The 56,456-nt window shown below is 57.6% G+C and carries 61 protein-coding genes and 1 tRNA gene (1 of these 62 running past the window's edge); 2 read left to right on the forward strand and 60 right to left on the reverse strand.

The annotated features are described in order from the left end of the window. From G3578_RS04920 to G3578_RS04950, 7 genes are all read right to left on the reverse strand, one after another. On the reverse strand, nt 1-517 hold a 517-nt coding region (locus G3578_RS04920; protein WP_165209415.1), incomplete at its 3' end, for an IS110 family transposase. 413 nt (nt 518-930) lie between these two features. Then, on the reverse strand, nt 931-2,109 hold the full coding sequence (locus tag G3578_RS04925) for a pyridoxal phosphate-dependent aminotransferase (RefSeq protein ID WP_165209418.1): 1,179 nt from the start codon (nt 2,107-2,109) through the stop codon (nt 931-933). A gap of 160 nt (nt 2,110-2,269) precedes the next feature. Next, nucleotides 2,270-4,672: a WIAG-tail domain gene (locus tag G3578_RS04930; RefSeq protein WP_165209421.1), complete on the reverse strand. Its 2,403-nt coding sequence runs from the start codon at nt 4,670-4,672 to the stop codon at nt 2,270-2,272. A gap of 105 nt (nt 4,673-4,777) precedes the next feature. Then, the gene (locus G3578_RS04935) at nt 4,778-6,283 is read right to left on the reverse strand and encodes an AAA family ATPase (RefSeq protein ID WP_165209424.1); all 1,506 of its coding nucleotides are present in this window, start codon (nt 6,281-6,283) and stop codon (nt 4,778-4,780) included. Continuing rightward, nucleotides 6,276-6,812, reverse strand: coding sequence for a hypothetical protein (locus tag G3578_RS04940; RefSeq protein WP_165209427.1), 537 nt, complete (start codon nt 6,810-6,812; stop codon nt 6,276-6,278). The genes G3578_RS04935 and G3578_RS04940 overlap by 8 nt, the downstream gene beginning before the upstream one ends. 162 nt (nt 6,813-6,974) lie before the next feature. Beyond that, a complete protein-coding gene (locus G3578_RS04945; protein ID WP_165209430.1) occupies nt 6,975-7,454 on the reverse strand; it encodes a cell wall elongation regulator TseB-like domain-containing protein in 480 nt (159 codons plus the stop codon). A gap of 25 nt (nt 7,455-7,479) precedes the next feature. Then, nucleotides 7,480-8,178 carry a hypothetical protein gene (locus G3578_RS04950; protein WP_165209433.1) on the reverse strand — a complete coding sequence of 233 codons (699 nt, stop codon included), beginning with the start codon at nt 8,176-8,178 and terminating at the stop codon, nt 7,480-7,482. A gap of 135 nt (nt 8,179-8,313) precedes the next feature. Here G3578_RS04950 and G3578_RS04955 point away from each other — a divergent pair, with 135 nt between their 5' ends. Continuing rightward, nucleotides 8,314-8,490 (forward strand): hypothetical protein, encoded by a 177-nt coding sequence (locus G3578_RS04955; RefSeq protein ID WP_165209436.1) that lies wholly within the window; start codon nt 8,314-8,316, stop codon nt 8,488-8,490. Between the two features lie 65 nt (nt 8,491-8,555). Here the strand turns inward: G3578_RS04955 and G3578_RS04960 are convergent, their stop codons facing one another. The 15 genes from G3578_RS04960 to G3578_RS05030 form a co-directional block, all read right to left on the reverse strand. After that, complete coding sequence (locus tag G3578_RS04960; protein WP_165209439.1) at nt 8,556-9,851, reverse strand: amidohydrolase; 1,296 nt, start codon at nt 9,849-9,851, stop codon at nt 8,556-8,558. An 18-nt stretch (nt 9,852-9,869) separates the two neighbouring features. Continuing rightward, nucleotides 9,870-10,493 (reverse strand): redox-sensing transcriptional repressor Rex, encoded by a 624-nt coding sequence (locus tag G3578_RS04965; protein WP_165209442.1) that lies wholly within the window; start codon nt 10,491-10,493, stop codon nt 9,870-9,872. Between the two features lie 8 nt (nt 10,494-10,501). Next, nucleotides 10,502-11,404, reverse strand: a complete 903-nt coding sequence (locus G3578_RS04970; protein ID WP_165209445.1) for a ComEC/Rec2 family competence protein — start codon at nt 11,402-11,404, stop codon at nt 10,502-10,504. A gap of 41 nt (nt 11,405-11,445) precedes the next feature. Further along, nucleotides 11,446-14,331: an ATP-dependent DNA helicase DinG gene (gene dinG, locus G3578_RS04975; protein ID WP_165209448.1), complete on the reverse strand. Its 2,886-nt coding sequence runs from the start codon at nt 14,329-14,331 to the stop codon at nt 11,446-11,448. Between the two features lie 91 nt (nt 14,332-14,422). Further along, nucleotides 14,423-15,865, reverse strand: a complete 1,443-nt coding sequence (locus tag G3578_RS04980; RefSeq protein ID WP_241254487.1) for a tetratricopeptide repeat protein — start codon at nt 15,863-15,865, stop codon at nt 14,423-14,425. Nucleotides 15,866-15,983: 118 nt separating this feature from the next. Next, nucleotides 15,984-16,367, reverse strand: coding sequence for an aspartate 1-decarboxylase (gene panD, locus G3578_RS04985; RefSeq protein ID WP_165209454.1), 384 nt, complete (start codon nt 16,365-16,367; stop codon nt 15,984-15,986). Between the two features lie 33 nt (nt 16,368-16,400). After that, nucleotides 16,401-17,261, reverse strand: coding sequence for a pantoate--beta-alanine ligase (gene panC, locus G3578_RS04990; protein ID WP_165209457.1), 861 nt, complete (start codon nt 17,259-17,261; stop codon nt 16,401-16,403). Beyond that, nucleotides 17,258-18,115 carry a 3-methyl-2-oxobutanoate hydroxymethyltransferase gene (panB, locus tag G3578_RS04995; RefSeq protein WP_165209460.1) on the reverse strand — a complete coding sequence of 286 codons (858 nt, stop codon included), beginning with the start codon at nt 18,113-18,115 and terminating at the stop codon, nt 17,258-17,260. The genes panC and panB overlap by 4 nt, the downstream gene beginning before the upstream one ends. A gap of 252 nt (nt 18,116-18,367) precedes the next feature. Beyond that, nucleotides 18,368-19,354 carry a biotin--[acetyl-CoA-carboxylase] ligase gene (locus tag G3578_RS05000; RefSeq protein ID WP_165209463.1) on the reverse strand — a complete coding sequence of 329 codons (987 nt, stop codon included), beginning with the start codon at nt 19,352-19,354 and terminating at the stop codon, nt 18,368-18,370. Further along, nucleotides 19,335-20,567: a CCA tRNA nucleotidyltransferase gene (locus G3578_RS05005; RefSeq protein ID WP_165209466.1), complete on the reverse strand. Its 1,233-nt coding sequence runs from the start codon at nt 20,565-20,567 to the stop codon at nt 19,335-19,337. Before G3578_RS05005 ends, G3578_RS05000 begins: the two co-directional genes overlap by 20 nt. A gap of 136 nt (nt 20,568-20,703) precedes the next feature. Then, entirely contained in the window at nt 20,704-21,840 is a 1,137-nt protein-coding gene (gene bshA / locus G3578_RS05010; protein ID WP_165209469.1) for an N-acetyl-alpha-D-glucosaminyl L-malate synthase BshA, read from the reverse strand. Between the two features lie 68 nt (nt 21,841-21,908). Continuing rightward, nucleotides 21,909-22,604, reverse strand: coding sequence for a bacillithiol biosynthesis deacetylase BshB1 (bshB1, locus tag G3578_RS05015; RefSeq protein ID WP_165209472.1), 696 nt, complete (start codon nt 22,602-22,604; stop codon nt 21,909-21,911). After that, the gene (locus G3578_RS05020) at nt 22,604-23,014 is read right to left on the reverse strand and encodes a methylglyoxal synthase (protein WP_165209475.1); all 411 of its coding nucleotides are present in this window, start codon (nt 23,012-23,014) and stop codon (nt 22,604-22,606) included. The genes bshB1 and G3578_RS05020 overlap by 1 nt, the downstream gene beginning before the upstream one ends. Nucleotides 23,015-23,042: 28 nt before the next feature. Continuing rightward, nucleotides 23,043-23,792, reverse strand: a complete 750-nt coding sequence (gene dapB / locus G3578_RS05025; protein WP_165209478.1) for a 4-hydroxy-tetrahydrodipicolinate reductase — start codon at nt 23,790-23,792, stop codon at nt 23,043-23,045. 18 nt (nt 23,793-23,810) lie between these two features. Then, nucleotides 23,811-24,143 (reverse strand): nucleotide pyrophosphohydrolase, encoded by a 333-nt coding sequence (locus G3578_RS05030; RefSeq protein ID WP_165209481.1) that lies wholly within the window; start codon nt 24,141-24,143, stop codon nt 23,811-23,813. A 159-nt stretch (nt 24,144-24,302) separates the two neighbouring features. Here G3578_RS05030 and G3578_RS05035 point away from each other — a divergent pair, with 159 nt between their 5' ends. Continuing rightward, nucleotides 24,303-25,163, forward strand: coding sequence for a YitT family protein (locus tag G3578_RS05035; protein ID WP_165209484.1), 861 nt, complete (start codon nt 24,303-24,305; stop codon nt 25,161-25,163). A gap of 63 nt (nt 25,164-25,226) precedes the next feature. Here the strand turns inward: G3578_RS05035 and G3578_RS05040 are convergent, their stop codons facing one another. The 38 genes from G3578_RS05040 to folE all read right to left on the reverse strand — a co-directional run. Continuing rightward, nucleotides 25,227-26,042, reverse strand: coding sequence for a sporulation protein YpjB (locus G3578_RS05040; RefSeq protein ID WP_165209487.1), 816 nt, complete (start codon nt 26,040-26,042; stop codon nt 25,227-25,229). A gap of 49 nt (nt 26,043-26,091) precedes the next feature. Continuing rightward, complete coding sequence (locus G3578_RS05045) at nt 26,092-26,691, reverse strand: DUF1405 domain-containing protein (RefSeq protein ID WP_165209490.1); 600 nt, start codon at nt 26,689-26,691, stop codon at nt 26,092-26,094. A gap of 151 nt (nt 26,692-26,842) precedes the next feature. Continuing rightward, nucleotides 26,843-27,637 carry a menaquinol-cytochrome c reductase cytochrome b/c subunit gene (locus G3578_RS05050; protein ID WP_165209493.1) on the reverse strand — a complete coding sequence of 265 codons (795 nt, stop codon included), beginning with the start codon at nt 27,635-27,637 and terminating at the stop codon, nt 26,843-26,845. Nucleotides 27,638-27,666: 29 nt separating this feature from the next. Next, entirely contained in the window at nt 27,667-28,338 is a 672-nt protein-coding gene (qcrB, locus tag G3578_RS05055) for a menaquinol-cytochrome c reductase cytochrome b subunit (RefSeq protein WP_165209496.1), read from the reverse strand. 1 nt (nt 28,339) lies between these two features. After that, nucleotides 28,340-28,858 (reverse strand): QcrA and Rieske domain-containing protein, encoded by a 519-nt coding sequence (locus tag G3578_RS05060; RefSeq protein WP_165209499.1) that lies wholly within the window; start codon nt 28,856-28,858, stop codon nt 28,340-28,342. Nucleotides 28,859-29,071: 213 nt separating this feature from the next. Then, nucleotides 29,072-29,491: a DUF2487 family protein gene (locus G3578_RS05065; protein ID WP_165209502.1), complete on the reverse strand. Its 420-nt coding sequence runs from the start codon at nt 29,489-29,491 to the stop codon at nt 29,072-29,074. Between the two features lie 68 nt (nt 29,492-29,559). Beyond that, the gene (locus G3578_RS05070) at nt 29,560-29,766 is read right to left on the reverse strand and encodes an IDEAL domain-containing protein (RefSeq protein WP_165209505.1); all 207 of its coding nucleotides are present in this window, start codon (nt 29,764-29,766) and stop codon (nt 29,560-29,562) included. Between the two features lie 10 nt (nt 29,767-29,776). Continuing rightward, nucleotides 29,777-30,892: a hypothetical protein gene (locus G3578_RS05075; RefSeq protein WP_165210201.1), complete on the reverse strand. Its 1,116-nt coding sequence runs from the start codon at nt 30,890-30,892 to the stop codon at nt 29,777-29,779. Between the two features lie 108 nt (nt 30,893-31,000). Further along, nucleotides 31,001-31,936 carry a tetratricopeptide repeat protein gene (locus G3578_RS05080; RefSeq protein WP_165209508.1) on the reverse strand — a complete coding sequence of 312 codons (936 nt, stop codon included), beginning with the start codon at nt 31,934-31,936 and terminating at the stop codon, nt 31,001-31,003. Nucleotides 31,937-32,012: 76 nt separating this feature from the next. Continuing rightward, nucleotides 32,013-32,651: a zf-HC2 domain-containing protein gene (locus G3578_RS05085; protein WP_165209511.1), complete on the reverse strand. Its 639-nt coding sequence runs from the start codon at nt 32,649-32,651 to the stop codon at nt 32,013-32,015. Beyond that, the gene (locus G3578_RS05090) at nt 32,648-33,241 is read right to left on the reverse strand and encodes an RNA polymerase sigma factor (RefSeq protein WP_165209514.1); all 594 of its coding nucleotides are present in this window, start codon (nt 33,239-33,241) and stop codon (nt 32,648-32,650) included. Before G3578_RS05090 ends, G3578_RS05085 begins: the two co-directional genes overlap by 4 nt. Before the next feature lie 146 nt (nt 33,242-33,387). Beyond that, on the reverse strand, nt 33,388-34,512 hold the full coding sequence (locus G3578_RS21270; protein WP_206529497.1) for an amidohydrolase family protein: 1,125 nt from the start codon (nt 34,510-34,512) through the stop codon (nt 33,388-33,390). 304 nt (nt 34,513-34,816) lie between these two features. After that, a complete protein-coding gene (aroA, locus tag G3578_RS05100; RefSeq protein ID WP_165209520.1) occupies nt 34,817-36,097 on the reverse strand; it encodes a 3-phosphoshikimate 1-carboxyvinyltransferase in 1,281 nt (426 codons plus the stop codon). 90 nt (nt 36,098-36,187) lie between these two features. Further along, the gene (locus G3578_RS05105) at nt 36,188-37,288 is read right to left on the reverse strand and encodes a prephenate dehydrogenase (RefSeq protein ID WP_165209523.1); all 1,101 of its coding nucleotides are present in this window, start codon (nt 37,286-37,288) and stop codon (nt 36,188-36,190) included. 92 nt (nt 37,289-37,380) lie between these two features. Then, nucleotides 37,381-38,475 (reverse strand): histidinol-phosphate transaminase, encoded by a 1,095-nt coding sequence (gene hisC / locus G3578_RS05110; RefSeq protein ID WP_165209526.1) that lies wholly within the window; start codon nt 38,473-38,475, stop codon nt 37,381-37,383. A gap of 29 nt (nt 38,476-38,504) precedes the next feature. Beyond that, nucleotides 38,505-39,323 (reverse strand): tryptophan synthase subunit alpha, encoded by an 819-nt coding sequence (gene trpA, locus G3578_RS05115; RefSeq protein WP_165209529.1) that lies wholly within the window; start codon nt 39,321-39,323, stop codon nt 38,505-38,507. Further along, entirely contained in the window at nt 39,320-40,549 is a 1,230-nt protein-coding gene (gene trpB, locus G3578_RS05120) for a tryptophan synthase subunit beta (protein ID WP_165209532.1), read from the reverse strand. The genes trpA and trpB overlap by 4 nt, the downstream gene beginning before the upstream one ends. Continuing rightward, nucleotides 40,512-41,183 (reverse strand): phosphoribosylanthranilate isomerase, encoded by a 672-nt coding sequence (locus G3578_RS05125; protein WP_165209535.1) that lies wholly within the window; start codon nt 41,181-41,183, stop codon nt 40,512-40,514. The genes trpB and G3578_RS05125 overlap by 38 nt, the downstream gene beginning before the upstream one ends. Beyond that, nucleotides 41,180-41,974: an indole-3-glycerol phosphate synthase TrpC gene (gene trpC / locus G3578_RS05130; protein ID WP_165209538.1), complete on the reverse strand. Its 795-nt coding sequence runs from the start codon at nt 41,972-41,974 to the stop codon at nt 41,180-41,182. Before trpC ends, G3578_RS05125 begins: the two co-directional genes overlap by 4 nt. After that, on the reverse strand, nt 41,964-42,989 hold the full coding sequence (gene trpD / locus G3578_RS05135; RefSeq protein ID WP_165209541.1) for an anthranilate phosphoribosyltransferase: 1,026 nt from the start codon (nt 42,987-42,989) through the stop codon (nt 41,964-41,966). The genes trpC and trpD overlap by 11 nt, the downstream gene beginning before the upstream one ends. Continuing rightward, complete coding sequence (gene trpE / locus G3578_RS05140) at nt 42,971-44,506, reverse strand: anthranilate synthase component I (RefSeq protein ID WP_165209544.1); 1,536 nt, start codon at nt 44,504-44,506, stop codon at nt 42,971-42,973. The genes trpD and trpE overlap by 19 nt, the downstream gene beginning before the upstream one ends. 267 nt (nt 44,507-44,773) lie before the next feature. Continuing rightward, on the reverse strand, nt 44,774-45,142 hold the full coding sequence (gene aroH, locus G3578_RS05145; RefSeq protein WP_165209547.1) for a chorismate mutase: 369 nt from the start codon (nt 45,140-45,142) through the stop codon (nt 44,774-44,776). Continuing rightward, a complete protein-coding gene (gene aroB / locus G3578_RS05150; RefSeq protein WP_165209550.1) occupies nt 45,143-46,249 on the reverse strand; it encodes a 3-dehydroquinate synthase in 1,107 nt (368 codons plus the stop codon). Then, nucleotides 46,249-47,409 carry a chorismate synthase gene (gene aroC, locus G3578_RS05155; protein ID WP_165209553.1) on the reverse strand — a complete coding sequence of 387 codons (1,161 nt, stop codon included), beginning with the start codon at nt 47,407-47,409 and terminating at the stop codon, nt 46,249-46,251. The genes aroB and aroC overlap by 1 nt, the downstream gene beginning before the upstream one ends. Before the next feature lie 135 nt (nt 47,410-47,544). Continuing rightward, a complete protein-coding gene (locus G3578_RS05160) occupies nt 47,545-47,712 on the reverse strand; it encodes a hypothetical protein (protein WP_165209556.1) in 168 nt (55 codons plus the stop codon). Nucleotides 47,713-47,790: 78 nt separating this feature from the next. After that, nucleotides 47,791-48,570 (reverse strand): CheR family methyltransferase, encoded by a 780-nt coding sequence (locus G3578_RS05165; RefSeq protein ID WP_165209559.1) that lies wholly within the window; start codon nt 48,568-48,570, stop codon nt 47,791-47,793. Nucleotides 48,571-48,710: 140 nt separating this feature from the next. Then, nucleotides 48,711-49,154, reverse strand: coding sequence for a nucleoside-diphosphate kinase (gene ndk / locus G3578_RS05170; RefSeq protein ID WP_165209562.1), 444 nt, complete (start codon nt 49,152-49,154; stop codon nt 48,711-48,713). A 95-nt stretch (nt 49,155-49,249) separates the two neighbouring features. Then, the gene (gene hepT, locus G3578_RS05175; protein WP_165209565.1) at nt 49,250-50,215 is read right to left on the reverse strand and encodes a heptaprenyl diphosphate synthase component II; all 966 of its coding nucleotides are present in this window, start codon (nt 50,213-50,215) and stop codon (nt 49,250-49,252) included. Nucleotides 50,216-50,232: 17 nt separating this feature from the next. Next, nucleotides 50,233-51,090 (reverse strand): menaquinone biosynthetic enzyme MqnA/MqnD family protein, encoded by an 858-nt coding sequence (locus tag G3578_RS05180; protein ID WP_165209568.1) that lies wholly within the window; start codon nt 51,088-51,090, stop codon nt 50,233-50,235. Further along, a complete protein-coding gene (locus G3578_RS05185) occupies nt 51,087-51,689 on the reverse strand; it encodes a UbiX family flavin prenyltransferase (protein WP_165209571.1) in 603 nt (200 codons plus the stop codon). The genes G3578_RS05180 and G3578_RS05185 overlap by 4 nt, the downstream gene beginning before the upstream one ends. Next, nucleotides 51,686-52,552 (reverse strand): UbiA-like polyprenyltransferase, encoded by an 867-nt coding sequence (locus G3578_RS05190; RefSeq protein WP_165209574.1) that lies wholly within the window; start codon nt 52,550-52,552, stop codon nt 51,686-51,688. The genes G3578_RS05185 and G3578_RS05190 overlap by 4 nt, the downstream gene beginning before the upstream one ends. Next, on the reverse strand, nt 52,549-53,316 hold the full coding sequence (locus G3578_RS05195) for a demethylmenaquinone methyltransferase (RefSeq protein WP_165209577.1): 768 nt from the start codon (nt 53,314-53,316) through the stop codon (nt 52,549-52,551). Before G3578_RS05195 ends, G3578_RS05190 begins: the two co-directional genes overlap by 4 nt. Nucleotides 53,317-53,322: 6 nt before the next feature. Further along, nucleotides 53,323-54,156, reverse strand: a complete 834-nt coding sequence (locus G3578_RS05200) for a heptaprenyl diphosphate synthase component 1 (protein WP_165209580.1) — start codon at nt 54,154-54,156, stop codon at nt 53,323-53,325. A 141-nt stretch (nt 54,157-54,297) separates the two neighbouring features. Further along, nucleotides 54,298-54,810, reverse strand: a complete 513-nt coding sequence (locus G3578_RS05205; protein WP_165209583.1) for a hypothetical protein — start codon at nt 54,808-54,810, stop codon at nt 54,298-54,300. Between the two features lie 158 nt (nt 54,811-54,968). Then, complete coding sequence (gene mtrB, locus G3578_RS05210) at nt 54,969-55,205, reverse strand: trp RNA-binding attenuation protein MtrB (protein WP_241254476.1); 237 nt, start codon at nt 55,203-55,205, stop codon at nt 54,969-54,971. 16 nt (nt 55,206-55,221) lie between these two features. Continuing rightward, the gene (locus tag G3578_RS05215) at nt 55,222-55,917 is read right to left on the reverse strand and encodes a lytic transglycosylase domain-containing protein (RefSeq protein WP_277603124.1); all 696 of its coding nucleotides are present in this window, start codon (nt 55,915-55,917) and stop codon (nt 55,222-55,224) included. A 176-nt stretch (nt 55,918-56,093) separates the two neighbouring features. Then, nucleotides 56,094-56,170, reverse strand: a tRNA-Pro gene (locus G3578_RS05220). Between the two features lie 142 nt (nt 56,171-56,312). Further along, nucleotides 56,313-56,456, reverse strand: partial view of a GTP cyclohydrolase I FolE gene (folE, locus tag G3578_RS05225; protein WP_165209586.1) — the end only. 420 nt of this gene lie beyond the right edge of the window; 144 of the gene's 564 nt are visible here — the last part of the coding sequence; its start codon lies beyond the right edge, outside the window — the gene reads right to left on this strand; it ends in the stop codon at nt 56,313-56,315.

Here is a 56,456-nt window from a genome sequence, read left to right on the forward strand (position 1 = left end):
ACAGATCAGTAAATACCTGCTCATAACCAGGAAACACTTGATCAAGGATGGCTTGGAAGCGTAATTGCGTTTGAACGTACATCTTCGTGATGGCATCATGTTCACGCGCGAGAGCGCGAATGTTTAACAGCTGTACGTTGCGTTTTTTAAACGGTTCAAATTCCTCTTTGTAATACAACGCAGCAAGTTTGTAGGCATCAGATTGGTCTGTTTTCACTTTACGCAGGGTGACTTTCCGAGCTTGATACGAGATCAGTGGATTTAGGACAATAAAGGTAAGTTCGTGCTGTTCAAGAAAGTCTGTAACAGGCAGATGATAGTGCCCCGTAGCCTCTAAAATGATGACAGGGGTTCGACCGGATTCCCTTTCCACTTCCTGAATCTTATGCAGGAACGTCACAAACCCTTCCTGCGTATGGTCGAACTGAAACCCTTTTCCAAATGGCTGATTCTTGTCCAGAAAGGCTTGTCCATCACTTCTTCCCTTGGAAATATCCAATCCAATAACAGGGTTCATCTAGCTATCTCCTTCCTTCACGAAAATACCGGTACCCACCCCTGATTACAGTCCACAAATCCGCATGTGATACGGGATCCATCGTCCCAACCAGCTCAAACATGATTTCTGCAATAGGTGGGGAAACACTTCAGACAGCGAGATCAACGTCTCAAACCCAGATTCGTTTCCCCCGGCTACCGCCATTCTACACCTTTACTCATGAAAAAAGGTCAATCAGATGTTACTCTGATTGACCTCATAATACGAAACGCCCAGATGTTGAGCCCCCCTGCCCGCGTCGCGTTTCGGAGCGGACAAAAGCCAGCTTCTTCGCGGGTCGTCAAGAGAGCGAGCAGGAACCATTACCCATGATAAAAAGGACTTTGTATGCACACTGAGATCTGCCGTACATGCGGCAGATCTTGTGCTTATTATGCCCCTTCGACAAAGCGCTTGATCCGTTCGATGCCTTTTTCCAGCTGCTCCATGGAGGCGGCGTAAGAGATGCGGACGTTCTCTTTGGAGCCGAAACCGCTCCCGGGAACCAGGGCCACCTTTTCCTTCTCCAGCAGGGCTTCGCTCCATTTGTCCACATCGTCGTATCCCATTTTTGCCATGGCTTTCGAGACGTTCGGGAAAACATAGAAGGCTCCTTCCGGCTTCAGGCAGGTGATGCCGTCGATCTGGTTCAACAGCTCCACGACCCTGTCGCGCCGCTTGACGAACTCCCGTTTCATCATCTCAAGCGGCTCCTGCGGCCCGGTCAACGCCGCCAGCGCGCCATACTGGGCAAACGAAGTCGGGTTGGAGGTGCTGTGGCTGGAGAGATCCACCATCGCCTGGATCACGGCTTCGTTACCGGCCGCATAGCCCATGCGCCAGCCTGTCATGGAGTATGGTTTGGACATGCCGTTAATGATCACGGTGTTTTCATAGGCTTCCTTGCTGAAGGTGGCGACGCTGACGTGCTCATGGCCGTCGTAGATCAGCTTCTCGTAGATTTCGTCGGATACCATCAGCACCTTGTGCGTCAGGCAGACATCAACGATCTCCTCCAGCTCCTTGCGGGTATAGATGCTGCCCGTCGGATTGCTGGGCGAGTTGATGATCAGCGCCCGTGTACGCGGGGTAATCGCTTCCTTCACCTGCTGGGCAGTCACTTTAAACGCATTGGATTCGGCCCCTTCGATGAACACCGGCACCCCGTCGGCCACCTTCACCATCTCCGGATAGCTGACCCAGTACGGAATCGGGATAATCACTTCATCGCCCGGATCCAGTATGCTCATAAACAGGTTGTAGAGCGCATGCTTGCCGCCGTTGGTCACGATGATCTGCTTCGTGCTGTACGTCAGGCCGTTGTCCCGCTCGAATTTTTCGCTGATCGCCTTAAGAAGCTCGGGAATCCCGGCGGTGGCGGTATACTTCGTCTTGCCTTCGCGCATGGCTTTCTCGGCAGCCTCGATGATATGCGCAGGCGTATTGAAATCGGGTTCTCCCGCCCCCAAACCGACAACGTCAACGCCCTGACGCTTCAATTCATTCGCCTTCGCCGTGATCGCCAGCGTTGGAGAGGGAGCGAGGATGGAAACCCGTTTGGACAATTTCATGGAAAATAAACCTCCTCTGGTATGTTTACGTAACCTATATGTTGTGGGACGCATTCTCAATTATTGCTAAGGATAGCCTACCATACCCGCCTGGGCTTGTATAGGGGATGTCAGATGAAATACCCCTCTGTGGCAGCATAGAGGGGCCTCTTTGTTGGGACTACACCAATTGTTCCCTGTTTTCGACTTCCTGCATGATGGAAAACTCTTCCTCCTCTTGCAAAGACAAGTCTTCATCCGGTTGGTCGTCTTCCTCCGGGGGAATCGACGGCCGTTCATCCTCCCGCTCGGCATCGGCAGCCTCCTCTTCGCCTGCCGCCTCCTCCGGTTCCAGCGTGGTCTCCTTGTCCGCCCCGCGTTCTCCAATCGCGATCCAATGGATGATTCCTGCCGCTTTTTCGCCACCCTTGTGCCGGGAGACCGTAATCGTCGCCGTATCCGGCGCTGTCTCCTTCAGGACGGCGAAGCAGTCGGGGTGGTTGGTCATCGCGACAAACACGTAACCGGTATTCTCGTAGGAACTCTCCAGCGGGATCACCAGGGTGATGCTTTCCTCCCCCTGCCCCAGATGGAACGGCACGAGACCGAACTGCTGGCAGACATCGTTCCGGCTTCCCGCGGCCTGCACAGGAACGAAGGCCAGTTTCCCCGGGGTGATGGTGTGGTCCGCCAGGTGCTGCTCGTTGACGGCTTCCTCCGCCAATTTTGCCGCCGTTACCGCTCCCTGCTTCAGTTTCTCCGCGGTGATGGAGTTTTCCGCCACATGCTCCGTATGGACGGCGTTTTTTGCCAAATGATCGGCATGAATCGTTCCGGCGGCAATTTTTGCTTTCGTTACCGCGCCATCTTTCAAATGCTCGGTGGAGACGGCCGCCAGTTCCAATTTTTGTCCGTCCACGCTTCTGTCCGCCAGTTTCTCCCTGGTGACGGACTGTTTCTGCAGCTTCGGCGTGCTGACAGCCTGTTCGGCAAGATGTTCCGCCTGCACGGCATGGCTGCCGAGATGTTGGGACTGCACCGCTTTATCCGCGATTTTGTCCGATGTGACGACACCGCGCGCCAGGTGACGGTTTTTCACGGCTTCTTGCGCGATTTTGGCCGAGATGACGGCCGCATCCGCCAGTTTGCCGGTCGTGATGCACTGGTCCGTCAGCTTGTCGGTCGAGACGGATTCGGATGCCAGCTTGGCGGTCGTGATCACATGGTCGGCCAGATTCATGGTATGAATGGCATTCTCCAGCATGTGGGTATGGCCGATAATCCGCTCGTTCAGATGCGCGGTTTGAATGGCGCGCTTGGCGATCTTATCTTTGGTTACCGCTTCGTCCCGCAGGTGCTTCCCATGAATGGCCTCTTCCGCGATATGCTGGTGGTTGACACTGCGCGCCGCCAGTTTCTCCGCCGTGATCGCTTCGTCGGCGATTTTGGCGCTGGTCACCTGTTGATCGCCGATCTTTTTCTGGGTAATGATGAAATCCTGCAGGTGTCCGGTTTGAATGGACATGGGATGAATATGCCGGGCTTTGACGGCTTCGCGCGCGATTTTGGCGGCGGTAACCGCATCGTCGGCGATCAGGGGCTCGGTGACGGTCGCTTTGGCCACCTTCTCCGTTGTGACGGCTTCGGCCTTTAAATGTTGGGTATCGATGGTCTCGTTGGCCAGATGATGCTCCTGCACGCTATGCATGGACAGGTGTTCGCTCTTGACGGAATGTTCGGCCAAATGTTGGCTGATGATGGTCTTCGGCTTGATGTGATGGCAATCGACGCTTTCCTCATCCAGCTTGGCTGACGTGACCGCCCCGTCCCGCAGCTTATCCGTGGTGACGGCGCCATCCTCCAGTTTCGCCGTATTGATGACATGATTGGCCAGATTCGTCGTTTGAATGGAGCCGGGCTTGATTTTTTCCGCCGTAATCGTCTGATCCTGAATCAAATCGCCCGTGATGGCCTGCGCCTGGATATGTTTGGTCTGGATGGCGCCATCGGCAAATTTCATGGAGTCGATCGTCTTGTCTGCCAGTTTTTCGGAGGTGACGCTGTTATCCATCAGCTTCTCCCCGGAAATGGATCGATCCTGCAGCTTGCTGCTCGAAATGCTGCCATTAATGATATGTTCTCCGGTAATGGAATAGGGGGCGATCTTGCTGGCGGTTACCGCATAGTTCGCCAGTTTGGAGTTTTCCACCGCGTAATCTTTCAACAGCGAGGCATCGATGCTGCCCGGTTTGATCTTGCTGGCATCCACCGCACGACTCGCCAGTTTTTCCGTGGTAATGGCCTGGTCGGTGATATCGTCCGTGTAAATAAACGAGACATTTCGCTCTTCCGTGCGTTCCTTTACGACTTTGGAAAACTTTTTCTGGTTGGAGGATGCACCCGATTTCGGAACCATCTGCAGCGGAGGGTAGACAACGGAGGGACCCTTGTACACCTCACGCTCCACTTCCTCCTCTTCGATCCCGTCGAGCCAAGCCATTTCCAGTTCATTATCCAGCAAAGGCAGCGGGGAATCCATGTTCTTTTTTTGCTTTGCCGCTTTTTTCCGGCCTTCTTTCGCCATACTAGTCTCCTCTCCTTCTTTGCCACTCAGCCCTATCATTTTGTAGCATATTCGCCAAGCGGCGGAAGCGGCACAAGTGCGGATGAAAAAAATAAGCCGGCGGTCTTATACCGCCAGCTCGTTCGCATGTTTGTTTGTTGTCAGCAACTCCCGGAACGTATGACCATGCAAGACTTCCTGTTCCAGGAGGATCCCCACGCCCGCTTGAAAGACGGCGTCGTGCCGCTTCAGCACCTCTCTGGTTTTCTCCAGCAGTTCCTCCAGCAGACGGTTCACTTCTTCGTGGACCTGGTGTCTGTCGACCAGCTTCATGTTGACGATCCCGAGGCGGGACATCCCGCTCTGCACGATCTCCTGCGCCATGCCGAGCGCCTGTTCGAAGTCGTTCTTGGAGCCTGTGCTGCGGCCGCCGTAATAGATCTCTTCCGCCACGGCGCCTGCCAGACATACCATGATCTGTTTCTCCAGCGCTTCCCGCGTGTAGAGATAACGGTCTTCCATCGGATTTTGCCGCACATAGCCGAGCGCCTGGCCGCGGGGGCTGAGGGTGACCTGGGAGACGGACCCCGGGCGCACCCATTCGCTTGCGATCGCATGCCCCAGTTCATGCATGGCGACGCGTCTTTTCTCGTCAGCGGACGCTTCCCGGTCCACTTTTTCTCCCATCATCACCTTGTCGACCGCTTGGGAGAAGTGGCGGCGCGCAATGGCCGGGGCGTTTTCGCGCATCGCGTAGATGGCCGCCTCATTGGCGACGCTTTCCAGCTGTGCGCCGGAAAAGCCGAATGTCTCTTGGGCGATCTGCTCCAGGGAGACATCCGCCGCCAACGGTTTCTTGGCGGTGTGGATGGTCAAAATCTGCTCGCGGGCCGTCTTGTCCGGCAGATCCACCGTGATATGGCGGTCAAAACGTCCCGGCCGCAGCAGGGCGGAGTCAAGCATGTCCTTGCGGTTGGTGGCGGCAATCACGAGAATGCGCGGCTTGTCGCTCGTCGTGATCCCGTCCATCTCCGTCAGCAGCTGGTTCAGGGTCTGGTCGTACTCCCGCTGCTGCTGACCTTCGCGCTTTCCGCCGATCACATCGATCTCATCGATAAAGATAATGCCGCTGTCCTGCCCGTTCTTTTCCGCCAGGGTGCGCACTTCCTTGAACAGGTCGCGAATCCGCTGCGCCCCCACCCCGACATACATCTCGATAAACTGGGAACCGGACGCGGCAACGAAGGCGGAGTCTGTATAGTTGGCCGCCGCTTTGGCCATCAACGTCTTCCCCGTCCCCGGCGGACCCGTCAGCAGCACGCCCTTGATCGGACGGATCCCGTACTGCTCGATCTTCTCTTTGTGAATCAAGAAGTCGAGCGCTTCTTTCAATTCTTTCTTGGCTCTTTCCTGTCCGCCGATGTCTGCGAACGTAATGGTTGATTTCGGCACGGCATGACGGCTGGACTTCCCTCTGGCAGAGAGCGCGGCCATGTTGCCCTGCCGCGCCATCAGGAAGAAAATGCCGCCCAGCACGGCACCGAAGAGAAGAAACGGCGTGATGTTCACGCCCAGAAACAGCAGGAATATCAAGATGCCCGGCACGACCCCGTACAGCACCTCTTTACCCATTGGCGGTCACCTCCCCGGAAGATGCAAAACGGGGCACCACCGCATAGAAATCGTCCGTCCCCCGCCTGAGATACACATAAACGTTGGTGTCATCCATCCGGGTGATGGCGTCATCCAGGTGGTACTGCTGCTTCCACGCGGCCAGCAGTACCGGAATCCTGCTGTATTGATGCAGATCAACCGCTTCGGTAATCGCGAACACCCCGTCCGTCCACACCTGTTTCACCTGGCTGTCCTTGTTGCGGATGGAGATGTCCACTTGTTTGCCCTGCACGATTTCTCCGACAGATTGGGACAAATGTTTATATTCTTCCGGAAATGCATCCGGATTCGTTACCTGCAGCATGATCGATACCTGATCCCTGTCTACCTGCAGCTGCGCCAGCTGTGCCGATTTCATCTGTCCGACCAGTTGACGGATCGGTTCTTCCACTTCCATCTTCTGATAGAGAAACCAGCCGCCAAAGAGAACCGCCAGCGTGGCGATCAGCGACAGCATGACAGTCAACGGCTTCCTGCGGGTTTGCATGATCATCCCCCTTTCCTGCTATACCGTTCGTCTATCAATCCCGATCAAGATCCAGTATAGCACAGGGGGGTGTCAAAATCTGAATGTAGTTGTTACCAGCGAAAAACCCGCCGTGCCCAACTCTGGGCCGGGGGCGGCGGGTCCTGTGGAGAGTGGGGGACCTTATGTGTTTCCTTGAACTGTATAGGTTTTGATCACCTTTCCGGTATAGAAATCGTACTGAATGTAAAGATACCGGCCTTCCTGGTCACGCACGGCCGCTTCCCAAAAGGGGCGGTTCTCCTCCAGCCCAGGGACGACGTGCAGGATTTTGCCGCCGGGATAGCCTCTCCTGACGGCGTCCAGCACGCTCTGTTTGGGCACCGCACGCGCCAGGGTATCGAAATAGATCTCCTTCTCGTTCATCCAGACGATCACCGGGGTTCCCACCTGATTTTTCCCCATGACGACCGCGTAGGCCTGTTTGCCACGGTATTCGTCGATTTCGTCGATCTGGGCGATGGTTGTCCGCTCCGCCGCCCATTTTCTCGCCTGCTCTTCAAACGCTCGCTGACTGCCGACCACGCTGGAGGTCAGATCATACAGAAAGGCGAAGGCGAGGGCGAGCAAACCGATCACCACGATTCCCAAGCGTAACCACACAACCGCGTAACTCCTTTTTCCCCGCTTACAGGTAGAATGTCAATTGATCCTGTTTCGGGCCCTGGGCAGTCTGTAGCGCCAAATGGACGACGATCTGCCTGAGCCTTTTCCCATTGGCATCATACCAGAATTGGTACGTAATGGCTACCTGCCTGTCCATGCTGGCCATCGTTTCTTCGACCGGAAAGGAGGGGCCCAGCCATTGAGCCAGCATCTCCTTCACCTCTTTGGCCGGCAGGGCAATCTGGTAACCCAGCAGCCCCTGCTGCTGCTCGTCAATCAGCGGCAGCGGCTGCACCGCTTGCAGCTGTCCTTTCACCAGCATCGCATGTTCATACGGCGTATACAATGCAAAAGGCAGCAGCGCCGGCTCTTGTTTCTCTCCGTCAATCGTGACGCTTGCGCGGCTGTCATCCCGCCGGATCTCCACTTTGTGGCCGGCGACCGTACCGGATAAATCAAACCGTTCGCCGTGAAAATGGCCGGAAAGCCAATCTTTCTGCCATTTTACCGTAAACGGAATCTGTTCTTTTTTCTCCAGGGGTTCGAGCAGTGCCGCAAGCGCATCCCGATCCTCGGCGGCGCGCTGCTCCAAATCGATCACCGGCACATCCCGGCCGTCCTCTTCCTGCTTCTCATGCAGCAGCGCAAGCCCAGCCCCCAGCAAAAACAGCAGGAGGAAGATCGGCAGAAGCAGCCACAGCTGTCGCGGGCGGATATACATGTTCAGCCCCTCCCCGTCCCATTTCTTCTACAGGGTATTCGTGGGGGGAAGGTTTTAGAACAAGGCGGAAAACTTACTAAACATAGCGAAGGGCGTGTCGGTCATACTACAGATACACCCCAAGGAGGTGAGCGCGTGAAATTCTCACCGGTGACGACATCTCCTGACGCGATTGGGTTGCTGCTGCAGGAATACCGCGCATCCTGGGCAGCGCTATCTTCACCGCTGCGAACATCGCCCCACACAACCGCTTTATCCTTTCGCCACACCTCGCTGACGGAGGTATGGCGGGAAAACCCTGTCTGTGAGTAAGACCCAAAAATCTTCTACCTATACCTGCACTGCACCTCTCTCCTGTCACGCCGACAGGAGACCTTTTACCTTTTCAGCGCCGCAAACATTCGGTTCGCTTCGTAAATCACACGCTCCTCGTCCACCGTCAACAGTTCGCGGTTGCGCATCAGGAAACGGCCGGCCACCACGGTGTCCGTCACATCGCGCCCATTGCCCGCATAGACGACATGGGAAATCGGATGATGCGCGGGATGATAATGGGCTTGCCGGGCATCCAGCATGATCAGATCCGCCTGCTTGCCCACCTCCAGCGACCCCAGCGCGTCGGCCTGGAACACGCAGTCGGCCCCGTAGCGGGTAGCCAGGCGCAGCGCCACTTCAGCCGGGACCGCCACCGGGTCGTGCAGGACGCCTTTGTGCAGGATCGCCGCCAGCTTCATTTCCTCAAACAGGTTCAGGTTGTTGTTGGAGGCGGAGCTGTCGGTACCCAGCGAGACGCTCACCCCTTTGGCCAGCATCTTCGGCACCGGGGCCACGCCGCTCGCCAGCTTCAGGTTGCTGACGATATTGTGGGATACTTTCACCTTGTATTTTGCCAAGATGTCGATCTCTTCATCCGTCAGATGAACGGCATGGGCCACCAGCGTCGGTCTGGTGAACACCCCGATGTTTTCGAGATGGGCGACGGGCCGCACACCGTACTCTTTTACATTTTGCTCCACTTCAAAGCGGGTTTCCGACATGTGGATATGGATCGGCAGATCAAGTTCCGCCGCTTTTTCCACGATCTGGCTGATGAATGCCGGCGAGCATGTATACGGCGCGTGCGGCGACATCATAGCGGTAATGCGGCCGTCCGCCTGGTTGTGCCAGTTCTTGGCAAACGCCACCGCTTCCCGCAGCTTGGCCTGCCGTTCTTCCTCCGAGCAGAGGCCGATCATCCCCCGGCACAAGCGGGCGCGCATGCCCGTCTCCTCAACGGCCTTGGCCACTTCATCCATATGGTCGTACATATCCACAAAGGTGGTGGTGCCCGTCCTGATCATTTCGATGATGGACAGGTACGTGCCCCATTTCACATGCTCGCCCGTAAATTGGGCTTCGAGCGGCCACATTTTCTCCTCCAGCCATTGCTGCAGCGGCAGGTCGTCGGCATAGCCGCGCAAAAGCGACATGCCCACATGGCCATGGGTATTGATCAATCCGGGCAGCACATATTTGCCCGTCCCGTCGATCACCTCGTCGTAGCCGGACAGATCGGCCGGTGTCGGACCGACATAGGTAAGCTTGCCGTTTTCGAAGGCAACGGCGCCATCGTTGATCACTTCATCGTGCTGGTTGACGGTAATGACGGTAGCGTGGGTTATGATGGTTTTCATGGGTTGCTCTCCGTTTCGTTAGTTTAGGTAATACGCCAGGCTTTGCAGGCTGGACGTCACGTCGGCATAATCGATTCTTACATTCTTGTCCGTTCTCAGCGTCACCGGGGCGAAGTTGAGGATGCCTTCGATGCCGGCATGAATCAGCTGATCTGCCACCTCTTGGGCCGCATGGGCCGGAACGGTGATGATCGCCAGGCGAATCTGCTTCTCGGCCACCGTGCTTTTCAACTCCGACAGCGGCTGGATGGGGATGCCGGCGATCTTTTTGCCGATTTTGCGCTTGTCCGCATCGAAAATCGCCACGATGCGCATGTTGTCCTTCAAATACGCGTTGTAGTTGCTGATCGCGTGGCCGAGATGGCCGGCGCCGACAAGGGCGACATGGATCACCTGGTCCAATTTTAATATTTGCCGGATTTTTTCGATCAGGTAGTTGACATCGTAGCCGATCCCCTTTTTGCCAAAATCCCCGAAGGCGGCAAGGTCTTTTCGGATTTGAGCGGGATTGATATCCAGCGTTTTCCCCATCTGTTGGGAGGAGACGGTCGTCACATTCAACTGCTGCAGATGGGTAAGATACCGAAGATAGATCGGCAAGCGTCGAACTACAGCCTCCGATATTTTTTCCGCTTTGGCCACTGCCTCCCCTACCTCCTCACCTTCTGTTTGATTACACGATAGTCCTTTCCGTTGGAGAGGATCATGATGGTGCCGTCCTGACTGGTTATGTATGTTTCCGCCCAGGATTCCCCCAGCCGTTCGATGATTTCATCCTGGCCGGCCTTCATTTCCGTACGCGGTATTCCCGTTTGCACAATGGCGACCTGCGGATCCACAAGGCTGAGGAACGGCTGGGAGGACGCCTGATTGCTCCCCTGCGCCGCCACCTTCAGAACCTCTGCTCGCAGTTCCTTCCCGTGCTTTTGAATCAGGCGTTCCTCCGCCTTTTCCCCGATGGCGCTCGTAAAGAGAAAGCGCATGTTTTCCTGCTTCAACTGAAAGACGAGCGAATTATCCTGCGGGGACAGGAACAGATACTCGCTGGGGTGCAGGACGTGGAGCGCAATCTTGTTTTCCAGCTGGAGCACATCCCCTTCCGAGAGCAGCACCAGCTTCTTGTCGCTTTTGACCGGCACAACTCGGCGGATGCTGGGCTCGATCAATTTGGGCATCAGGATGGTGTCGATCTGCAGGGATGATGCCAGATACGGATATCCCCCCGCCTGTTCCGGCTGATCGTTGGAGAGCAGGACATAATCCAGCTTGGTCACCCGGCGTTCGGCCAGCAGCGCCAGCAGCGTCTTCCCATCCTCCGCGGCTCCCGTATCGATCAGCAGGGTTTTGCCGCTGGGAAAACGGACAAGCGTGCTCTCCCCGTTCGGCAGACTGAAGTAATAGAGCACCATCCCCGTGAAGCTTTGGTCATCCTCGGCCGAAAAAGGGTCTTCCACCTTGACGGCATGCTGCAGATGGCTGTCAATGCCGCATCCGGCCAGCAAGAAAAGAGAGACCACCGACAAGCGCAGCAACAGGTTTATGATCCGCCTCATTTATTGTATCACCTAAATCCTCGCGAGACTATTGCTTCATTTTATGTGTCAGGCGGGGCAGGCATACCGTTAAGAAACGGTGCGATCAGTTCACGCAGCTTCGGCCACGGGCCCGACTGCACCTGGAAAGGCGGCAGCGATTGCAAAAAGACGCGGCCGTATCGCGATTCCACGATCCGCGCGTCAAACACCACCACGACGCCACGGTCATGCTGATGGCGGATCAGGCGGCCCACTCCCTGCTTGAATTGGATGACCGCCTGGGGAAGAGCGCGCGACATGAACGGGTTTTTGCCAGCTTCCTTCAGCTTTTCCGCCCGCCCGACCGTTACCGGATGGTTGGGAGGAGCGAACGGCAGCCGGACGATCACGAGGGCGCTCAGCGCTTCTCCCGGAATGTCGACTCCCTCCCAGAAGCTGCCCGTCCCGAACAGGACCGCCTTGGGCTCCCGCTGAAACTTACGCACCAGCTTGCTGCGGTTGTTGCTGTCGATGCCCTGCCCAAGCAGCGTAAACCCTTCCTCGCCCGCTTGTTCCTTGATGGCATCATACACCAGACGCAGCATGGCGGCTGACGTAAACAGGATCAGCGTGCGGCCATGAGCGGCCCGGATCACATCCAGGCATCCCTGGATCACCGCGTGCAGATACGCCTCCTCGTCTTCGCTTCCCAATGCGGGAAAATCGGAGGGGATCAGCAGCAGGCCCTGTTTCTCGTAATCAAAGGGAGAGGGCAGCGCCAGCGTGCGCACCCGCGCTTCCGGCAGCTGATCCAGCCCGATGCTCGCTTTGAGATAGGAAAAGCTGTTTTTGACGGTTAACGTGGCCGAGGTCAGAATGACGCTGCGCGTGTTGGCAAACAGCGGGGAAAGCTCCTGCGACACCTCCAGGGGAGCGGCGAACAGGTATACATGCTTGCGCGGTGTCCGGGACTCTCCCTCCATCCAGTACACAAAATGCGGGTCGTCGCAGTGGAGCAGGAAGTGGAGCGTATGGCACGCCTCCTGCACATCGTCGAGAAGGCCCCGCATATCCGTCAGGGCGCTGCGCAAAAGGAAGGGCGGATTCTCGTCTCCCCCTTTGGCCAAAGCCATCAGCTGCTCCAGGCTTTCCGCGAAGAAGAGCAGCCGCTGGATGAAGCGGTCGCCCGCTTTCACGAGGCGTTCGCTCCGCCCGGCAAATGACGCCTTGCTGTAGCGGGCGGCAATGCGCCCGGTTTCGGCGCTCTCTTCCCCCGCTTTGGACACCCATTGAAACAGCTGCTTGGTCCATGCCAGCAGATCGTCCCGGGCCTGCTGCTGAAAGGCGGCCAACGCTTTCAACAGCGCTTTCGCTTTTTCGTCCGCGTCCTCGCGCCAATGGGACAATTCTGACACATAGCCTGCCAAGAGGGCCGTGCAGTCCGTCCCCATCCGTTCCACCAAAAACTGCAGCTGCGCCGTGGAATGCTGGGCGCCCATATGCCGGGTGGCTGCCTCTTCCAAGTGATGGGCTTCGTCGATGATCGCCACCTGATAGGAAGGCAAGATCCGGTTGTCATTCTCCAGATCCGTCATCAGCAGCGAGTGGTTGGCGACGACGAGATCCGCCTCCTTCGACTCCTCCCGCGCCCGAAAATAATAGCAGCGGCTGAACCATGGGCATTGGCGGTGCAGGCAGGAGTTGGCGTCGCTTCTTACCTGCTGCCAAAACAGGGTGCCGGATGGCGGCAAGTTCAGCTCTTCCACATCCCCGCTGAGCGTCTGGGTCAACCAGGTGACCATTTGCGCCTTCACCAGCCGAAGTTCCAGGCTGCCGCTTTCTGCCCCCTCTTCCAGGTTTTGTTCGAATTTGCGCAAACACAGGTAATTGCCCCTGCCCTTCAGTTTGGCCACGGTGAACGGGAAAGGCATGACGCGCAGCAGGGTGGGAATCTCTTTCTGGAACAGCTGCTCCTGCAGAGGAATGGTGTTGGTGCTGACCACGATCTGCTCGTGATGCTGTTTGGCCCACAGCACGGCAGGCACCAGGTAGGCCAGGGATTTTCCCGTCCCGGTCCCCGCTTCCACCAGCAGATGGGTCCCTTCCTCGATCGCAGCATGGATGGCCCGCATCATGGCTTCCTGGGCTTCCCGCCGCTGAAATCCGGGCAGGCCGTGTTCCAGCGCCGCACCCTCCCCCATCAGCCGCTCAATCACCTCTTCCAGGGTGGTATCGGCCGCGGCCGTCGCTTCCCGTAAAGGCATGTCGCCTGGTATCCCGCGGTGGCGCAGGGCAAACTGGCGATAAATATCCCATTCGGCCTCGGCGTCCCCGGCGGGCTGTTCCAGCGCCGCCTCCGTCAGTTTCTCCATTTCGATCTGCCGCAGCAGCCGGCCCACATCCGAGCGAAACGACGAGACCAACAGCTGCAGCCGCTGAATGGTTACCAGCGGCAGACGTTTCAGCAGATCCAGCAGGTGCAGGAAGAGATGGGCAGTGGCCAGCGCGTCGCTGTCCGCCTGATGGGGCCGTTCATGGACGATCTCCAGATCATCGGCCAGCTCGACCAGCCGGTAGCTCCCCTGCATCGGCAGCAGAAAGCGGGCCAATTCCACCGTATCCAGCACATGGCCGTCAAACATATAATAGCCCTGTTCCACCAGGGCTTCTTGCAGAAATTGCAGATCAAACGAAGCGTTGTGCGCGACAAAGGTGCGGCCGTCCAGCAGCCGCAGCAGATCGGGGAGCACCTCTTCCAGCGTGGGCGCATCGGCCACCATCTCGTCGGTAATCCCCGTCATGTGGGTAATGTAAGCCGGAATGGGCTGGCCCGGGTTGACATATGTCGAGTAGACATGTGTGATCCGGCCATCCTCAATGGCGACGGCACCGATCTGGATAATTCGATCCCCTTGCCTCGGCGAACTTCCCGTGGTTTCCAAATCTACAACGATAAACCGATCCAATCGTGCGTCACCTCAATACCTAAACAACCACCGAAGGCGGTTCACAATCATCTCCTAGGATTCGGCAATCCCTGACAAAAATCCTGCTGCCTTACGTCGGGATCGGATCCAGAAAGAGCATGCCCTCTCCGGCAGGTTTCCCCAGTTTGGCGGCGCAGAGACTGCGGTAAAGAGGAACCTCCCGGAACAGCCGCTCCTCCCCGGCCACCTGTTGAAAATATTGATCCGCCAGCTTCCAGTCTTCCTGGATCACGGCCAAGCGTCCGAGATGGTAGTATCCCAGCGATCTCAAATAAGGATCCGCTTCCGCCACGAAACGTTCGGCGATCTCCTTGGCGCTGTCCGTCTCGCCCAACCGTTCATAAGCTGCCACAAGACCCGACTGGGCCAGGCGGTGATCCGCCTGTTTGCGCAGGATGAAGTGAAAGACTGCAACCGCCTGCTCCACCAGCCCGTCAAACAGCAGCATCCACCCGTAGGTGAAATGAAAGTCCAGATTGTCGGGCGATAAACTGACCGCTTTCTTGATGAGAGGCAGGGCCTTGCGGGTACCGGCGATCAGCCAGGTCGTCCAGGCCAGTCCCTGATAAACCCACCCTTCGCGGGGCAGCTGTTCGCGCAGATAGACGTAGCAAAGCTGGGCGCGGTGAAGCTGTCCCTTCGCTTCATACATGGATGCCATTTCCTGCAGCGTGCGGCTGTCCAGATGTTTGGCGGGCGTTTGCAGCCGGGCTGGCGGAACCATCTCCGTCCCATTCCCGTTCGCTACCAGCTGCATCGCGGCCCGCAGCCAGATCATTTCTGCCTCCCAATCGTCGTGCACCTGCTGCAAATAGCTTTCTACGGCTTCCAGCGCCTCCTTCGCTTCCCCATCCTGCAAGCAGCAGAGCGCCAGGTTAAATTTCGCCTCGGCATACCCAGGAAAGGCGTGAAGCGCCGCTTGAAACGCCTGGCCTGCTTCCAGCCACTGCGCTTCTTCCGCCAGCAGACAGCCGATGGCGTTGTAACTGATGGCGGCCACTTTGGGAGAGCTGGCGGAGCGGCTCAGCAGGCGGAATTCCTTCATCGCCTCTCCCCGCTCCTCGCAAAACAGCAGGCTGTAGGCATAATACAGCCGGCCGATCTCCCAATCGGGGGATTGCTGCAGGAGGTCGGCAAAACACCTGCGCGCATCCTGATAGAGGCGGAGATGGTAAAATCCCTCTCCTTTCCGGTACATATGGAGGTGAGGGTGCAGCACCACCTGGCCGCCCGCCGGGTGATCGGCGCTGCCGGCGGCGGGATCTTCTTCCTGGCAAAGGGGATGAACCGCAGGCTGCGGCTGTTTCACCCCATGCATCTCTTCTTTCAGCGTGTTGATAACCTGGGACAGCGCCTCTTCAAACAGCAGCCACCGATCAACCACCTGATCGCTCAGTTGCCGCAGTTCCAACAGTTCATTCGCCAGCAGCAGCCGCTTCTTGTCGTCAGCGTTCGGCCACGCCTGGGCGATTTCCTGCAGCTTGGCGGTCAAGGCAGAAAAGAAGGCTTCCATGGACAAGGAAAAAGCCACCCCCTTCTGAGGCAGTGAGTACTATCATTGTCCCACAAGGGAAGCGGCTCTATTCGAAGCAAACCCACCCGGCCGAAGCGGACGCATCGCAGAAGAACACCTACAGGACGGTCGCGTGCACCTCTTCCGCCAGGATGGTTTCAATCCGGTTGTTTTCCCCCATAATGGCGACGCGCGGCTTATGGGTGCGGGCTTCCTCATCGGTCATCAGGGCATAGGCGATGATGATCACGACATCGCCCGGCTGCACCAGCCGGGCGGCCGCCCCGTTGAGGCAGATCACCCCGCTGCCCGGTTCCCCTTCGATCACATAGGTTTCCAGGCGGGCGCCATTGTTGTTGTTGACAACCTGCACCTTTTCGTTAGGAAGGATATCCAGCGCATCCAGGATGGTCTTGTCGATGGTGATGCTGCCGACGTAGTTCAGGTTGGCTTCGGTAACGGTGGCGCGATGGATTTTCGCTTTCATCATGGTCCGAAACATGCCGCTTATCTCCTCCTCCCTACATTTTCTCGTCTATATCTCCGCAATCAGGTTATCGATCAATCTCGTCTTCCCGAAACGGACAGCCAAGGCCGCGATGATCCGGTCGCCCGGTTTCAGCTCGGTCACCGGGGTAAGTTCGGGATAATGCAAAATTTCGGCATAATCGATCTCGGCGAGCGGTTGAGACTGGATCATCCGGACCATCTCGTCCTTAAGCGTTTCCACGGCCGGACAGCTTTTCAGGCGTTCCTGCACATGCTGCAGCGTCCGGTACAAGATCGTCGCCTGTTCCCGCTCCTCCTCCCGCAGGTAAACATTCCGGGAACTCATCGCCAGGCCGTCCGCTTCCCGGACGATGGGACACACCACGATATTGACGGGTACCGACAGATCCCGCACCATCTGCTGGATGACCGCCACCTGCTGGGCATCCTTTTGCCCAAAGAACGCGTCGTCGGGCTGTACGATCTGGAACAGCTTCATCACCACGGTTGCCACGCCGTCGAAATGGCCGGGCCGCGACTTGCCGCACAGCGGTTCGGACACCTTGGCGACGGATACCTTGGTCAAGACCTCGGTGGGATACATTTCCTCCACGGAGGGAGTAAAGAGCAGATCAACCCCCGCAGAACGGGCGATTTCACGGTCACGCACAATGTCGCGCGGATAACGGCTGAAATCTTCATTGGGACCGAACTGCAGCGGATTGACGAAAATACTCATCACCACCAGATCGCAGGTGAGACGCGCCTGCTTCACGAGACTGGCGTGCCCCTCATGCAGATATCCCATCGTCGGGACGAAGCCGATGCGCTTGCCCGCCTGGCGGGCCTCGCGGATCAGGCTGCGCAGTTCTTGGATGGTGGACACTTGCGTCAATGTTTGAATCATGCGTTTACCCCTTCTCCATACAACTGTTTGATCGTCTCCTCGGATGCCGCGAACGTATGCTCCGGTCCGGGGAAACGTCTGGTTTTGACATCCAGGACATACTCGGAGACGGCTTGCTGGATCATGTCGCCGACCCGGGCATAACTTTTCACAAATTTGGGTTTCAACTGGGATGCGTAGGAAAGCAGGTCATGGAACACCAGCACTTGTCCGTCGCAGTTCACCCCGGCGCCGATGCCGATCGTCGGGATGCCGACGCTTTCCGTAATTTTGGCCGCCACTTCCTCCGGCACGCACTCCAGGACGATGGCAAAGGCGCCCGCCTCTTCCAGGGCCTTCGCCTCGTCGAGCAGACGCAGCGCCGACGCGGCATCCTTGCCCTGCACGCGGAAGCCGCCCAATTGGTGCACCGATTGCGGGGTCAGCCCGATATGCCCCATCACCGGAATGCCCGCCCGCGTACATCGGCTGACCACCGGCACAACCTCCCGTCCGCCTTCGATCTTGACGGCTTTGGCCAGCCCTTCCTGCATGATGCGGCCCGCATTCTTCACGCTTTCTTCGACCGTGCCGTGATAGCTTAAAAACGGCATGTCTGTCACCACGAAAGCGCGTTTCGCCCCGCGTGTAACCGCTTTCGTATGATGGATCATATCATCCAGGGTAACCGGAATGGTAGAGTCATACCCCAGCACCACCATCCCCAGCGAATCCCCCACCAGGATGACATCCACCCCTGCTTCATCCACCAGCTTGGCCGACGGGTAATCGTACGCCGTCACCATCGCGATGGGCTGTTTGGCCTGCTTGCTTTTGCGCAGGTCAGTTGTCGTTACCGGACTGCTGTTTCCCATACACCTTTCACCTCTTTTGCTTCCTCACCCGTGGCATCCCCGGATCCATGCCGGCCATGAAAAAACCTTCTCGCCGAAAGGGAGAAGGTTGTCCATGCCAAACAAGATCCATCAAGGATATCCTTCTGTCTCGGTCCCACACAGGCTCAGAGCAGATTCATTTTGGAAGAAAAGAAACAATCGCACAACTTTTTCCGAAAAGTGCCGTTCACCAAGGATACGGCCTCTTCAAACAAAAGTATAGCAAATTTGTTACGAATTTGCACGATAATCGATATCGGCGGAGTATACTTTGTGCTGCCGGCCGGCTGCATCCTGGACGATCAGCACGCCTTCCGGGTCAAGCCCGACCGCTTTTCCTTCAAGGGTAGTGTGAATCGTCCGGACCGTCACCATGCGCCCGAGCGACATGGAAAGAGATTCCCACTCCGCCCGCGTCCGCTCGAAACCATGCGCCAGATAATGTTCGTATTCCGTTTCAAACTGCCGGCAGAAGGATTGAATCAGTTCGGCGCGTTTGACGGTTTTGCCGCTGGCGATCCGCAGCGAAGTGGCTACCGCCTTCAGCTCCTCCGGAAAGTCCGATTCAACCGTATTCACATTGATGCCGATCCCGATCACCAGGTAATTGATGCGGTCCGATTCCGCGTTCAACTCCGTCAGGATGCCGCAAAACTTCTTCCCCTCGTACAAGAGATCATTCGGCCATTTGATCTGGACAGTAAGATCGTACGTGGCTTGAATGGCTTTAGCCAGCGAGACGGCGGTCAGCAAGGTGAGCTGGGGGGCCTTCGCGAGCGGCATCGACGGCCGGATGATCAGGCTCATCCAGATTCCCGTCCCCTTCGGCGAATGCCAGGCGCGTCCCAGGCGCCCTTTTCCGGCCGTCTGTCTTTCCGCGATGACGATGGTCCCTTCCGGCGCCCCTTTCCCTGCCGCTTCATGGGCCAACAGCTGTGTGGAGGTGACATCATCGTAGGCGTGAATGACGCGCCCGATCAACCGGGTTGCAAGCCCGGCCTGGATCTCTTCGGCCTTGATGACGTCGGGAGCGGCCAGCAGGCGGTACCCGGCTCTGCGCACCGCTTCGAACCGGTACCCTTCCTGCCGCAGCTCCTCGATGTGTTTCCAGACGGCCGTGCGGGAACAGTTGCAGATGCGGCTGAGCGCTTCTCCGGAAATGAACTGATCCGGGTGCTCGTGAAACGCTTTTAAGATTTCATGCTTGATGTTTCTCATAGCGTGCTACCTCTTTTCGTGCGGCGTCAAGCAGCCTCTCCGGCGTATTGGGTAGGCCGTGCAGCGCCGTCTGCTCCAACAGATACGACAGTGTATGCCGGATCCATTCCCCCGGCTGTTTCCCCAGCGCTTCCTGCAGATCCCGGCCGCTGATGGCCAGTTCCCGGCCGGATTTGACGGGGAGGCGTTCGTATGCTTCCGCCAGGGCGTTTGCCGGCATCGCCGAACGCCGGTCCCACCAGCAGGCGGTCAACAAGCGCTCCACTTCCCTGCAGACGTGCAGGCCGTGCAGGAGAAGGAGCTTTTCCCAAGGAACGTCCCGGGGTTCATCCCAGGCAGGCGCCAGATCGTGCAGGATCGCCAGGGAACGGACGATCGCCTCCGTCTCCCGCTTCGCCATGCGCAGAAACAGGCAGAGATCATGGGCCTGCTCCGGATTCGCTCCGCGCGCGTACAGCAGCCATGCCCATTTTTGCGGCAGGGAATCAAGCAGCGTCAGGCGTGCGGCCATGGACGCCTCGATCTGGAAGAGGGGGGAGAGCAGGGGCAGCGCCCGCAAAAGCGCGACCCGGTTGATCAGATCGATGCCCGCTTCCGGATGGGGGCTGTCCAACAGCTTGGCCAGTTCCTCGCGAATCCGCTCCACGGCGATGTGGATAAGCAAGTCAGCCGTATCCGCCATCGCGGCCAGCGTTTTCTCTTCCACCGCAAACCCCAATTGGGCCGCAAAGCGGGCTGCCCGCAGCAGGCGCAGCGCATCTTCGCGGAAACGGGTGTCAGGCACGCCCACGGCCCGAATCAACCGCTGGGCCGCATCCGCCTGGCCGCCAAACGGATCAACCAGCTTGTCCCGGCGGTCCATGGCCATCGCATTGATGGTGAAATCCCGCCGGGCCAGATCCACCTGCAGATCGGTCACGAACGTCACTTCCGACGGGCGGCGAAAATCCGCATACTGCCCTTCCGTCCGGTAGGTGGTTACCTCAAACCGATAAGGCCCCGCTTTCACCGATACCGTCCCATGCTTCAAGCCGGTCGGCACATGCTCGGGAAACAGGCGCATCACGTCGCCCGGATGGGCATTCGTGCATATATCAATATCCTGGACGGTTCGTTTCAGGAGCCAATCCCGCACGCAGCCGCCGACAAAATAAGCTTCATAGCCGTTTTCCTCCAGCTGCTGGAGCACCAGGCGGCCGTATTCTTTCAGCATCTGCATGCGTCTCCTTTCAACGGGAACAGTATGGATATGGAGGAGGTTGAAGATGAATGAGAATCCTCATCGGATTGTTCCTGTTCGTCTCGAAACTGGTTCAATCGGTCAGGCTGAGATCGTGAGTCTGTCCGCATCATGTGAGACATTCGTACGGCTTGCCCAGCAGCCGGTAGTACAGGGCTTCGTACTGCGAGGTGATCTTGTCGTGACAGAACGTCTGACAGGAGCGTTCGATCCCGTTCCGGGAAAAGCGCTGGTACAGCTTCTCATCCTGCAATAGCAGCAGCGTTTTTTCCGCCATTTTTTCCACATCGCCGATCTCGCACAAAAAGCCGCACTCCCCGTCGGCTACCACTTCCGGCAGGCCTCCCGCGACGGTCGCCACGACCGGGACCCCGCAGGCCATCGCTTCCAGCGCCACCAGGCCGAAGCTTTCCTTCTCGGACGGCAGCAGCATCACATCCGCCATGGAGATCACCTCTGCCACGTCTTCCTGCCTGCCCAGAAAATGGACGTCATGGATCAGCCCCAGGTCGAACAGCTGCTGGCGCGCCTTGTTCAAATCCGGCCCTTCCCCGATAAACAGCAGCTTGACCGGCAGCTGCTGATGCACCAAGCGGAACACTTCCACCACATCCCCCACCCGTTTGACCGGACGGAAGTTGGAGATATGCATCAGCACCTTTTCCCCGTTGGGTGCAAATACCTTTTTTAACCTGCTTGCGTCCCGGGGATAGTAGCGGCGCTTATCCACGAAGTTGTAAACCGGCTCGATCCGCTTGTTTACCTGCAGCAGCTCCACGGTCTGGCGGATCAGATCGTGCGACACGGCCGTGACCAGATCGCTCTGCTCGATTCCGAAGCGGATCATTTCACTCAGGCTGGAATCATAGCCCAGCACCGTGATGTCCGTCCCATGCAGCGTGGTGACGATTTTCAGGTGGTCGCCCACCATCTGCTTGGCCAGATAGGCGCACAGCGCATGGGGGACGGCATAATGGACATGCAGAAGATCCAGCCGCTCGTTTTTGGCTACCTGGGCCATCCGGTTGGCCAGTGTCAGGTCGTAGGGCGGATATTTAAACACATCATAATGGTTGACTTCCACTTCATGATAAAAAATGTTCGGATGAAACTTCCCCAGGCGAAAAGGCATGCTGGATGCGATGAAATGGACGTTGTGTCCGCGATCCGCCAGAAGCATGCCCAATTCCGTGGCGACAACGCCCGAACCGCCCAGGGAGGGATAACAAGTGATTCCGATATTCATCAAAATGCCTCTCCTTTACGAAACGCTTGGTAGACACGCTCAATCGCCTTGCGGTGAAGCGCCCTGCTCTACAAGCTGTCACACAGGAGCGGCGACGCGCTGACAAATCCTTCGGCATAGAGAACGCCCGCCTGCTGTCCGAACAAACGTTCACGATACGCCACCATCTCCAGATAGCCATTGTTCAGCGGTGTCATCACGCTGCTCTCTTCCCGCTCGAACTGGCTTCGGTAGCAGCGCAGCACATTCATTTTCTCCTCGTAGAGCGTGCTGATGTCGACCAGAAACCCGGGGGTGGCAGGCGTATTGATGAAGTAATAGCACAGTCTGTCGGGCCGGTAGGCGGGCAGCGACCGGTGAGCCGCATATTTATGGATGCCTGCGTTAAAGACGGCTTCCCGCACGATGCGGCTGGCGCTCTCATGATCCGGATGGCGGTCCTGCCAATACGGCGCCAAGACCAGCACGGGCTTCGTCACCCTGATCAGATCCACAATCTGCCGGATCGCTTCCTCTCTGACCGCTTCCAGCCCCCGGTCCGGCAGCCCGAAGTTGTACCGCGCCGCCAAACCCAGCAGCTGCGATGCCGCTTCGGCTTCCTTCTGGCGCCGTTCCACCGTCCCGTTGGACGAGAGTTCGGCAAGGGTCAGATCCAGGATGCCCACGCGTTTCCCGGCGCGGGCAGCTTTCAGCAGGCTGCCTGCCGCGCCGATCTCGACGTCATCCGGATGGGCGCCGATGGCCAATATATCCAATCTTTCCATTATGATTTCTGCTCCTCATGAACGATTTGGCGCCAGGCGATTTCGTCTCTCGCCAGCGCTTTCAGCAGGATTTCTGCGGTGCCCAGATTGGTGGCAAAAGGGATGCGATGCACATCGCACAGCCGCAGCAGCGCAATGATATCCGGTTCGTGGGGTTGGGCGGTCAACGGATCGCGCAGGAAAATGATGACATCCAGTTCATTGCGGGCCACCATCGCACCGATCTGCTGATCGCCGCCGAGCGGGCCGGAAAGAAATCTCGTTACCGTCAGCGACGTCGCATCCATGATCTTTTGGCCGGTGGTGCCGGTTGCGTACAGCTCATGCTTGGCCAAAATGTTTTCGTACGCCATCGCCAGCTGAACGATCTCCTCTTTCTTGCGGTCATGTGCGATCAGTGCAATCTTCATCTCTGCCCTCTCCCTTTTTTCTTCTTATTTAATCAAGCAGATGCTCCAATCCATACACCAGGCGGTCCAGATTCATCACCGCTTTGATCGCCAGGTTCACCCCGGGCATGAACGACTCCCGGCTGATGGAGTCATGCCGGATGGAGAGCGTCTGACCGGTCGCTCCGAACAATACCTCCTGGTGGGCGATCAAGCCAGGCAGCCGGACGCTGTGGATGCGGAAGCCGTCATACCCCGCCCCTCTGGCACCCGGAATCAGTTCTTCTTCCTCCGGATGTCCCTGCCGGAAGGATTGGCGCGCCTGGGCAATCAATTCCGCCGTTTTCAGCGCGGTTCCGCTCGGCGCATCCAGTTTTCTGTCATGGTGCAGCTCGATAATCTCCACGTGCGGCATGTATTTGGCCGCCATTGCGGCAAATTTCATGCACAGGATCGCGCCGATCGCGAAGTTGGGCGCGATGATGGCGCCCAGCTGCGCTTCCTGGAAGCGGGTTGCCAACTCCTTCAACTGCTCCGGCGACAATCCGGTGGTTCCCACCACGGGCCGAATCCCGTGCGCCAGCGCAAGTTCCATGTTCCGGTATACATGGTGCGGGGTCGTGAAGTCTACCAGGACGTCTGGCTTGAGCCCGGCAAGCTGTGCGTTCACTTCCTCGTCGCTGCCGCGGGTGTCGACTGCTCCCACATAAATCAATTGTTCATCAGTTCCCAGCATTTTTACAACTTCTTGTCCCATTCTGCCGTTGGCGCCCGCCACGGCTACCTTGATTGTCTGCATGTGCTGCCTCGTCTCCTTCTATTTCTCAATCCGCGTCCAGCGGTCCTTGTCGCGTGTGTTGAACTTGTGCATGATCCGGTCAAACGCCTCCTGCAAATCAATGCCCAGCGAGTTGGCGAAGCACAAAACGATAAAGAAGACATCGCCCAACTCCTCCGCCACCGTCTTCTCCTCTTCATCGCGCTTCTTCGGTTTCTCGCCGTAATAGTGGTTGATCTCCCTCGCCAGTTCCCCCACTTCTTCCGTCATGCGGGCCATCATGGCCAGCGGAGAAAAGTAACCCTCTTTAAACTGGGAGATGTATTGATCCACTTCCTGCTGGATCTCCTGCAATGTTTTTCGCTGTTCCATAAAGCGTCTCCTTCCTGCATTGACCAATTCTCTCTATCGACTATCCTACCCGAAAGTTGCCGGTTTGCCAAATCATCCGGGCACTTGCGCCGCGCCTGGACATCGCCTGCCCCTTCCTATATAATGGCTCTGATGTAGGAGCGAGGGAGAGAAACTGGCATGAATCTGCGTTTGAAATCCATCTTCGCCATCATTGTCGGCACGGCGATCATGGGCTTTGGCATCAATGCATTCAACATTCCCAATCATCTGGCGGAAGGCGGCATCACCGGTATCAGCATCATCATCAAGCTGCTGATGCCCGTTTTCGACCAGGGAATGGTTTATTTCATCTTGAACGTGCCGTTGTTCATCCTCGGCTGGAAAGTGCTGGGGCGCACGGCATTCATCTATACCATTATCGGCACGAGCAGCCTGTCCCTGTTCCTGTCCCTGTTTGCCAATGTGTTCCCGCTCCCCCTGTCGGACAAGCTGCTGGCTTCCCTGTATGCGGGTGTCACCGTCGGGGCGGGGCTCGGCATCATCTTCCGATACGGCGGCACAACCGGCGGCGTCGATATCATTGCCCGCCTGTTGCAGAAGTACATGGGCATCAGCATGGGAAAAACGCTCTTCTTCGGAGATATGCTCGTGATCGGTGCGTCCCTGATCTATCTCAGCATTGAAAGCGCCATGTACACCCTGGTCGCCGTCTTCATCGCGGCCCGTGTCATCGATTTCTTCCAGGATGGGGCCTACGCCGGCAAAGCGCTGACCATCATCTCCGACCACGCCCAGGAAATCGCCCGCAAGATCCTGGAGGTGGGGCGCGGCGTGACGATCCTGTCCGGCAGGGGAGCCTATTCCGGTTCGGCGAAGGAAGTGGTCTATGTGGTGGTGAGCCGCAACGAGATCATGCGCTTCAAGTCCATCGTCCAGGAAGTGGATCCCCACGCCTTTGTCGTTGTCAACGATGTGCATGAAGTGCTGGGCGAAGGCTTCACCTTCGATGAAAACAAACAGCCGCTGAGGGAACAATAAAGCGTTCGCACTGCAAAACCCCCAAGCCTCATCCGCCTGGGGGTTTTGCATGGAATGGCAACCCTATACCGCCTGCGTCCGGTCCGCCGCATACTTCTTCCACGCCACATAGGCCAGCGCAAGGGAGACCATCGCGGTAATGCTGATAATCAGCAGCAGCGGGGAGCGGGGCTGCATCAGGATCGCCGCTGTGTTCCTGTCCTCTCCCAAAAACGCGAGCTGCATCAGGCCGTACAGGTCCCGCAGCAATTCCCGGATCGCCTGCCAATCCGTCTGTTCCTTGCGCATCTCTTTTTGCAGCAGCTGATAAACTGCGCTGATCCTTTCCATCTGCCCCTCATGCAGCTGGACGCTCATGGCCGGCCTGATCGCCAGATACAGCCGGTAATTCTCCTCAAACTGCGCCCGAAACTCGCCGCTGTCCCGTTCCAGCGCCGCATGCAGCAGGTTCTCCATCTGATTGGCAAACGACGCATAATATCCTTTCCACATCGGCTGATGGACATGGCTGAGCGCATCGATGGCCACCCTGACCTGCGTGGCGTGCCACAGCAGCTGCTCCTCCGGTACCTGTGCGGATGTATATATTTGACGTGCGGCAAGAATGGACTGGGTGACCGCATTCAGACTATCCAGCCGGATGCGGGTCGGCAGCGTCTGGTTGGGAAACAGTTCTGCCAATCGATCCAGCTTTCCCCGCGCTCCCTCCACATCTCCTCGTTTGGTCAGGGCAAGCATATCCCCCGCCAGCTTATCCAATTCAGCCAGATGCTGTTCGCTTTCCGGCTTGTTCATTTGGGAAAAGAAATAATGCACCGGCCATGCCAGGGAGAGGCCGATCAGGATCAAGCCCAAGAGAAGCAGCCGATTTTTGCGCAATGGAAAAACCTCCTTCCCGTAGTACCAGCCTATGAGAAGGAGGACAAGATTAGACCTTGATTCGCTGCGCATGGAGATTCATGTACCAGATCAGCGCGATGGAGATCAGGCTCAGGAGCACCGTGCACAGTCCGATAATGCCTTTATACGGCTCCAGGACATACGGTAAATAGGGATGAATCTCCATCACATAATCGAGAAAGTCGTTGTTCAGCGTCCATAAGGCGGCAAGCCCTACCGGCAGCCAGCTCAGCTTGTAGCATTTCGTGTAGAGGACGGATTCCACCGCCATACCGGTATGGGAAACCAACAGCATGATGTCGGTCCAGTATACCTCGTCACCCAGCATCCATCTGGCCAGAATCACGCCTACCGCCCACACCCCGTATTTGAAATTAGTGATTCCTGCCAACGCTTCCAGCAGCGGAACATGTTTCCCGAGCAGGTACGTAAGCAGGACGAGGGTAAACAATCCGCTCCCTGTTGGACTGTCCGGGACAAAAATCCGCAGCCACGGCTCGGTTCTTGCCAGCTGGTTGCCGTACCAGATGAAGCCGTAAATTGTACCGCAAAAGTTGATTATGAAAAGCATCCAGAGAAACCATCGTCTCTCAAGCGATGCCCACAACCACTTCCATAAACCGTTCATCCCCATCGTCTCCCATATCACGTGCTGCGCAACTGCCGCGACATCCGCCATTCGGCTGATGATGCGCCGTGTCGGTTGCTCCCGGAACCGGCCCTACAGTCGCCTAAGCAAAAAGCTGACCGAGTTGTCAGCCAGCTTTTTGGTGATCTGCCTATTTTAAACTTGCCAGATACTCGGCCAGTTTTTTCAGATCCTCGTCGCTACCCTGGAACATGCCAGGAGGCATGGCGCCTCTGCCGTCCTTGATCACCTTGGCAATCTCGTCGACACTCAGTCTGCTCCCGACTTTCTGCAGGTTCGGCGCAGCCACACCTTCCATGTTCACCCCATGACAGCCTTTACAGCTCTGCTGGGCCGTCCACAGCTCACCCGCTTTGAAGTCCGGATTCGCCTTTTCGGACGGTGCGGCAGCAGGCGCGCCACCAGCGGAACCGCCGCCGTGGTTGCTCGGATGCTGCTTGTTGTGCTCATCCATGGCCGCCCACGTGAGGTAGAAGATCGACACCAGCGACAGCATCATGATGCTGGTCGCAATCGGCCGTTTATGCGGACGGCGCTCCTTGCTGGCATCGAGCCAGGGAGCCAGCAGCAGGGCGGTGAACGCCACACCCGGCAGGACCACGGTTCCCAGCACAACCCAGTCACCGGAAGCCCACGGTGCCTTCAGCAGTTGGTACAGGAACAGGAAATACCAGTCAGGCAGCGGCACGAACGAGGTATCGTTCGGGTTCGCCTTGTCCGTCAACGGGGACGGATGAGAGACCGTCAAGACCAGGAATCCGACCAGGCAAACCGCCGCCACCATCCATTCCTTCAGCAGGAAGTTCGGGTAAAACGGCTCCGATTTGCCGGGATAATCGGAGTACGACGGGGCAATATTGGGGATGCGCTTCGCCGAAATGCGAGAGTCTCCGACGAAGGTAGCATCTTTATCGTGTTTAGCCATGCTAAAGCCTCCTTATATGGTCGAAGACATCATAGTGGACCGGAGATACCTTGGGCACGAATCATGACGAAGTGCGCTCCCAACAAGCCAAGCAGTGCGCCGGGCAGGAAGAACACGTGAATCGCAAAGAAGCGGGACAGCGTTTCCGCACCGACGATATCGCCGCCGGTCAACAGCGCCTTGGCGTATGGACCGATGAGCGGCACGGAGTTGGCGATCTCCAGCCCTACCTTCGTTGCGAAGTACGCGGTGTTGTCCCAAGGCAGCAGGTAGCCGGTGAAGCCCAGGCCGAGCATCACGAAGAAGATCAGCATCCCTACGACCCAGTTCAGCTCGCGCGGTTTTTTGTAGGCACCGGTGAAAAACACGCGCAGGGTATGTAAGAACATCATCACGATGACCAGGCTTGCGCCCCAGTGATGCATGCCACGCACGATGACCCCGAAAGCCACTTCGTTTTGCAGATAGCTTACCGATTCGTAAGCGTTGATGATGTCCGGTACATAATACATGGTCAGAAACATCCCGGACAGGATCTGGATAACGGTAATAAAGAAGGTAAGTCCACCAAAGCAATAAACGAAAGCGGAGAAATGGTGAGCCGGGTTCACGTGCTCTGGAACTTCGTGGTCGGCCAAATCACGCCACATCGGGGTGATATTCAGGCGCTCATCCACCCAGTCATACATTTTTTGCAGCATCTTAGCCAGTCACCCCCGGGAGAGGATTCGGTTTGATCTTGCCTAAATAGAGTTTGCCGTCTTTCACTTCAGTTTCGTACAAGTCCAGAGATTTGGTCGGTGGTGTACCAATGATATGCTGCCCGGTAATCGTATACCGTCCGCCATGGCACGGACAGAAATACTCGTTCGGAAAACTCGGGTTGGTGTTCCAGTCTACCGTACAGCCCAAATGCTTACAGATGGGCGACAGCGCCGTGATCTCGCCGTTCTCGTTCTTGGTTACCCAAGCAGCGAGCGTGGAATCGGATTCATACCAACCGTCCTTGGTATGCACCTTGAAATCGACGCGCTTGGGCTCTGGCCCGAATTCATCTATGCTTCCTACCGCTACTTTATCTGATCCACTCGAAGCTTTCAGCAGCGGGTCAACTGCAAATCGGATCATTGGCGTAATCATACCTGCAGCTAGGAAACCACCAGTCCCCATGAGTGCGTAGTTTAGAAATGTACGTCTGGATATTTCCCGTTTTTCGCTCATCTCTTTTTCCCTCCTTATCTGCAGAATAGCGTGACGAAGGTACTACGATACATACTTTCACTAGGTCAATCCCAATCATAGCTAACGCCATTTTAGATGTCAAGAATCTGCAGGGGGGTTCGACAGGCGGCTGCCCCCATCATTCACAGATTGTTGGGATTTTGTCAAATATGGAACCTTTGATTTTTGTAGTATGACCAATCCGCCCCTCTTCTATTGATTCTCCCATACCTTCAGCACCTCTTTGTACAGGACGTCCACCGTCACGTCGAACCGCAGCGGGGATGCGAGATCCTCGTCGCCGATCGGGAAGGAATGGATGCGCCCCTCCCCTTCCGGCAGGATTCCTTTCACAAGATGCCCACTAAACTGCAAAAGAATGTAATGCCGAAACCCTTCCGGCAGCATTAGTTCACGGCCGGCATCCCCGATCTGATACAAGAGGGGAAACAGCAGGATGCGCCCTTTCAACCGCTGTTCCACCGCCGCCGCCACGTTAAGCAGGTAGGTCATCCGTTCGGCGTGGGCGGGAATGCCGAGCGACGGTTGGTACAAATAAAGAGGGAGCAGTGCGGTATCAACGTACGGACGCAACTCCTCCCAATTGTGCAACTGCTCGATTGTCCACTGCATACACGCTCTTCCTCTCGCTGAAATCTGCTGTTTAGCTTACCATGAAGAAGAAGGACGCGCAATGAGGCTTATCCGGTTTCCGACTGCTCGTAGGCGATGATTTCCCTGAGCTCGTTCGTCAGAAGAAGAAAACGTTCCTTGTTTTTCATCGCCAGCGCTTCATCGATCTCCTGATACAGCGTGCGTTTGCGATACTGCCGGACTTGTTCGTCAATCACGATCTCCGACAGCAATCCGGCAACCGTATTGTTTCCGTACAGATTGGGCCATTCCATTTCCAATCCCTCACTTCAGCAGAATTGTAGAATCCGCAAAGCCGTTGTATGCTTTCAGCCATGTATGGCACAGCGGTGTGTGGGCATACAGCCATTCCCCGTCTTCCCTCTGTCCGACCTTCAACAGTCCAAGGTGCACCATCATTTTGAGAATTCTGTTGTGAAGGATGTTTACCGGTTCATCGTAATAGAAAGGTTTCAGCCATGGCAAAAGGATGTCGGCGATCCAGCGCTGCGGTATCCAGCCGCCCCCCGTCATCACCGGGATCAGCTGGACGATCATCGGCAAATTGGGGATGGCGCGCTTGTACAGCCGCAGCCAAAAGCGCACCAATTCGTGATGCACCTGATCGGTGAACGGTTCCTCCAGCTGCTCCCTGCCTTTTTCACTGATCTGCAGCCTTCCCGGGGCCTCTTCGATCCAGCGCTGGAAATAGCAGTAGTCGTAGAGCAGAGAGAAGCGGTCCGGATAGAGATCAAAATGCAAGCCATAGCCAAACCGCCATTTCTGCGGCGGCAGCGGCTCTTCCGCCACGCTGAAGAAACGGAACAGCTGCGACTGGTACCGCTTGTACATCCCGCCGTCAGCCGTTAGCGGAATCGGCTCCTGCCCCAGAAAGCGCAGGAATTGGTACAGATCGTCGCACATCGCCGTTCCCTCGTCGCGATAGACGGCCGGCTCTGCGGCTGCTGCCCCATCTCCCTTGCACAGCTTCAGCCAGGCTTGCAGGTACGGTTCACGCAGATCCTGCGGACATTGGTATTGTCCGCCCGTCTTTCCCTTGGCCGGAAACAGCCATCCCCTCTTTAAGGAATTCGCAATCAGCAAACGGGCCTCTTCCGCTGTTTTTTCCCCTTCTGCCCCCAGGGCGACGTTCGCTTTTGCCAGCAGATCTTCCATGGTAAAGAGGGTGCGCTTGTCCAGCAGCATCTGCAGAAGGAAGTGCATCTCCACGGACGTCAGCATTTCCACTTGCGCCTGGATCGTGTTCCTGTGCCGGAGATTGGCAAGCAGCGTGGTGATCAAATCGTTCTTGGAATGCGGATTGCATTCGCAGCCATAGTGGTTTGCGATTTGATGGAGCTGTCTGATGTCGGTATAGACCAGAATCTCAGCCAAATTCACCATGTATCCCTTCAATCCGTATCGAATGTATTCCTCATTCTTGCCAAGAACCGCCAAATGTAAAACAGGAAGCCGCATGACGCAGCTTCCTGTCGCTAGCCGATCCGTTTATTCGTCTTCCGTATTCCAGTCATCGTGCAGCTTCTGGTACACTTTGGCTTCCTCATACCGTCCCGCCTGCTGCAGGAGCGCAATCAGGCGGCGAATCAACTCCAGGTCAAACCCGGACAAATCCACATACTCTTTCAGCGTCTGAATCGCCTTCTCCGTTTTGCCCAGCGAGAGATAAATATCGCTCAACAGCGGGTAGCCCGCCATATATTCCTCATCCAGTGCCAGCATTTTTTCGATGTGTTCCCTTGCTTCCTCCAACGCCCCCAGGTGAAAAGCCATCAACCCGCAGCCGTACAAAATCTCCGGCGTCGTGTCCAGCGCCAGCGCCGCCTTGTAGGCCGCATACGCCTGCTCGAATTCGCCATTCTGCGCCAGCATCCTCCCCTTGAAGAGAAGCGCGTCCACCGTCGGCTCGCTCACCTTCTCCAACAGCTGCAGGGCATCCCGCTGCCGACCGACGCGCAGATAGTAATCCGCCAGCGCCGAAGAGAGCTCATCGTTATCCGGCTCCCGCACATGCGCCATCTCCAGATACTTGACGGCCACTTCATCCAGATCCTGCATCGCGTACAAATCGGCCAGCAGGAGATACAATTCCGGCTCGTCGCAGCCTTCCTCTTTCAACTGATACAGCAGCTCCTGCGCCTTCTCGGAATCGTTTTCCGTCAGGGCGATCTCTGCCTGCAGCAGCTGGCATTCCTGCCGCAGGGAGCGCTCGATCGCCGGCCGCTGCAGCAAATCGGTCAGAATGGCGGACGCCTCCGCCAGATGGCCCAGCCGGAACCAGACATCCGCCAAGTATGCCATCACTTCCGGCAGATCCTTGCCGTGTTCCTGCACTTTCCTGAGGGCCTGCAGCCCCAGTTCAATCTCGTTGCTCTCTATTTTTTGCACGGCCTGATCAATCACGTACATCCACTTTTTCGGCATTCCGGTCACCTCATTATGTACTCATGGTTCGCCCCATCGCGTCTCCACAGCAAAAAACGACCGTCCGCAGACGGTCTTATGCGCGATCTTTCACTCTTGTCATCCAGCTCATGGCCAGCACGGTAATCAGTATACCGAAAACGCCAAGGATTAAACCGTAATTGGGCTTTTCCCCCTCGGGCTGCCCCAGTGGAGGGATCAGCTGCTGGGGAGGAAGTTCGCTCTCCTCCTGCGAGACGGGAGAGATGCTTTCAATCACGACGCCATTCCCGTCATCTCCCGCCTTGGTTACCTCCGCCTTGTCACCGGGAACCATCGCGATAATGGCGTTATCCGACAACAGCGCCTGGTCGTCGGCACTCGTATTGGTATACAGCGAGAACGCACAGATCAACAGCAGGATGGCAGCGGCGCTCGCGCCGATTCTGCGCATCCGGGCGGTCAGGGTGAATACCTTTCTGCCAAGCGGAATGGCCCACTTTTCTTCGGAAAGGATCCGCGCCATGACGGCGTCCACAATGGACTTCGCGGTCGCCACGGCGGAATATTGTTCGCGCTCCGCCTGAATCCAGGTGCCGCTCTCCTTCCAGAATCGGTAATCGGAACGACAGGATTCACAGCCGTCAAGGTGGTTCTCGATCCGGCGCTTCGTGATTTCCGGCAGCTGCTCTTCCGCGTATTCACTTAGGAGGTCTTGTACGTCTTCGCACTTCATCGCTTATTCATCCCTTCAACTTCTTCCAACCGAGGCTCAAGCATGTATCCTTCCAGTTCCGCCTTGATGCTTTGCCGCGCGCGGAACAGCAGGGATTTCACGGAACTGACCGTCAAATCCAGAATGGACGCGATCTCGTTGTAATCCAGCTGTTCATATTCACGCAGAATCAGGGCGGAACGCTGTTTTTCCGGCAGGCTGTTGATCGCCTGGCGAACCAGAACTTCCCGCTCGTTGCGGAGCAGCTGCTGCTCGGGCAGACGCTCGGCAGACACCATCGGGGTTTGGGGCGTATCCTCCAGATAAACATCGGAATTGCGGCTTTTGCGGAGTTCGCTCAACACGGTATTTCGCGCAATCGTGTACAGCCATGTGGAGAAGGTGGCTTCCACGTCACGAAACGACTGGATATTTTTATACGCTTTATAAAACGTCTCTTGGCAAATATCCTCCGCCATGTGTTCCAGATGAGTATGACGCAGCATATGGCTCACGAAGGCGAAGATTTTCTTTTCATAACGGCGAATCAATTCCGCGTAGCATTCCACGTTGCCTTCTTTTATCTCTCGGATAAGCTGGGAATCGGTCATTGCCAGGAATACCCCCTTGCGATTCCGGTCCCCAACAGCCTTTGATTATATAGACTATCGGGGCATTGAAAAGTTGCGCGGTCATTTCCTCACTTTTTTTCTCTTTTTTTCAACAGAACTTTATGAAAAAACCCCCGGAAGCGGGGTCAGATCACATAGTTATATGGCTTTAAATCCCGCAGATGCCTGCCCGATCCCACATGCGTCGCATGCACCCCGTCGCGGTAAATCCATCTTCCATTCGACATAATCCATGCAAATTGGCAGAATTCGCTACCATTGAGAATAGTGGAAAGATCAAATTTTGTCAACCAATCCGACTTTTTCAGGAACAAAAGATCCGCGTGCGCCCCGGGCAGCAAACTTCCTTTCAGCGGGTAACATCCCATCGCCTTGGCCGCATTGGTGGAGGCCAAGCGCACCACCAGGCTGAGCCACGCTTCCGGAGGACCCTGCCGGACCGGTCCGGCCAGGGAGAGGTGATCCAGGGATGCAAACGCCGGGATATTGTCATACCAATGCTCCATGAGGTGGGAAAAGAGCCTGCCGCATTGCTCCTGTCCGACCAGGGCAAGGTGGTAAAAGGGTTCCCGCTCCATGACGGCAAACGGGTCGACATCGGCAACGCGCGTCCGCACCTTGCCGTAGCGGCAGTCAGCCAGCCACTTTTCCGTGATCGCCGCCCGCTCCCTGTCCCGCCTGCATTCGGGCGGGATTTGCAGCTGCAAGGACATCCTGTATTGATGAATCAGGGGATACAGCGCATCCCATGCAATCATGTCCATCTCTTTTTCCTCGCGAACGGTCACTTGGATCAGCTGAAAGCCGTACCGCCCCATTTCCCGTACGATCTGCGGCGTAAACTGGCGGGCGTCGATGGCCAGCTGCACCGCATAATCGATGCTGCAGTTATAATGAGGCGTCAGCTGGTAGAGGAGCTGTTCCCCCTCCATCCAATCGTCCAGCCGGATCGTGTCGACGATGGAAGTAAACCCTTTTGCCACGTAACTGCGCGTCTCCTGTATGTAGGCGGAAACCGAACGCATGCGGTTTACCTGCATATGGACCATGCCGATGAATCCGGGCAGGATATAATAATCTGACGCGTCGATGCGCTCAGACGTTTCATGCGGCTGAGCGTTTCGATGCATTAACAGCTTCTCTTCTCGCAAACGGCAGATCTTTCCCGCTTTGATCCAGAGATCGGCCTTCTTTGCTCCATGGGACGTAACCAAGGTTCCGCCTTGAATCAGCATCTGTCCTTCGTTCACAGCTTGTACCCCCTTCACCCGGGACGGCGCTCTGTAGTACGAGCATATGAAGAATTGGGGAAAAGATGACCCGCCGGATACGATCGGACAAAAAAAGAACCGCCGACGCGCTTGTAAGCGCATTCAATCGGCGGTAGCACATAATGTGCAGAGACTATATTGGATAGGAGTGGAGAGAAACCATACTGTACTTTTTATTATAGTGAAATGTAAGCGCTTGTCAAATGTTTTTTTCTAATTATCTTACATTTTGCCAAAAAGAGCGCCATCGCTGGTGTAGCAAAGGCGCTCCCTTGTTTTCAGTCTAGCGGGCGATCTTTTCCAGCAAGGCGGCAAAGCCGGGGAACGAGACATTGATCGCTTCCGCGTTGGCAATCGTCGTCTCTCCTTGCGCAGCCAGGCCGGCGATGGCCATCGCCATGCCGATGCGGTGATCCCCCTGGCTGTCGATGGCGGCCCCCGTCAGTTTGGTGGGCCCTTCGATGATCATGCCATCCTCCGTGGGAGTTACCTTGGCGCCGAACTTGGAGAGCTCGCTCACCACCGTCGCGATCCGGTCGGTCTCCTTCACCCGCAGTTCCTGGGCGTCGCGGATGATCGTCCGGCCCTGGGCCTGCGTCGCGATCACCGCCAGCACCGGAATTTCATCAATCAGGCGCGGGATCAGCTCCCCTTCGATCACGGTGCCGGTGAGCGGCGCATGGGTCACGACGAGATCGGCAACCGGCTCCTCATTCACCACGCGCTCGTTTGTCAGCTCGATCCGGCCGCCCATCGCCCGGACGGCATCGATGATTCCGGTGCGCGTCGGGTTGACGCCGACGTTCCGGATAACCAGGCTACTGCCAGGTACGACCATCACCGCCCCGATCAGAAATGCCGCCGAGGAGATGTCGCCAGGCACGTGAATCGTTCTGCCTGTCAGCGTCTGGCCGCCCGTTACCGTTACCGTGAGCCCGTCGCACACCACCTCGACGCCAAATGCTTTGAGCATCCGTTCCGTATGATCCCGGGAGAGATGAGGCTCGGTGACGCTGGTTCTCCCCTTGGCCTGCAGCCCTGCCAGCAGGATGGCCGATTTCACCTGGGCACTGGCGACAGGCGATCGATAGTCGATGCCGGTCAGCTCGCCGCCGCGGATGGCAAGCGGGGTATATTCGCCATTCTGGCGCCCGTCGATTTTGGCCCCCATCTCGCGCAGCGGGGCTACCACCCGACGCATCGGCCGGCGGGCGATCGACTCATCCCCCTCCATGACGGCGTGAAACGGCTGTGTCGCCAGGATGCCGGCCATCAGGCGAATGGTTGTGCCCGAGTTGCCCACGTCCAGATGCTGGGCCGGTTCAGTCAGTCCAAACCAGCCTTTGCCGTGAACGGTAACCTGGTCGCCGTTCTGCTCGATCTCAATACCCATGCGCCGGAAACAGCTGATGGTGCTCAAACAGTCCGCTCCCGGCAAAAAGCCGTGTATGGTGGTGGTGCCTTCCGCCAGCGCCCCGAACATGACGGCCCTGTGCGAGATGGACTTGTCTCCCGGCACCTGCACTTCTCCGGAGACAAGATTGGTTTGTCTGATTTTCAGCACGCGCTCTCCACTCCTTTTCTACGGGATAGGGATGTTTTATGTTGATTGAAGCGATTGAAGCGCTGACGCGAGCAAGAAGGGTTGGGTGCTTCAATCCCGGCGATACACGCTGTAATTGAAGAAGCGCAGCAGTTCTTCGCCTTTCTCCATTTCCGCCTCGCTGCGGAACGTGATGCGCAGCACCCCCAGCATGTCTTCCCGCGCTTCCAGGATCTGAATGTTGGTGATATTGATCTCCTTCGCGCCGATCAAGGTGGTGATCCGCCCGATCTCGCCCGGGTGGTCCGGTATGTCGATATAGAGATCGTACAGCGGCGGCAGCGCCCCCCGCTGCCGCTCGGGCAAACTCTCCCGAAAATCGCGGGCATCGCGGAAAAACTGCTCGATCCGGTCGCGGTCGGCCGATTCCACCAGCGCCATGATGCTGTCCAGCGTATCCCGCCAATCGGCCGCGATGCGCAGCAGTTCTTCCCGATTGTTCAGGAGAATGTCCCGCCACATCCGCGGATTGCTGGAGGCAATGCGGGTGATGTCCCGGAAGCCCCCGGCCGCAAGACGACGGTGCCACTCGTTCTCCTCATTATACCGGGAGACCTGGTTGACGAGAACAGCCGCAATCACATGGGGAAAATGGCTGACCGCCCCGACGACCCGGTCGTGCTCCTGCGGATCCATCACCACGACCTTGGCTCTCGTCCATGCAAGGAGATGCTTCAACCGTTCCACCTGCCCGGCCGGAGTCTCCGGTGACGGCGTCAGCACGTAGTACGCGTTTTCAAACAGGCGCGGGTTGGCCGCTTCTACTCCGGACTTGTGGGAACCGGCCATCGGGTGGCCTCCGATAAACGTCACCTCGCGCGGCACCCGCTCGGCCGCATAGGCCACGATGCCTTTCTTCGTGCTACCCACATCGGTCAGGATGGCTCCGGGTTTCAAGGTCAGCTGCGCCAGTTGATCCAGCAGCTTGTAGATCTGCTCCACAGGAACCGCGATAAACACAGCATCCGCCTCGCGCACCGCCGTCTGCAGATCGGTCGTGCCGGCGTGAATGACGCCGTTGGTCAAGGCTTTGTCGAGATAATCTTCGCGCACGTCAAATCCGACGACACGGAAGTCGGGATCCTGCCGCAATGCGAGCGCAATCGATCCGCCAATCAATCCTACCCCAATCACTGCAATCGTCGTTTTCATCTCCAGACTCCCTCTATCTGTCTTTTGCACATAAAAGCGCTAAATTGAGACGCCAGCAAAGATGCCGGCACCTTCACCGGCATCCTGGTCCGTTATTTCAATACGCCCGACAGCACGCTGCCCAGCGCTTTCAGCAGCCGTTCGTTTTGCTCCGCGCTGCCGATCGTGATCCGTTGATAGCCCGGGAAGCCGAGCGCTTTGCCGGAACGCACGATGATGCCCTGCTGCAGCAGCTGGCGGAACACGTCATCCGAATCGCGGTTGATGTTCACCAGAATGAAATTGGTTTGAGACGGATAAAAGTCCAATCCCCACGCCTCGAACTGGGCGGTCAGCTGTTGATACCCGGCCCGATTCAAATCGCGGCACTTCTCCACAAACGCCTGATCCGCCAGGGCTGCCCGCGCAGCGGCCTGGGCAAGCGTGCTGGTATTAAACGGTTCCCGCACATGGTTCAGGTGGCCGACAATCTCTTTGGAGGCGATGCCGTAGCCGATGCGGAGCGCAGCCAACCCATAGATCTTGGAGAAGGTGCGCAGGATGATCAGATTGGGATATTTGTCCAGCAGCGGAATCGTTTGCGGGTATTCCGGCGCCACAACATACTCGTAATAAGCCTCATCAAGCACCACAAGCACATGGCCCGGCACTTTTGCAAGGAAGGCCAGGAAGTCCGCTTCGGACACGATCGTGCCGGACGGGTTGTTCGGGTTGCATATCCAGACGACGCGGGTATTGGCATCGATCGCCGCTGCCATCGCTTCCAGATCATGGACCCCGTCCTTCAACGGGATCTCGCGCAGTTCGGCGCCTTCCACAATGGCGTTGGAGCGATACTGCGAGAAGGTGGGCGTCGCCATCACCGTATTGGTCCCTTTCTCCAGGTATGCCCGCGCAATCATCAGAATAATTTCATCAGAGCCGTTCCCAAAGATCAGTTGGTCCGGCTCCACGTTGAGAAACTTGGCCAATTCCCAGCGCAATTCCAGGGTTCCGCCGTCCGGATAGATGGCGAGCGATCCCAGTTGCTTCTGGATCGCTTCCACCGCTTTCGGGGAACATCCAAAGGGATTTTCATTGGACGCCAGTTTGATCACTTCGGTCAATCCGAGCTCCCGCTTCACATCCTCGATCGGTTTGCCCGGCTGGTAGACAGGTGCCTCTAAGATTCGCTGCTTCGGTTGCATGGGTCGATCACTCCAGAATGGCTTTTCCGTTATTGTAGCGCACCGTACAAGCGTTGTACAAACCTTTTTATTTGTTCGATTCCTTCCTCCACTTTGTCCGGGTCGGTCAGCAGCGGCAGATTCCGCTCCACTTCCTGCACGATGGCGCTGCCGACCACCACGCCATCCGCATGTTCGGCCACCAGGCTCACCTGCTCCGGCGTGGAGATGCCGAACCCGACCGCGATGGGCGTTTGGGTGCTCGCCTTTACCTTTTGCAGGAATTGGCCGAGATCGTCAGGCAGGGATTCCCGTACCCCGGTTACTCCCAGGCTGGAGACGCAGTACAGAAAGCCGCCCGCCTGCTCCCCGATCATGGCGATGCGGGCTTCGGAGGTGGGGGCCACCAGCGAGATGAGATGCATGCCGTGCTGTTTTGCCGCCCGCATGGCTTCCCTGTTCTCTTCAACCGGCAGATCGGGAATCACGATGCCGTCCGCCCCGCAAGCGGCGAGATCGGCGAAGAAACGGTCCAGCCCGTATTGCAGCACGGGATTGTAATAGGAAAACAGCACGAGTGGTATGGCAATGCCGCGCTCTCTCATCCGGCCCACCAGGTGAAGCACGTCCACGATGGTCGTGCCGGCTGCCAGCGAGCGCTGCGATGCCCGCTGGATGGTCGGGCCGTCGGCCAGCGGATCGGAATAGGGCACGCCCAGCTCGAGGAGATCCGCACCGGCTTCCACCAGGGCCGGGATCAGCCGGGCCGTCACCTCCAGCGACGGATCGCCGGCGGTCAGGTAGGGAATGAATCGTTTTTTCGTGCGGTCGGCAAACAATCGGTCGATACGGTTATCCACAGTGATCATGCATCAAGACCTCCTTGGGCAGCCTTGCCAAGCGCGGCCTGGATCGCCGCCACATCCTTGTCGCCGCGGCCGGACAGGCAGATGACGATCACAACGTCTTTCGGCCGCCGGGGCGCCAGCTTCATCACCTCTGCCACCGCGTGGGCGCTTTCCAGCGCGGGGATGATCCCCTCGGTCCGGCAGAGGAACTGTACGGCAGCCAGCGCTTCCTCATCCGTCACCGAGGTGTAGGTTACCCGCTTGCTCTCTTTCAAATAGGCGTGTTCCGGACCGACGCCCGGATAGTCCAGGCCGGCTGAAATCGAATGGGCCTCCTGGACTTGGCCGAACTCGTCCTGCAGCAGATAGGTGAGCGACCCGTGAATGACGCCGGGCCTGCCGAGGGTGAGGGTGGCCGCATGCTTGCCGGTATCAAGGCCGTGCCCCGCCGCTTCCACGCCGCGCAGCTTCACCTCATCGTGCAGGAACGGGTAAAACATCCCGATCGCATTGCTGCCTCCCCCGACGCACGCCACCACCTCATCCGGCAGCCGGCCGATTTGCCTGAGGATCTGGGAGCGCGTCTCCTCCCCGATCACTTTCTGGAATTCCCGGACCATATACGGATAGGGATGAGGGCCGACGACGGAGCCGATCACATAAAAGGTATCGTCCACATGCGACACCCAGTAACGGATGGCCTCATTGGTCGCATCCTTCAGCGTGCGGGTACCGGACGTGACGGGAATCACTTCCGCGCCGAGCAGTTTCATGCGGAACACGTTCAGTTCCTGCCGCTTGATATCCTCTTCCCCCATAAACACCTTGCAGGAAAGGCCCAGTTTGGCCGCTACCGTGGCGCTGGCCACGCCGTGCTGCCCTGCTCCGGTCTCCGCGATGATCGCCTTTTTGCCCATCCGTCTGGCGAGCAGACCCTGACCCAGCGCGTTGTTCAGCTTGTGGGCACCCGTATGGTTCAGGTCTTCCCTTTTCAGATAGATCCGGGCCCCGCCCAGCGCTTCCGTCATGCGCGCCGCATAATAGAGCGGCGTCGGACGGCCCGCATACTTATCCAGAAGCGACGACAGCTCGGCAAGAAAAGCCGGATCCTGCTGCGCCTCGGCAAACGCCTTCTCCAGCTCTTCCAGCGCGTTCATCAGGGTTTCCGGCACAAACTTGCCGCCGAACGGACCGAAACGCCCGTGTCGATCAGGAACGGTTGCCCGTGTGAATGTCGTACTGGTCATGTCTCCTCACCCTTTTCATCAGTTCTTTGATTTTCTCCGCATCCTTTTGGCCATTGGTTTCCACGCCGCTTGAGACATCGATCATCGGCGGACGATACCGGGTCACGAGCTCTTCCACGTTCTCGGGCGTGATGCCTCCCGCGATGACGGGCGTCGCCTCCCCCGCACGCTGCAGCAGGCCGGGGATCTGCTCCCACCGGAAGCGTTTGCCCGTCCCTCCCGCCTGCCTGGGATCGTGGGTATCGAACAGAAACGCCTCCACATGCGGCCAATAGCTCTCCACCTGCATGGCAAGAGGGCCGTCTTCGCCGATCGGGATCGCTTTCCAGATGCGTTTGGCAAACCGCCCGGCCGCTTCCCGACAAAACGCCGGCGTCTCCTGACCGTGCAGCTGGATCACGTCCAGCGGCACCGCCGCCACGATCCGCTCAAGCTCTTCCAGGGTCGGATTGACGAAAACGCCGACGGCAGGCGGATGAACCGGTACGGCATTCAGCAGATCGGCTGCCTCTTCACTGCCGATCCGCCGCCGGCTGTCGGCAAATACGAAGCCGACGTAATCCACCTGCAGCTCGGTCAGCAGTTCCAATGTCTCAATGCTTTTGATTCCGCAGATTTTTACTTTAGTGTTCATATGGCCGACACGCTTTCTCCCACCAGGTCGAGTACGGCTTGGGCGATATCCGCCTGCCGCATGAAATGCTCGCCGACCAGGATCGAGCGGGCGCCGCCTTGCCGCACAAGCTCCACATCCCGGGGCGACGCAATCCCGCTCTCGCTTACCACCGTGATGCCGGGGGGAATCTCCCGGATCAGGTGGGCGGTCGTCTGCAGATCGACCTGAAACGTGCGCAGATTCCGGTTGTTGATGCCGATCAATTGGGGTGTGGTGTGGCGCAGAACGGTTTCCAGCTCCGCCCGGTCATGAACCTCGATCAGGACATCCATGCCGAGAGACGCAGCGGTCTGCGCCAGATGGCGAAGATGTTCTCCTTCCAGGATGGCGGCGATCAGGAGGACGCAGTCCGCCCCGAAGGCCCGGGCTTCCACCACCTGCCATTCATCGAGGAGAAAATCTTTCCGCAGCAAAGGGGCGTCGACAGCCTCCCTGATCTGCCGCAGATAGGCCAAATCTCCCTGAAAGTAGCGCTGGTCAGTCAGCACCGAAATGGCATCCGCCTTCGCCGCCGCATACTGCCGGGCGATGGCGACCGGATCGAAATCGGGGCGGATGAGGCCTTTGGAAGGGGAGGCCTTCTTCACTTCCGCGATCAGGCTGACCGGTCTCGGGCTCTCCTGCAGCGCCCGGTGAAAGCCCCGGGGGGCGGACATCGCTGCCGCCTGCGCCATCAGCTCCTGCAGGCTGGTTCGTTGATGCAGCCGTGCCACTTCCTCTTTTTTCGTCTCCACGATCTTACGAAGCATTGGTCACGCCTCCCGCCACTTCCCGGATTTGTTCCAGTTTGCGCTGCACCTCTCCGGCGTCGATCAGCTCGGCCGCGCGGATCACGCCCGCTTCGATGGAGTGGACATGGTTCGCCAGATAGAGGATGGCGCCCGCATTGGCCAGCACGATGTCGCGCGCCGCTCCCCGTCTGCCCGCAAACACGTCGCGGATGATGGCGGCATTCTGGTACGCATCCCCGCCGCGCAGGGATTCGAGCGGATGTCTCCTCAGGCCGAATTGCTCCGGCACGACGGTGTAGGTGGTAACCGTGCCCTGATTAAGCTCGGCCACGTAGGTGGTCCCGGTCACGGTGATTTCGTCCAGGCCGTCTTCCCCGGCGACCACAAGCGCCCGTTCCACCCCCAGTTCGGCGAGCACTTCCGCAATGCGCGGCAGCAGGGAAGCGTCATACACGCCGAGAAGCTGTCGCTTCGCACCGGCCGGATTCGTCAGGGGGCCCAGCAGGTTGAAGACCGTCCGGATCGCCAATTCCTTGCGGGGACCGGCGGCATGCTTCATGGCCTGATGATAGAGCGGGGCAAACAGGAAGCAGAGATTGCTCGCCTGCAGGCAGGCGGCCGCTGCCGCCGGGGACATGGTGATCGGCACGCCAAGCGCCTCCAGCACGTCTGCGCTGCCGCTCCGGCTGGAGACGGCCCGGTTGCCGTGCTTCGCCACCCTCACGCCCGCTGTCGCCGCCACGATGGCCGCCGCCGTGGAGATGTTGAAGGTATGGCTGCCGTCCCCGCCGGTACCGCAGGTATCCACCAGCCCTTCCATCCGCAGGGGAAACGTGACGGATCGCTCCCGCATCGCCTGTGCAAAACCGATGATTTCTTCCGTCTGCTCCCCTTTCAGCCGAAGCGACGCCAGAAACGCCCCGATCTGCGCCGGCGTTGCCGCCCCGTCCATGATTTCCCCCATGGCCTGGCGGGCGGTGATGCGGTCCAGATGCTCGCCTCTGATGATTCGTTCTATGGCTTGAGACAGCATGGTTTCTCCTCCTCACGTGGAAAAAGTTGCTCCGCTTTGGCCAGCGCCTTGATCATCGCCGCCGCTTTGTTGATGCATTCCTGGTGTTCATGGCGGGGAACGGAATCGGCGACGATCCCTGCACCCGCCTGGATGTGCGCCTTGCCGTCCGCAAAGAGCAGGGTGCGGATCGTGATGCAGGTGTCGAGATCGCCGGTGAAGCTCAGGTACCCGATCGCCCCTGCGTACGTGTGCCGGGCGTCGCGCTCCAATTCGGCGATGATCTCCATGGCCCTCAGCTTCGGAGCGCCGGAGACGGTGCCGGCCGGGAACGTCGACAACAGGGCGTCGAGCGGATGGAGACCGTCCCGCAGCGTCCCGCTGACATGGGAGACCATGTGCATGACGTGGGAGTACCGCTCGATGATCATCTGCTCTTCCACTTTCACGCTACCGTATGCGGCCACCCTGCCGATGTCGTTGCGCCCCAGATCAAGCAGCATCGTGTGTTCGGCCCGCTCTTTCGGGTCAGCGAGCAGGTCCCTTGCCAGGGCCTCGTCTTCCGCCGCATCGCCGCCTCGTCTGCGCGTTCCGGCGATCGGCCTCATCTCCACCCTGCCGTCCTCCACCCGCACCTGCAGCTCCGGCGAGGCGCCTACGATCGTCTCCTTTTCAAACTGCAGGTAATACATGTAGGGGGACGGGTTAAGCGTGCGGAGCACCCGGTAGACGGAAAACGGATCGACAGCGGTCTCCACTTCGAAGCGCTGGGAGAGCACCACCTGGAAAATATCGCCCGCTGCGATGTACGCCTTGGCGCGTTCCACCATCCGTTCATACTCGTCTGGCTCCATGTTGGCTTTGACGTAAAGCTCTCTGTGCGGCTCCCGGGCGATCGGGATCTGCCGCGGATGCTCCGACTCGGGCGGTTCCGCCAGCGCCTGATCCGCAATTTGCAGCAGCCGGTCACACGCCTTGGCATACTTTTCGGCGATCGTCCCTTCGTCGTCTTCCGCCTGGATTTCCATGTTGACAACCAGCTGAATCTCCTGCTTCCAATGATCGAAGGCGATCACTTCGTCCACCAGCAGGAAGCGCAGATCCGCCATATCGAGCGGTTCGCGGGCGTGGGAAGGAATCTTCTCGCAGTACTGCAGCGTATTGTAGCCGAAATACCCGACCGCCCCGCCGCACAGGCGCGGCATTTGCGGCAGCTTCGGGCTGCGGTAGCGAGCCGTCACTTCTTTCAGCACCTGCAGCGGATTGCCTGCCCGCTGTTCCACCGTGCCGTTGCGGTGGGTCAGGCGGATCTGCGTCCCTTTTGCTTCCAGGATCAGAAACGGACGCAGGCCGATAAACGAGTAGCGGGCCCAGCGTGCGCCGCCTTCCACGCTTTCGAGCAGAAAGGAATGGACGCTGCGGAACTTCTGATACAGCCGGATCGGCGTCTCTTTGTCCGCCAACAGCGTCAGCTTGACGGGAATGAAGGAATACCGGGCGGCGAGGTCTTGCACCTCGCGCAAGGAGGGGATAAACATCGATGGAATCACCTCTTCTTTGTGGGAGAAGAGGAGGAATGAAAGCGAGGCAAAAGAAAAAATCCAGGAAGAGTCCTGGATTATGTGCCGACACAATAATCCTAGCTTTCGCTCTTCTCTCCTCAACTCAACTCTACTCAACTTGACTGTGCTTCCTCTTCTGAAAAGCTGGATTGAAACCTCATGCAAAACGGAAATATCCCGCAGCTCTCGGTTCCGTTATTGTTCTTAATCTTAGTAAAGTTCCGCCTTTCTGTCAATTGCCCGTTAACGATTAGCCAGATCGGGGCGCAGCTTGACGGCTTCGCGCATAAAGACATGGCGGATTTCGCTTGGCTTTTTCTCCGTATTGACATGCATCATCACCCGGATGCAGAACGGCAGGCTGCCCGGCACCGGAATCTCCCGCGCGCACATCAGCGGCACGTAGTCCCAGCCTGCCAGCGAACGCGCCGCTTGGGCGGGAAACGCCGCATCCAGATCGTCGGTTGCGGTGATCAGCACGCTGGCGATGTCATCCGGATGCACGTCATTCCGCTTGACGATCTCTTCCAGCAGCAAACGGGCGGCCTGCACGATCGCTTCTTTGGTATTTTCTTCGACGGTGATGGCTCCTCTGATACCCCTGACGCCCATCTATTCGTCTCCCCCCTGCGATGCTCTCATCACTTCCAGCACGAGGCGTTCGTCCACCTGCTTCACGATCTCCACCCGGCCGATTTCGCGCGGCAGCACCAGGACCAGCTTCCCGGACCGCCCCTTCTTGTCCCGCCTCATCGCCTCCAGCACGTCTTCCGGCGCAAGACCCGCCGGCCATGCCGTCGGCAGCCCGAAGCGTGTCAACAGCTGCTTGGTTCGCAGAGGCACCGCCGTATCGCAGAGGCCGAGCCGAACCGCCGTCTCGGCCGCAAGCCCCATCCCGATGGCGATGGCTTCCCCGTGATTCAGCTGGGTGTAGGCGCACAGCGCTTCAAAGGCATGCCCAAAGGTATGGCCCAGATTGAGGATGGCCCGCAGCCCCTGCTCCGTCTCATCGGCGGACACGACCTTTGCTTTGACGGCACAGCCGCGCAGGATCGCCTCCGCCGTCGGTTCGGCCTCCAGCCGGAGCAGCGCGTCCGCCTGCTTCTCCAGCCAGGAGACAAAGCTTTCGTCCGAGATCAGGGCATGCTTGATCACCTCGGCGAAGCCTGCGGCTACTTCGCGCTTGGGCAGCGTACGGAGCGTCCCCGTATCATAAAGCACCGCAAGCGGCTGGTGGAAAGCCCCGATCAGGTTTTTCCCCAGCGGATGATTGATGGCCACCTTGCCCCCGACCGAACTGTCATGGGCCAGCAGCGTGGTGGGTATCTGGACAAACGGGATGCCGCGCATGTACGTGGCTGCGACAAACCCCGCCAAATCTCCGACCACGCCGCCTCCCAGCGCCAGAATAACGGATGTGCGGTCCAGTCCCGCTTCGATCGCGGCGGTGATCACCTTTTCATAGACAGTCATGCTTTTCGCTTTTTCCCCCGCCGGAACGATTTCTGCGGCCGTACGATAGCCGGCGGCGCCAAGCACCCGTTCGATCCGTTCCAGATAAAGCGGTGCAATGTTTTCGTCCGTGATCACAAACAGCTGTTTCGCCGTATCGATCCCCGCTTCTTGCAAATATTCCCCGATCCGATCCAGCACGCCCTCGCCAATGACGATGGGATAGCTGCGTTCCCCCAAGTCTACCTGCAGTCTCATCGCTTCCATCAGAATCGCTCCATATAGGCACGATATTGCCGGATGCCGTCAACCAGCTCTTCCATCGCGTCGGCGGGGAACTTCTCACAGATGGCACGGGCGATCTCCCAGGCGACGACGGCTTCCGCCACGACGCTGGCTGCCGGCACGGCGCAGCTGTCGGAACGCTCGATGCTGGCGGTAAACGGTTCCTTCGTATCGATATCCACGCTCATCAGCGGCTTGTACAGGGTAGGGATCGGTTTCATGACGCCGCGCACGATAATCGGCATGCCGTTGGTCATGCCGCCCTCCAACCCGCCGGCGCGGTTCGTTTTGCGGGTGAATCCTTTGCCTTCTTCCCAGATGATCTCGTCGTGGACCTGCGAGCCCGGCCGTCCAGCGGCTTCGAACCCGATGCCAATCTCCACGCCTTTGAACGCCTGGATGCTCATGACCGCCTGGGCGAGGCGGCCATCCAGCTTGCGGTCCCACTGGACGTGGCTGCCGAGTCCGATCGGCACGCCTTCCACGCGCACTTCGACGATGCCGCCGAGAGAGTCTCCCTCTTCCTTCGCCTTGTCGATCGCGGCCATCATCCTGCTTTCCGCTTCCTTATCCAGACAGCGCACCGGCGACTCTTCCGTAAGCCTGATCTGCTCTTCAATCGGAAGGTCGATCCGCTTCGCCACCACATCTCCGATCTGCAGCACCTGACCGGCTACCCGGATGCCGCACGCTTCCAGCAGCTGACGGGCCACCGCGCCGACCGCCACACGCATCGTGGTTTCCCGGGCGCTGGACCGTTCCAGGATATTGCGCATGTCGCGCTGATGATATTTGATCGCACCGTTCAGATCCGCATGACCCGGCCGCGGACGGGCAACCCTGCGCTTCACCTCGCCGTCTTCCACCGGTTCGGCGCTCATGATGCCCTGCCAGTGCGCCCAGTCTTTATTTTCCACCACCAGCGTAATGGGTGCCCCCGTTGTATAGCCATGCCGGACTCCGGAGAGAACCTGCACCTGGTCTTTCTCGATCTGCATCCGCCTGCCGCGTCCGTATCCCTTTTGGCGGCGCGCCAGCTGTTCGTTGATTTTTTCCACGGAGAACGGCAGATTGCTGGGTACGCCTTCCAGAATCGCCGTCAATTGAGGGCCGTGAGATTCCCCGGCTGTTAGATAACGCATCTCTCTCTCCTCCTCCAGCGCTGTCCATGCTGACTCTTTATCACTTTTAAGCGTTATAATATCACACGCTTTCGGGAATGAAAACCAAAAAAAATGCTTCTCTTTTGAACAAGAGAAGCAAAGGGGAAGAGGAGGTTACAAATGGTCGGCAACCATGTACGACTTGCCCTTGACCGAACGACGGAGACTTTCCACGGACACGAGATCGTCCAATTGCTTCTTGTCGGCCCCCAGGATCTGGCCGCACTCCTGCAGCGTGATCAGACCGCGACGATAAGCTTCAATGACCTTGTGCTTGTCCATGTGCTTCCTCCCAATCACAGGTGATACTCATATTTTTGGGAAATTCATGCAGCGATATACGCGCACAATGGGGACGAGCTACACTTTTTTTCGATAGAAGAACGTGTCTTCCGGCTCAAAGCTGTACTGCTGCGGTTGGAAAATCTGTTCGGTGCTGCCGACAAACAGGACGCCGCCCGGGCGCAGCGCGCGGCTGAACTTCTGATATAGCTCATGCTTCGCTTCTTCCGTGAAGTAAATCATCACGTTGCGGCAGATGATCAGGTCAAACCCCGTCTCAAACGGATCTGCCAGCAGGTTGTGTCTGCGGAAATTCACATGCCTTTTCACTTCATCGGCAATGCGGTACGACATCGCATCCTTGATGAAGTATTTCGTCACCAGCTGCTTCGGAACATCCTGCAGGGAACGCTCCGTGTAAACCCCTTGCTTCGCCTTCGCGATCGCCCCTTCGTCAATGTCCGTAGCCAGCATGCTGCTCTCTTTCATGTAGTCTTTTTCCAGCAGGATCATGGTGAGCGTATACGGCTCTTCCCCGGTGGAACATGCGGCGCTCCAGCATTTCAGCCTGCGGGACTCCTGCATCAGCCGGGGAAGGATCTTGCTGGCGAGCACCTCCCAGCGCCCGGGGTTGCGGAAAAATTCCGAAACGTTGATCGTCATGCGATCCAGGAATTCATAAAACAACGCCTGATCTTTGGCCAGCGCCTCGAAATAGGAAGCGAATGTATCGTAACCCCGTTTCTGGCGAAGGGATGTGAGGCGGCGTTTCATCTGCGCTTCCTTGTAGAGCGCCAGATCGATGCCGGTCATCCGTTTGACGTTTGCAATAAACCCGAGAAAATCCTTGTCTTCCATCCGTTTCTGTGTCCTCCTTCGCTGTCTTGCCTCCGCCTTTCGCCGTCCGTTCGGAAAAAGCCTGCTGCCAAACGCAGCCGGCCTGCGCTGTCGAAAAGAAAAAGACCTCCCGGAAGAGGTCTTTCCCTTTTTTCCTGCTGCTAGATCCAACGTTGAATGGTTTTGTCGTACGAAACGACCTCAGAGGGAGAGAACCAGAGGTTGATTTCGCGCTCGGCGCTCTCCGGCGAATCGGAGCCATGGATGATGTTCATGCCCACGGATACGGCATAATCGCCGCGGATGGTGCCGGGAGCGGCATCCGCCGGGTTGGTTTTGCCCATCATGCTGCGGGCGGTCGCAATCACGTTGTTGCCCTGCCATACCATGGCAAATACCGGACCGGACGTGATGAAGTCCACCAGTTCGCCGAAGAACGGGCGCTCCTTGTGTTCAGCGTAATGCTTCTCCGCCAATTCACGGCTTACGTTCATCAGCTTGGCACCGACGAGGGTGAAGCCTTTTTTCTCAAATCGGGAAACGATTTCTCCGATCAGATTGCGCTGTACGCCGTCAGGCTTGACCATAATAAATGTTTTTTCCATTGCTGCCTCCAAGAAAGTACGTATTTTCGGTTGAATACCAACCAGAATTTTATCAAAAGAAAAACGGGCAGGCAACCTCGCGCCGTCAAAAATGGTTAAAATTTGCGGTTGCCGATGAAATGGGCGATGTCCAGCAGCGATTTCTTGGTGTCATTGTCCGGCAGATCGGCGAGCGCTTCACATGCCCGGGCCAGATACCGCTGGGCGAGCGACTGGGCAAACCGGATGCCTTCGCTGTGCCGGATCAGCTCAATGGCTTCCTCCACGTGTTCCTGCAGGGTTCCCCGGCTGATCCACGTCTGGAAACGGTGGCGCTCCGGCCCGATCATCGCGCTGTAAAGAGCCGGCAGGGTGATGTTTCCTTGGCGCAGATCACTGCCAGCCGGTTTGCCGAGCTGTTTCTCGGTCGCCGTAAAGTCAAGAATGTCATCCGTGATTTGAAACGCCATGCCCGCATTGTATCCGTACCGGTACATGCGGCGTACCAGCTCGGGCGATGCATCGCTGGCAACGGCCCCCAACTGGCAGCTGATGGCGATCAGCAGGGCGGTTTTCCGCTTGATGCGGCGCAGATACGTCCGCAGCCCCTGCTGCCAGTTGTGCAGGTCGCGTACCTGTTCGATCTCCCCTTTGGACATCTCCACGATCGCCTTGGAAAGGATGCGGTGGATTTCGGGATTGGGCAGTTCGGTCGCGATGGACAGGGCCCGTGCAAAAATATAGTCACCGGTGTACATGGCCACCCGGTTATCCCATTTCGCCCGGACGGTCTCGCTGCCGCGCCGCTTGTCCGCATCATCGATGACATCATCGTGCACCAGGGAGGCCATGTGGATCAGCTCCAGCGGAACGGCCACCAGCTTCAGCTTGGAGAGGTCATAGTTGCCCCATTTTCCTCCCAGCAGGACAAAGACTGGCCGAATCCGCTTTCCCCCTGCCTTCAGCAAATGGGTGGACGTTTGATACAGCTCATACGACTTCGTATCAATCGCCTTCTCCAGCTCTTGTTCCACATAATCTACATCGCTTTTCATCTGATAATAAATGTCGACTAGCTTCATCCGTTCCACCTATCTCATCAACGTGTACTTCCCGGCTGGACGGCTTCCTCCCAGATGCGAACCTTGACAGGCGAACGCAGGAGGCCGAGCTCTGCCGCGCATGCGTAATAATGTTCAAGTCCGCGGCGCTCTTCCTCCGTGAAATCGTAGCAAAGGCCCCGGAAATATTCAAACCACGAGGAGGGTTCCTCTCCGAATTGGGCGGTAACCGCTTCCACGACCTGCTCCAGATGCTGGAGGCTGCGCTCCTTGCTCTCCAGAAAAGCGGCGTGAACGTCCCGCAGCAGCCCGGGGTGTTTCTCGATGGCCTCCTTGCGCACGGCCCAGACCGCAAACGTCATGGAGTACCCCGTGTAGCGATACCACAATTCCGCCAGATCATACACATGGTACCCGTTGTTGTTCCGATAAGCAAGCAGCGCGTCGTCGCCGATCAGCAGGGCGCCATCGGCGTGGGCCAGCATCTCTTCCAGGACGGGCGCCTGCGTCTGATAGGTAACGGTATACCGCAGGAATTTCTCCAGGATGATTTTCAACAGGTTGACCGACGTCGCGGAGGTATTGGTCAGCGCGATGTGGGCGCCGTCCAGTTCCTCGATCGGGCGCTTGCTGAAGAGATAGATGGATCTAACCCGGCGTTTCGCGCTGATGGACAATCCCGGCAGAACCAGATACTGCTCGTGGTGCTCCGCGTAGCTGAACGAGGAGATCGGCCCCACGTCGATCTCTCCTCTGGCCATCGCGGCATTTAACTGGGCCGGCACCTGCAAGATGAAATCGATCTTGTCGTCAAAACGCGCCTCGTCAAAGAAAAAATAGACCGGCAGCGTGTTGGTGTACTTGATCTGGCCGATGCGCAGCTGTTTCGGACTCATGGCGTTTCCCCCCAACGTCGGAAGAGCGCATGCGGAACATCCAGCGCATCGAGCGCTTTTCCGACAACAAAATTGACCAGCTCGTCCAGGGTAACCGGTTTGTGGTAGAAACCCGGCATGGCCGGCAGGATTTTAACCCCCAGGCGGCTAAGCTTCAGCATATTTTCCAAGTGTATGGCATTGAGCGGCGTCTCCCGCGGCACAAGCACCAGCTTGCGCCCCTCCTTGATCATCACATCGGCTGCCCGCTCCAGCAGGTTGCCCGATGCCCCATTGGCGATACCGGACAAGGTCCCCATGGAGCAGGGAATCACGATCATGCCGTCCCCTCGGTGCGATCCGCTGGCAGCCGGACAGGAGAAGTCCCGCAGCGTCCAATACCGGAGGCGCCCCGGCAGGCCGCGCTGCAGCTTTTCGTCCAGCAGCCGTTCGCGGTCTTTCGTTTCCCACTCCAGCTCATCCTGAAAGACCTGCCAGCCGGCCTCCGTAATCATCAGGTGAACGGTGTGGCCGCCTTTCAACAGCTCTTGCACCAGCCGGACGCCATAGATGGCTCCGCTCGCTCCGGTGATTCCCACCGCCAGTTCTTTCCGGCTCATACCATCACCAGATCGATCATGGTAAAGACGAACATGACGCAGCTCAAGATGCCGTTCATGGTGAAGAAGGCCACATTCAGCTTGGACAGGTCGGTCGGTTTGACGAGACTGTGCTCATAGATCAGGATGATCGTGGAGATGATCACCCCGATCAGGAACCAGACGGACAAATCGGCCTGGACATACAGTAGCACCAATCCTGCCACCGTGACTAGATGGCAGCAGCGGGCAATCAGCAGCGCCCTGGCGATGCCGAAGCGGGAAGGCAGCGAAAAGAGCCCCTCCTGCACGTCAAACTCCGCGTCCTGGCAGGCATAGATGATGTCAAATCCGGCCGTCCAGAAGAGAACGGTGCCAAAGAGCAGCAGTGCGGTGGCATCGATCTGTCCGGTGGTTGCCACCCATCCCCCCAGCGGGCCGAAGCCGATCGCGATACCCAGGATGAAGTGGCACGCCCATGTGAAACGTTTGGTGTACGAATACAGGATGAGGACAAACACGGCAAGCGGCAGCAGCTTCACCGCGAGATCGTTCAATTGGAAAGCGGCATAAAAAAGGGCGATAAACGAAATGACGATAAAAACGACGACTTCCGGCACGCTGATCAGTCCTGCCGGCAGCGCGCGGTTGGCGGTACGCGGGTTCTTCGCATCAATGTAGCGGTCGATCAGACGGTTCAGCGACATGGCCGCGCTGCGCGCCCCCACCATGGCCAGCGTCACAAAAAAGATTTCCCTCCAGGTGGGCCAGGCATGCTCCACGATTATATTGCCCAATACCGCTCCCAAAAAGGCAAACGGCAGGGCAAACACCGTATGCTCAAATTTGATCATTTCTAATAGTATCTTTACTTTGGAAATCATGTGATCGCACTTCCCATCTTACTTTCCGTTGTCTTGCCGCTTGCTTCCCCTTTGATCCCGATATGAAGCGCCGCCACCCCGCCCATAAACAGCTTCACCCGAACCGGATCCAATCCGGCCTTGCGGAACATGGCCGCCAATTCCCTGCTGTCCGGGAAATGGGTCAGCGATTTGGGCAGCCAGGCGTATTCCTCGTACTTGTTGACAACCAACTTCGCAATCCAGGGAAGGATGTGGTAAAAATACAGGTAAAACAGCTTCCGGTACGGCAGAAACGGCGGCTTCGAGACTTCCAGCGACACAACCTTGCCGCCCGGTTTGACGACGCGCGTCATTTCGTTGAGCACCGTCTGCACATCCGGCACATTGCGCAGGGCAAACCCGATGGTGGCGTAATCAAACGTATCGTCCGGATAGGGCAGCTTCATCGCGTCGCCATGGACCAGTTCGACCTGCTGACCCACCCCGGCGCGGTCAACCTTGTACGCCCCCACATTGAGCATGTTCTGGCTGAAATCCAGGCCGACCACCTTGCCTTCCGGACCTACCGCCCGGGCCAGGCTGATCGTCCAGTCGCACGTGCCGCATGCCACATCGATGGCGGTTTGCCCAGGCTGGATGTTCATCTGCTTCATCGTATAGTTGCGCCAGGCGATATGGCTTCCGAAGCTGATCACATGATTCATCCGGTCGTACTCGTCGGCAATGTTTTCAAAGACGGAATGGACATACCGGGCTTTTTCCTTCATCTCTTGTTGGTTCACGCTTCCCTACAGCTCCTCGACGACGCGTTTCAACCGATTGACTCGGTGTACATAGCGGGATGTGATCCAATCGAGCAGCGTTTGTTTTTCCGCCGACTGAAAGCTGCGGATCAGCTGCTCGCACACCCCCATCAACTCCATTGCTTTTTCCTCAACCACGGACAGCACATGGGCGAGGGTGGAACCGGGCACCTGCAGCAGCAGCCGGGTAAATCCAAGCGGCACCTGCTCCTGCCACTGGAGCTGCTCCCATGCCCCGATCATGCATTCAACCGCCGCCGTCTCCTGAAACAGCGCAATCCAAAAACGGCGGCTTTCCTCGGTGGAGGCATAGTGGCGGACCATCGCCGTATACAGGGCGGTATCGATGATCTGCCGAAGCGCCATGTAGCTTTCCGATGACAACTTGTCCTCTTTTTCACCAAAGTACAGCTTCATCTTCGCTTCGTTGATTTCCTGGATGGCTCCGGCCAGCACGCGAATCGCCGTGATTTCTCCCGCTTCCGCCAGCATGTGGTAATAATGGCTACTGAAGTAATCTCCGGCCAGGACGGTAAGCTGACGGTTCCGCTCTGCCGCGTGGGTATTCTCATACCGAACCCTTACGCTCTCATGTGTGTCCAGCCCCAACTGCACCAGGCCGGTCGTCACGCAAAGCGTTTTCGCCCGTTCCTTATCAAGCCCCTCGTCGCGCAGAAAAACATAGAGCATCGCGAGCCGGTTTTCGGCAAAGGGCGGCAGGTCAACATATTTTTCGACATAAGGAACCGACGTTCGTTTGTTCAGGAGTTCAAAAATCTCCCTGATTTCATCTATCCCACGGGATCTATCTTTGGTCATGCGTCATCCTCCAGGTGCAAAAACTTCGAGAGCGGGCATCGCGGCAGGCAGCGGAGGCGTCCAGGCAGGGCGTTGCCGCCGTGCTGTTCACGATTTCAACAGACGGACAAAGAATCTTCTCCAGTATAACATACTTCCTTCTTATGGACTAACACTCTTGCGAAAATATGGTTCGATCCGTACCGAAAAGGTGTGTTCCACGAACGAGGCGATATCGGAGACCGAGTCCGGCGGTGTCAGCTCACTTCGGGGACGATCTGCCCGTATGGAGACCAGGAGCCGGGCGGACCGCTCATCCTTCCCCTCCAGCATGCGAAAATAAAGGCGATCCACATTGGCCGTATACAGAAACGCATCGTAGGCAAGCGTGTAGAAGTCCCGGTAAATGCCCGAAAGGTCCGCGGACTGTCCTTGATCCACCACCAGATCCACATAAAGGGACGGGCTCTCCCATTTCACACGCTTAATATTATAATGTGTCTGGGCGAAAGTAAACAAATCGACAAGATTATGCTCTCCCAGCACGACCGGTTTGGTCGCCTGAAAAACAGGAATATGTTCCCCTCCGGTCTGCAGCCCAACGGTGGGGACGAGGCTCAACAACAAGGCAAGTAATGCCGAGCATGCAATCGCCGCCAGCAAGCTTCGGGGCATCGGTAATCCCTCCTCCCCACCATTGTACAAACGATAGCGCCGATACATGTCTGCTATTTCCAGCAACAGGGGGATTGACTGTCACCGCTCCCCCATTCCCGCGATCGCGCCGCTGGACACAGAAAAAAGCAGGACGCTGCCTGCTTTTTGCTTTGGACTTATTCCGAGGTGTCCACTACCCCGTGGCGGGTCAGGATCACGGCTTTGCCGCGGACTTTGATGGCGGACGTATGCTCGGTAAACTGGGCGAGCATCACTTCCCCCTTGTCCAGCTTTTCGGTGTGATGAAACCGCGTGTCCGTTCCGCGCGTCAAGCCGATGACATGGACGCCGTTCTCCTTCGCTTTGATCACAAAAAAATCTTGATGCTGGTACAGGTTCACGTTATCAGACAAACTGCATCCTCCTCACCTAACCGTACAGACGGCTGGTAATCTTGTCCACATAGCGCTGCGTTTCCTCCGGCAGCTGCTGCGCTTTGGCTTCAAACTCTTCGTCGGTATCGATACCCAGGCGGTCGACACGGCCCGGGCCTGCATTGTAGGCCGCCAGCGCCACTTTCACATTGCCGTCGTATTTCTGGAGCAGCTTCCTGAGGAACAGGGTACCGCCCCTGATATTTTCGTCCGGATTAAACGGATTCTGGACATGCAGGCTTCGCGCCGTGCTGTCCATCAACTGCATCAAGCCTTTTGCGCCAGCCCGGGAGACGGCGTTGGGATTGAAGTTGGATTCAGCCCGCACCACTTCCCTGACCAGCTTGGGATCAACCCCGTACGCGGTGGCGATGCGATTGATTTTGGCCATGATCGCGTCGCGGCTGATCGTCCCTCCCGGGGTGCTGCCGGATGCTGCCGGCTCCTGCAACTCCTCCTCATCGCCGGAAAGGCCCGAGTAGACATAGGTGGGCGATCCGTCGAGGTCGGCCAATATCTCTTCAGCGGAGATCACCCGCTGGTTTTTGGACATCTCTTGTGCCAACAGATCCTGAAACAGGTCAGCCTGGGGAAGCGCTGCCAGGCCGTTCTGCTCGTCCGGGAGCGAAGGGTACGGCTGCATGCGCTGCAGCGCGCCGATCAACGCGTGGTACTGGGGAGAAATGCTCATGAAATCCACTCTCTCCTTTGCGGTCTTACCCCCATTATAGTAGACAAGCCCGCGCTAGCCAAGCCGATTCTTGTAAGAAAACCCCGCCGACACCAGCAAGGGCCCCCAGCCTTTCTATCTTCGCTTTATCAAAAAAAGCCCTCCCGCATCGGAGAGGACTTTCGGTTTTGGAAAGATGGTCGGAATGCAGGGATTTGAACCCTGGACCTCACCCACCCCAAGGGTGCGCGCTACCGGGCTGCGCCACATCCCGACTGCACTCTTGTAATATACAATATAAATCAAACGAATGTCAAGGGTAACTTTCAATTTTTTTGCCGCCGCTATAAAAAAATGTTTTTGTCAAAAAAGAACAACCCAGCCGTTGATGTTTGCCGCGGGTTGTTCGCCTGTTGCTACGACTTGATGAGACTGAATACTTCGGCGCGGGCCGCGCTGTCATTGACAAAAATGCCCCTGACGGCGGACGTAACGGTTTTGGAACCCGGTTTTTTCACTCCGCGCATTGTCATGCACATATGCTCCGCTTCCACGACGAC

Source organism: Brevibacillus sp. SYP-B805 (assembly GCF_011059135.1).
Classification (GTDB): domain Bacteria; phylum Bacillota; class Bacilli; order Brevibacillales; family Brevibacillaceae; genus Brevibacillus_F.

Coding starts and splice junctions, on each gene's coding strand:
- G3578_RS05215 (WP_277603124.1), bottom strand. CDS start 55,917: ATGAGCATTTCTCCCCAGTACCACGCGTTGATCGGCGCGCTGCAGCGC.
- panD (WP_165209454.1), bottom strand. CDS start 16,367: ATGTTTCGGACCATGATGAAAGCGAAAATCCATCGCGCCACCGTTACC.
- G3578_RS05000 (WP_165209463.1), bottom strand. CDS start 19,354: ATGAGAAACATCAAGCATGAAATCTTAAAAGCGTTTCACGAGCACCCG.
- G3578_RS04940 (WP_165209427.1), bottom strand. CDS start 6,812: ATGCAAACCCGCAGGAAGCCGTTGACTGTCATGCTGTCGCTGATCGCC.
- G3578_RS05030 (WP_165209481.1), bottom strand. CDS start 24,143: ATGGAACAGCGAAAAACATTGCAGGAGATCCAGCAGGAAGTGGATCAA.
- dapB (WP_165209478.1), bottom strand. CDS start 23,792: ATGCAGACAATCAAGGTAGCCGTGGCGGGCGCCAACGGCAGAATGGGA.
- G3578_RS05085 (WP_165209511.1), bottom strand. CDS start 32,651: ATGAAGTGCGAAGACGTACAAGACCTCCTAAGTGAATACGCGGAAGAG.
- ndk (WP_165209562.1), bottom strand. CDS start 49,154: ATGGAAAAAACATTTATTATGGTCAAGCCTGACGGCGTACAGCGCAAT.
- G3578_RS04925 (WP_165209418.1), bottom strand. CDS start 2,109: ATGAAATTGTCCAAACGGGTTTCCATCCTCGCTCCCTCTCCAACGCTG.
- trpE (WP_165209544.1), bottom strand. CDS start 44,506: ATGTTTATCCCCTCCTTGCGCGAGGTGCAAGACCTCGCCGCCCGGTAT.
- G3578_RS05200 (WP_165209580.1), bottom strand. CDS start 54,156: ATGACCAAAGATAGATCCCGTGGGATAGATGAAATCAGGGAGATTTTT.
- panC (WP_165209457.1), bottom strand. CDS start 17,261: ATGATTCAAACATTGACGCAAGTGTCCACCATCCAAGAACTGCGCAGC.
- G3578_RS04980 (WP_241254487.1), bottom strand. CDS start 15,865: ATGGAAGCCTTCTTTTCTGCCTTGACCGCCAAGCTGCAGGAAATCGCC.
- aroH (WP_165209547.1), bottom strand. CDS start 45,142: ATGGGCGTCAGGGGTATCAGAGGAGCCATCACCGTCGAAGAAAATACC.
- trpB (WP_165209532.1), bottom strand. CDS start 40,549: ATGACCAGTACGACATTCACACGGGCAACCGTTCCTGATCGACACGGG.
- panB (WP_165209460.1), bottom strand. CDS start 18,115: ATGGGAAACAGCAGTCCGGTAACGACAACTGACCTGCGCAAAAGCAAG.
- bshB1 (WP_165209472.1), bottom strand. CDS start 22,604: ATGGAAAGATTGGATATATTGGCCATCGGCGCCCATCCGGATGACGTC.
- G3578_RS04930 (WP_165209421.1), bottom strand. CDS start 4,672: ATGGCGAAAGAAGGCCGGAAAAAAGCGGCAAAGCAAAAAAAGAACATG.
- bshA (WP_165209469.1), bottom strand. CDS start 21,840: ATGAATATCGGAATCACTTGTTATCCCTCCCTGGGCGGTTCGGGCGTT.
- aroB (WP_165209550.1), bottom strand. CDS start 46,249: ATGGAAGCGATGAGACTGCAGGTAGACTTGGGGGAACGCAGCTATCCC.
- G3578_RS05080 (WP_165209508.1), bottom strand. CDS start 31,936: ATGCCGAAAAAGTGGATGTACGTGATTGATCAGGCCGTGCAAAAAATA.
- G3578_RS05090 (WP_165209514.1), bottom strand. CDS start 33,241: ATGACCGATTCCCAGCTTATCCGAGAGATAAAAGAAGGCAACGTGGAA.
- G3578_RS05105 (WP_165209523.1), bottom strand. CDS start 37,288: ATGAAAACGACGATTGCAGTGATTGGGGTAGGATTGATTGGCGGATCG.
- G3578_RS05070 (WP_165209505.1), bottom strand. CDS start 29,766: ATGGAATGGCCCAATCTGTACGGAAACAATACGGTTGCCGGATTGCTG.
- G3578_RS04935 (WP_165209424.1), bottom strand. CDS start 6,283: ATGGGTAAAGAGGTGCTGTACGGGGTCGTGCCGGGCATCTTGATATTC.
- G3578_RS05045 (WP_165209490.1), bottom strand. CDS start 26,691: ATGAACGGTTTATGGAAGTGGTTGTGGGCATCGCTTGAGAGACGATGG.
- G3578_RS05050 (WP_165209493.1), bottom strand. CDS start 27,637: ATGGCTAAACACGATAAAGATGCTACCTTCGTCGGAGACTCTCGCATT.
- trpC (WP_165209538.1), bottom strand. CDS start 41,974: ATGCTTCGTAAGATCGTGGAGACGAAAAAAGAGGAAGTGGCACGGCTG.
- aroC (WP_165209553.1), bottom strand. CDS start 47,409: ATGCGTTATCTAACAGCCGGGGAATCTCACGGCCCTCAATTGACGGCG.
- G3578_RS04950 (WP_165209433.1), bottom strand. CDS start 8,178: ATGTATATCCGCCCGCGACAGCTGTGGCTGCTTCTGCCGATCTTCCTC.
- G3578_RS05060 (WP_165209499.1), bottom strand. CDS start 28,858: ATGAGCGAAAAACGGGAAATATCCAGACGTACATTTCTAAACTACGCA.
- hepT (WP_165209565.1), bottom strand. CDS start 50,215: ATGAAGCTAGTCGACATTTATTATCAGATGAAAAGCGATGTAGATTAT.
- hisC (WP_165209526.1), bottom strand. CDS start 38,475: ATGCAACCGAAGCAGCGAATCTTAGAGGCACCTGTCTACCAGCCGGGC.
- G3578_RS05020 (WP_165209475.1), bottom strand. CDS start 23,014: ATGAAGATTGCACTGATCGCACATGACCGCAAGAAAGAGGAGATCGTT.
- G3578_RS04970 (WP_165209445.1), bottom strand. CDS start 11,404: ATGAGGCGGATCATAAACCTGTTGCTGCGCTTGTCGGTGGTCTCTCTT.
- G3578_RS05160 (WP_165209556.1), bottom strand. CDS start 47,712: ATGGACAAGCACAAGGTCATTGAAGCTTATCGTCGCGGTCTGATCACG.
- G3578_RS05065 (WP_165209502.1), bottom strand. CDS start 29,491: ATGCAGTGGACAATCGAGCAGTTGCACAATTGGGAGGAGTTGCGTCCG.
- G3578_RS05125 (WP_165209535.1), bottom strand. CDS start 41,183: ATGAACACTAAAGTAAAAATCTGCGGAATCAAAAGCATTGAGACATTG.
- G3578_RS05205 (WP_165209583.1), bottom strand. CDS start 54,810: ATGCCCCGAAGCTTGCTGGCGGCGATTGCATGCTCGGCATTACTTGCC.
- G3578_RS05190 (WP_165209574.1), bottom strand. CDS start 52,552: ATGATTTCCAAAGTAAAGATACTATTAGAAATGATCAAATTTGAGCAT.
- G3578_RS05005 (WP_165209466.1), bottom strand. CDS start 20,567: ATGCTGAAAGAATACGGCCGCCTGGTGCTCCAGCAGCTGGAGGAAAAC.
- G3578_RS05165 (WP_165209559.1), bottom strand. CDS start 48,570: ATGGAAGACAAGGATTTTCTCGGGTTTATTGCAAACGTCAAACGGATG.
- G3578_RS04960 (WP_165209439.1), bottom strand. CDS start 9,851: ATGAAAACCATCATAACCCACGCTACCGTCATTACCGTCAACCAGCAC.
- trpA (WP_165209529.1), bottom strand. CDS start 39,323: ATGATCACTGTGGATAACCGTATCGACCGATTGTTTGCCGACCGCACG.
- trpD (WP_165209541.1), bottom strand. CDS start 42,989: ATGCTGTCTCAAGCCATAGAACGAATCATCAGAGGCGAGCATCTGGAC.
- G3578_RS05185 (WP_165209571.1), bottom strand. CDS start 51,689: ATGAGCCGGAAAGAACTGGCGGTGGGAATCACCGGAGCGAGCGGAGCC.
- G3578_RS05035 (WP_165209484.1), top strand. CDS start 24,303: ATGAATCTGCGTTTGAAATCCATCTTCGCCATCATTGTCGGCACGGCG.
- G3578_RS05180 (WP_165209568.1), bottom strand. CDS start 51,090: ATGAGTCCGAAACAGCTGCGCATCGGCCAGATCAAGTACACCAACACG.
- qcrB (WP_165209496.1), bottom strand. CDS start 28,338: ATGCTGCAAAAAATGTATGACTGGGTGGATGAGCGCCTGAATATCACC.